At 47.0% G+C, this 57,671-nt stretch carries 60 protein-coding genes (2 of these 60 only partly in view); 50 read left to right on the top strand and 10 right to left on the bottom strand.

What is annotated here, in order from left to right; genetic code table 11:
• From trpC to MHB49_RS22060, 18 genes are all read left to right on the top strand, one after another.
• Positions 1-330: the 3' end of an indole-3-glycerol phosphate synthase TrpC gene (trpC, locus tag MHB49_RS22145; protein WP_405153025.1), read on the top strand. The gene continues 462 nt to the left of window position 1, outside the view; the window shows 330 of its 792 coding nt (coding positions 463-792); the start codon falls outside the window, past its left edge; its stop codon occupies positions 328-330.
• The gene (locus MHB49_RS22140; RefSeq protein ID WP_405153024.1) at positions 327-1,064 is read left to right on the top strand and encodes a phosphoribosylanthranilate isomerase; all 738 of its coding nucleotides are present in this window, start codon (positions 327-329) and stop codon (positions 1,062-1,064) included. Before trpC ends, MHB49_RS22140 begins: the two co-directional genes overlap by 4 nt.
• Positions 1,061-2,260: a tryptophan synthase subunit beta gene (gene trpB, locus MHB49_RS22135; RefSeq protein WP_405153023.1), complete on the top strand. Its 1,200-nt coding sequence runs from the start codon at positions 1,061-1,063 to the stop codon at positions 2,258-2,260. Before MHB49_RS22140 ends, trpB begins: the two co-directional genes overlap by 4 nt.
• Positions 2,257-3,063, top strand: coding sequence for a tryptophan synthase subunit alpha (gene trpA, locus MHB49_RS22130; RefSeq protein WP_405153022.1), 807 nt, complete (start codon positions 2,257-2,259; stop codon positions 3,061-3,063). Before trpB ends, trpA begins: the two co-directional genes overlap by 4 nt.
• Before the next feature lie 86 nt (positions 3,064-3,149).
• Entirely contained in the window at positions 3,150-4,250 is a 1,101-nt protein-coding gene (gene hisC / locus MHB49_RS22125; RefSeq protein WP_405153021.1) for a histidinol-phosphate transaminase, read from the top strand.
• A gap of 27 nt (positions 4,251-4,277) precedes the next feature.
• A complete protein-coding gene (locus tag MHB49_RS22120) occupies positions 4,278-5,372 on the top strand; it encodes a prephenate dehydrogenase/arogenate dehydrogenase family protein (protein WP_405153020.1) in 1,095 nt (364 codons plus the stop codon).
• A 617-nt stretch (positions 5,373-5,989) separates the two neighbouring features.
• On the top strand, positions 5,990-6,583 hold the full coding sequence (locus MHB49_RS22115; protein WP_062327429.1) for an RNA polymerase sigma factor: 594 nt from the start codon (positions 5,990-5,992) through the stop codon (positions 6,581-6,583).
• Positions 6,580-7,215 carry an anti-sigma factor gene (locus MHB49_RS22110; protein WP_247898201.1) on the top strand — a complete coding sequence of 212 codons (636 nt, stop codon included), beginning with the start codon at positions 6,580-6,582 and terminating at the stop codon, positions 7,213-7,215. Before MHB49_RS22115 ends, MHB49_RS22110 begins: the two co-directional genes overlap by 4 nt.
• A gap of 40 nt (positions 7,216-7,255) precedes the next feature.
• Complete coding sequence (locus MHB49_RS22105) at positions 7,256-7,855, top strand: histidine phosphatase family protein (protein ID WP_247903222.1); 600 nt, start codon at positions 7,256-7,258, stop codon at positions 7,853-7,855.
• Positions 7,856-8,153: 298 nt separating this feature from the next.
• Complete coding sequence (locus tag MHB49_RS22100) at positions 8,154-9,272, top strand: hypothetical protein (RefSeq protein WP_247898200.1); 1,119 nt, start codon at positions 8,154-8,156, stop codon at positions 9,270-9,272.
• Between the two features lie 44 nt (positions 9,273-9,316).
• On the top strand, positions 9,317-9,823 hold the full coding sequence (locus tag MHB49_RS22095) for a gamma carbonic anhydrase family protein (RefSeq protein ID WP_405153019.1): 507 nt from the start codon (positions 9,317-9,319) through the stop codon (positions 9,821-9,823).
• Between the two features lie 23 nt (positions 9,824-9,846).
• On the top strand, positions 9,847-10,026 hold the full coding sequence (locus MHB49_RS22090; protein WP_024630643.1) for an IDEAL domain-containing protein: 180 nt from the start codon (positions 9,847-9,849) through the stop codon (positions 10,024-10,026).
• A 160-nt stretch (positions 10,027-10,186) separates the two neighbouring features.
• Positions 10,187-10,609, top strand: coding sequence for a DUF2487 family protein (locus tag MHB49_RS22085; protein WP_405153018.1), 423 nt, complete (start codon positions 10,187-10,189; stop codon positions 10,607-10,609).
• A 193-nt stretch (positions 10,610-10,802) separates the two neighbouring features.
• Positions 10,803-11,345, top strand: coding sequence for a ubiquinol-cytochrome c reductase iron-sulfur subunit (locus MHB49_RS22080; protein ID WP_247898197.1), 543 nt, complete (start codon positions 10,803-10,805; stop codon positions 11,343-11,345).
• Positions 11,346-11,360: 15 nt separating this feature from the next.
• Positions 11,361-12,032: a menaquinol-cytochrome c reductase cytochrome b subunit gene (gene qcrB, locus MHB49_RS22075; protein ID WP_017687726.1), complete on the top strand. Its 672-nt coding sequence runs from the start codon at positions 11,361-11,363 to the stop codon at positions 12,030-12,032.
• A 21-nt stretch (positions 12,033-12,053) separates the two neighbouring features.
• Positions 12,054-12,935 (top strand): menaquinol-cytochrome c reductase cytochrome b/c subunit, encoded by an 882-nt coding sequence (locus MHB49_RS22070; RefSeq protein ID WP_247898196.1) that lies wholly within the window; start codon positions 12,054-12,056, stop codon positions 12,933-12,935.
• Between the two features lie 112 nt (positions 12,936-13,047).
• A complete protein-coding gene (locus MHB49_RS22065) occupies positions 13,048-13,674 on the top strand; it encodes a DUF1405 domain-containing protein (protein WP_405157214.1) in 627 nt (208 codons plus the stop codon).
• A gap of 66 nt (positions 13,675-13,740) precedes the next feature.
• The gene (locus MHB49_RS22060) at positions 13,741-14,610 is read left to right on the top strand and encodes a sporulation protein YpjB (RefSeq protein WP_405153017.1); all 870 of its coding nucleotides are present in this window, start codon (positions 13,741-13,743) and stop codon (positions 14,608-14,610) included.
• 102 nt (positions 14,611-14,712) lie between these two features.
• Here MHB49_RS22060 and MHB49_RS22055 read toward each other — a convergent pair whose 3' ends face one another.
• Positions 14,713-15,582 (bottom strand): YitT family protein, encoded by an 870-nt coding sequence (locus tag MHB49_RS22055; RefSeq protein WP_247898194.1) that lies wholly within the window; start codon positions 15,580-15,582, stop codon positions 14,713-14,715.
• Between the two features lie 174 nt (positions 15,583-15,756).
• On the opposite strand from MHB49_RS22055, the gene MHB49_RS22050 reads away from it, so the two are divergent.
• From MHB49_RS22050 to MHB49_RS21930, 25 genes are all read left to right on the top strand, one after another.
• Positions 15,757-16,086 carry a nucleotide pyrophosphohydrolase gene (locus tag MHB49_RS22050; RefSeq protein WP_024630636.1) on the top strand — a complete coding sequence of 110 codons (330 nt, stop codon included), beginning with the start codon at positions 15,757-15,759 and terminating at the stop codon, positions 16,084-16,086.
• Between the two features lie 50 nt (positions 16,087-16,136).
• Entirely contained in the window at positions 16,137-16,661 is a 525-nt protein-coding gene (locus MHB49_RS22045) for a tetratricopeptide repeat protein (protein ID WP_247898193.1), read from the top strand.
• An 82-nt stretch (positions 16,662-16,743) separates the two neighbouring features.
• Complete coding sequence (gene dapB, locus MHB49_RS22040; protein ID WP_247898192.1) at positions 16,744-17,547, top strand: 4-hydroxy-tetrahydrodipicolinate reductase; 804 nt, start codon at positions 16,744-16,746, stop codon at positions 17,545-17,547.
• Between the two features lie 49 nt (positions 17,548-17,596).
• Entirely contained in the window at positions 17,597-18,037 is a 441-nt protein-coding gene (mgsA, locus tag MHB49_RS22035; protein WP_247898191.1) for a methylglyoxal synthase, read from the top strand.
• Positions 18,034-18,735 carry a bacillithiol biosynthesis deacetylase BshB1 gene (gene bshB1, locus MHB49_RS22030; protein WP_405153016.1) on the top strand — a complete coding sequence of 234 codons (702 nt, stop codon included), beginning with the start codon at positions 18,034-18,036 and terminating at the stop codon, positions 18,733-18,735. Before mgsA ends, bshB1 begins: the two co-directional genes overlap by 4 nt.
• 96 nt (positions 18,736-18,831) lie before the next feature.
• Positions 18,832-19,992, top strand: a complete 1,161-nt coding sequence (bshA, locus tag MHB49_RS22025; protein WP_405153015.1) for an N-acetyl-alpha-D-glucosaminyl L-malate synthase BshA — start codon at positions 18,832-18,834, stop codon at positions 19,990-19,992.
• Between the two features lie 81 nt (positions 19,993-20,073).
• On the top strand, positions 20,074-21,372 hold the full coding sequence (locus MHB49_RS22020; protein WP_405153014.1) for a CCA tRNA nucleotidyltransferase: 1,299 nt from the start codon (positions 20,074-20,076) through the stop codon (positions 21,370-21,372).
• A complete protein-coding gene (locus MHB49_RS22015; protein WP_405153013.1) occupies positions 21,359-22,336 on the top strand; it encodes a biotin--[acetyl-CoA-carboxylase] ligase in 978 nt (325 codons plus the stop codon). The genes MHB49_RS22020 and MHB49_RS22015 overlap by 14 nt, the downstream gene beginning before the upstream one ends.
• 330 nt (positions 22,337-22,666) lie before the next feature.
• Positions 22,667-23,542, top strand: coding sequence for a 3-methyl-2-oxobutanoate hydroxymethyltransferase (gene panB, locus MHB49_RS22010; protein ID WP_405153012.1), 876 nt, complete (start codon positions 22,667-22,669; stop codon positions 23,540-23,542).
• On the top strand, positions 23,539-24,435 hold the full coding sequence (gene panC, locus MHB49_RS22005) for a pantoate--beta-alanine ligase (protein WP_090900518.1): 897 nt from the start codon (positions 23,539-23,541) through the stop codon (positions 24,433-24,435). The genes panB and panC overlap by 4 nt, the downstream gene beginning before the upstream one ends.
• Complete coding sequence (panD, locus tag MHB49_RS22000; protein WP_062327492.1) at positions 24,428-24,811, top strand: aspartate 1-decarboxylase; 384 nt, start codon at positions 24,428-24,430, stop codon at positions 24,809-24,811. Before panC ends, panD begins: the two co-directional genes overlap by 8 nt.
• Before the next feature lie 117 nt (positions 24,812-24,928).
• On the top strand, positions 24,929-25,552 hold the full coding sequence (locus tag MHB49_RS21995; protein ID WP_405153011.1) for a tetratricopeptide repeat protein: 624 nt from the start codon (positions 24,929-24,931) through the stop codon (positions 25,550-25,552).
• Between the two features lie 142 nt (positions 25,553-25,694).
• Complete coding sequence (dinG, locus tag MHB49_RS21990) at positions 25,695-28,556, top strand: ATP-dependent DNA helicase DinG (protein WP_405153010.1); 2,862 nt, start codon at positions 25,695-25,697, stop codon at positions 28,554-28,556.
• Positions 28,557-28,788: 232 nt separating this feature from the next.
• A complete protein-coding gene (locus MHB49_RS21985) occupies positions 28,789-29,442 on the top strand; it encodes a redox-sensing transcriptional repressor Rex (RefSeq protein WP_247898182.1) in 654 nt (217 codons plus the stop codon).
• Positions 29,429-30,733, top strand: a complete 1,305-nt coding sequence (locus tag MHB49_RS21980) for an amidohydrolase (protein ID WP_405153009.1) — start codon at positions 29,429-29,431, stop codon at positions 30,731-30,733. The genes MHB49_RS21985 and MHB49_RS21980 overlap by 14 nt, the downstream gene beginning before the upstream one ends.
• Before the next feature lie 41 nt (positions 30,734-30,774).
• Positions 30,775-31,305 (top strand): DUF5590 domain-containing protein, encoded by a 531-nt coding sequence (locus MHB49_RS21975; protein ID WP_405153008.1) that lies wholly within the window; start codon positions 30,775-30,777, stop codon positions 31,303-31,305.
• Positions 31,306-31,608: 303 nt separating this feature from the next.
• Positions 31,609-32,136 carry a hypothetical protein gene (locus tag MHB49_RS21970; protein WP_247898179.1) on the top strand — a complete coding sequence of 176 codons (528 nt, stop codon included), beginning with the start codon at positions 31,609-31,611 and terminating at the stop codon, positions 32,134-32,136.
• The gene (locus tag MHB49_RS21965; protein ID WP_247898178.1) at positions 32,129-33,631 is read left to right on the top strand and encodes an AAA family ATPase; all 1,503 of its coding nucleotides are present in this window, start codon (positions 32,129-32,131) and stop codon (positions 33,629-33,631) included. The genes MHB49_RS21970 and MHB49_RS21965 overlap by 8 nt, the downstream gene beginning before the upstream one ends.
• 133 nt (positions 33,632-33,764) lie before the next feature.
• A complete protein-coding gene (locus tag MHB49_RS21960; RefSeq protein ID WP_247898177.1) occupies positions 33,765-34,637 on the top strand; it encodes a 3-hydroxyacyl-CoA dehydrogenase family protein in 873 nt (290 codons plus the stop codon).
• Positions 34,634-35,839: an acetate/propionate family kinase gene (locus tag MHB49_RS21955; protein ID WP_247898176.1), complete on the top strand. Its 1,206-nt coding sequence runs from the start codon at positions 34,634-34,636 to the stop codon at positions 35,837-35,839. The genes MHB49_RS21960 and MHB49_RS21955 overlap by 4 nt, the downstream gene beginning before the upstream one ends.
• Positions 35,840-35,941: 102 nt before the next feature.
• Positions 35,942-37,237, top strand: a complete 1,296-nt coding sequence (gene asnS / locus MHB49_RS21950) for an asparagine--tRNA ligase (RefSeq protein WP_063566804.1) — start codon at positions 35,942-35,944, stop codon at positions 37,235-37,237.
• A 17-nt stretch (positions 37,238-37,254) separates the two neighbouring features.
• A complete protein-coding gene (locus tag MHB49_RS21945) occupies positions 37,255-37,959 on the top strand; it encodes a DnaD domain protein (protein WP_405153007.1) in 705 nt (234 codons plus the stop codon).
• Positions 37,960-38,120: 161 nt separating this feature from the next.
• Positions 38,121-38,741 (top strand): RNA polymerase sigma factor, encoded by a 621-nt coding sequence (locus MHB49_RS21940; protein ID WP_405153006.1) that lies wholly within the window; start codon positions 38,121-38,123, stop codon positions 38,739-38,741.
• Complete coding sequence (locus MHB49_RS21935; protein WP_405153005.1) at positions 38,734-39,183, top strand: hypothetical protein; 450 nt, start codon at positions 38,734-38,736, stop codon at positions 39,181-39,183. The genes MHB49_RS21940 and MHB49_RS21935 overlap by 8 nt, the downstream gene beginning before the upstream one ends.
• Before the next feature lie 38 nt (positions 39,184-39,221).
• Complete coding sequence (locus MHB49_RS21930; protein ID WP_405153004.1) at positions 39,222-40,517, top strand: multi-tm2 domain protein; 1,296 nt, start codon at positions 39,222-39,224, stop codon at positions 40,515-40,517.
• A 142-nt stretch (positions 40,518-40,659) separates the two neighbouring features.
• Here the strand turns inward: MHB49_RS21930 and MHB49_RS21925 are convergent, their stop codons facing one another.
• The 7 genes from MHB49_RS21925 to MHB49_RS21895 all read right to left on the bottom strand — a co-directional run bounded on the left by MHB49_RS21925 (position 40,660) and on the right by MHB49_RS21895 (position 48,125).
• Positions 40,660-41,313, bottom strand: a complete 654-nt coding sequence (locus MHB49_RS21925) for a methylthioribulose 1-phosphate dehydratase (RefSeq protein WP_405153003.1) — start codon at positions 41,311-41,313, stop codon at positions 40,660-40,662.
• Position 41,314: 1 nt separating this feature from the next.
• On the bottom strand, positions 41,315-41,992 hold the full coding sequence (locus tag MHB49_RS21920; protein ID WP_247898173.1) for a 2-hydroxy-3-keto-5-methylthiopentenyl-1-phosphate phosphatase: 678 nt from the start codon (positions 41,990-41,992) through the stop codon (positions 41,315-41,317).
• Positions 41,989-43,212, bottom strand: coding sequence for a 2,3-diketo-5-methylthiopentyl-1-phosphate enolase (locus MHB49_RS21915; protein WP_405153002.1), 1,224 nt, complete (start codon positions 43,210-43,212; stop codon positions 41,989-41,991). Before MHB49_RS21915 ends, MHB49_RS21920 begins: the two co-directional genes overlap by 4 nt.
• The gene (proC, locus tag MHB49_RS21910; protein WP_247898171.1) at positions 43,209-44,069 is read right to left on the bottom strand and encodes a pyrroline-5-carboxylate reductase; all 861 of its coding nucleotides are present in this window, start codon (positions 44,067-44,069) and stop codon (positions 43,209-43,211) included. The genes MHB49_RS21915 and proC overlap by 4 nt, the downstream gene beginning before the upstream one ends.
• A gap of 36 nt (positions 44,070-44,105) precedes the next feature.
• On the bottom strand, positions 44,106-45,353 hold the full coding sequence (locus MHB49_RS21905; RefSeq protein WP_405153001.1) for a glutamate-5-semialdehyde dehydrogenase: 1,248 nt from the start codon (positions 45,351-45,353) through the stop codon (positions 44,106-44,108).
• A 97-nt stretch (positions 45,354-45,450) separates the two neighbouring features.
• Positions 45,451-46,554 (bottom strand): glutamate 5-kinase, encoded by a 1,104-nt coding sequence (gene proB, locus MHB49_RS21900; protein ID WP_405153000.1) that lies wholly within the window; start codon positions 46,552-46,554, stop codon positions 45,451-45,453.
• Positions 46,555-46,916: 362 nt separating this feature from the next.
• Entirely contained in the window at positions 46,917-48,125 is a 1,209-nt protein-coding gene (locus MHB49_RS21895) for a pyridoxal phosphate-dependent aminotransferase (RefSeq protein WP_405152999.1), read from the bottom strand.
• A 260-nt stretch (positions 48,126-48,385) separates the two neighbouring features.
• Here MHB49_RS21895 and MHB49_RS21890 point away from each other — a divergent pair, with 260 nt between their 5' ends.
• The 4 genes from MHB49_RS21890 to MHB49_RS21875 all read left to right on the top strand — a co-directional run bounded on the left by MHB49_RS21890 (position 48,386) and on the right by MHB49_RS21875 (position 52,408).
• Complete coding sequence (locus tag MHB49_RS21890) at positions 48,386-49,411, top strand: ABC transporter substrate-binding protein (protein WP_405152998.1); 1,026 nt, start codon at positions 48,386-48,388, stop codon at positions 49,409-49,411.
• A gap of 208 nt (positions 49,412-49,619) precedes the next feature.
• Positions 49,620-51,266: an ABC transporter substrate-binding protein gene (locus MHB49_RS21885; protein ID WP_405152997.1), complete on the top strand. Its 1,647-nt coding sequence runs from the start codon at positions 49,620-49,622 to the stop codon at positions 51,264-51,266.
• 48 nt (positions 51,267-51,314) lie between these two features.
• A complete protein-coding gene (locus tag MHB49_RS21880; protein ID WP_405152996.1) occupies positions 51,315-52,136 on the top strand; it encodes a carbon-nitrogen family hydrolase in 822 nt (273 codons plus the stop codon).
• A gap of 86 nt (positions 52,137-52,222) precedes the next feature.
• A complete protein-coding gene (locus MHB49_RS21875) occupies positions 52,223-52,408 on the top strand; it encodes a hypothetical protein (protein ID WP_405152995.1) in 186 nt (61 codons plus the stop codon).
• A gap of 219 nt (positions 52,409-52,627) precedes the next feature.
• Here MHB49_RS21875 and MHB49_RS21870 read toward each other — a convergent pair whose 3' ends face one another.
• Complete coding sequence (locus MHB49_RS21870) at positions 52,628-53,548, bottom strand: LysR family transcriptional regulator (RefSeq protein WP_405152994.1); 921 nt, start codon at positions 53,546-53,548, stop codon at positions 52,628-52,630.
• Between the two features lie 483 nt (positions 53,549-54,031).
• Between MHB49_RS21870 and leuC the strand changes: the two genes are divergently transcribed.
• Positions 54,032-55,453, top strand: coding sequence for a 3-isopropylmalate dehydratase large subunit (leuC, locus tag MHB49_RS21865; protein ID WP_405157213.1), 1,422 nt, complete (start codon positions 54,032-54,034; stop codon positions 55,451-55,453).
• A 32-nt stretch (positions 55,454-55,485) separates the two neighbouring features.
• Complete coding sequence (leuD, locus tag MHB49_RS21860) at positions 55,486-56,088, top strand: 3-isopropylmalate dehydratase small subunit (RefSeq protein ID WP_247898166.1); 603 nt, start codon at positions 55,486-55,488, stop codon at positions 56,086-56,088.
• Between the two features lie 117 nt (positions 56,089-56,205).
• Here the strand turns inward: leuD and MHB49_RS21855 are convergent, their stop codons facing one another.
• Entirely contained in the window at positions 56,206-56,529 is a 324-nt protein-coding gene (locus tag MHB49_RS21855) for a hypothetical protein (RefSeq protein WP_405152993.1), read from the bottom strand.
• Positions 56,530-56,723: 194 nt separating this feature from the next.
• Between MHB49_RS21855 and MHB49_RS21850 the strand changes: the two genes are divergently transcribed.
• Positions 56,724-57,671 carry the 5' portion of an N-acetylmuramoyl-L-alanine amidase gene (locus MHB49_RS21850; RefSeq protein ID WP_405152992.1) on the top strand. 459 nt of this gene lie beyond the right edge of the window, so the window shows 948 of its 1,407 coding nt (coding positions 1-948); its start codon is at positions 56,724-56,726; its stop codon lies beyond the right edge, outside the window.

Below are 57,671 nucleotides of genomic sequence, written 5' to 3'. Positions count from 1 at the left end.
ACATTTGCTAAAAGTCTGGGCCTTGATGCATTAATTGAAGTCCATGACCGTGTTGAACTGGAGCAAGTGCTCGATATTCCGCAGGCAACACTTGTGGGCATCAACAACCGCAATCTGAAAACGTTCGAAACGAGTCTGACCACCACGTTGGATCTGATGAACTTGATTCCGGATAGTGTAACATTAATCAGTGAAAGTGGAATTGCCGGTCCTCAGCCATTGGAATCTCTTATTGAGGCAGGTGTGCATGGTATCCTTGTTGGGGAGCATCTGATGCGCAAGGACGATGTTGAGGCTGCGGTATATGAACTGATGGGACCAAAAGCATGAATGCATTCAATCATGACGGCACAAGCAGCAGAGACGTGGATCTGCAAAACCGGCCGGCAGCGGCTGTAAAAATATGTGGACTTCAGGACGTTGAAGTGCTAAAATCGATGATAAACTTGCCTGTGGATTACGTTGGTGTTGTTTTTGCCCCATCCCGTCGCCGTATTACACCTGAACAGGGTGCGGAGCTAAGAGAGGTTCTCTTGGACTGGACGATGTTCGATCGGCCGAAGCTGACGGGTGTTTTTGTGAATCCCGCACTCGTAGAGCTGGAAAGCATCATGCAGATTTCACGCCTGGATGTCATTCAGCTGCATGGACAGGAATCGCCGGAATTTTGTGAACAGGTGAAGCAGCGCTTCGGTACCGAAGTGTTCAAGGCTTTCTCTTTTCCCAAGGATGAAACGGGTTCATTAGCTGACCATACTGCCTTATTGGCACTTGATCCATATAAAAATGTGGTGGACGCCATATTGCTCGATACGTTTGACCCGCTCTATGTAGGGGGCTCCGGTAAAACCTTTGCTTGGGAACGAATTCCTTTCTACGCCAAGTGGGCAAGAAAACATGGAATCGCGTTGTTCGTGGCAGGAGGATTACAGCCGGATAATGTGCAACAACTGATACAGACATATGCACCGGACGGCGTCGATGTATCCAGCGGCGTAGAGTCCGAAGGTGTGAAGGATATTGCAAAAATAACAGCATTTGTAGAAAGGGTGAAGCAGGCATGACACATCAATTGCCGGATCAACACGGGCGTTTCGGTCCCTTCGGAGGCCGCTTTGTACCTGAGACATTAATGAACGCTCTGATCGAACTGGAGGAAGCGTACAGCCACTTCTCTGAAGACGAGGAGTTCAACAAGGAACTGAATTATCTGCTAAGCGAATATTCTGGACGGGAAACACCTTTATACCATGCGGAGCAACTTTCCCACCGCTTGGGTGGACCCAAAATTTATCTGAAACGTGAAGACCTGAACCATACGGGAGCGCACAAGATTAATAACGCTATTGGACAGGGTTTGCTGGCCAAACGGATGGGGAAAAAGAAAGTCATTGCCGAGACGGGTGCAGGACAGCATGGTGTTGCCACGGCAACAGTTGCTGCTCTGCTGGGTCTTGAATGTAAAGTGTTTATGGGTGAAGAAGATACGCAGCGACAACAATTGAACGTATTTCGGATGAAACTGCTTGGTGCAGAAGTCATTCCGGTGACATCTGGAACGCGGACATTGAAAGATGCCGGTAATGAGGCACTTCGCTACTGGGTTAGTAATGTAGAGGATACTTTTTACGTACTTGGATCGGTGGTCGGTCCTCATCCTTACCCAATGATGGTACGAAATTTCCAGCGAGTGATCGGTGATGAGACACGACGCCAGATTCAGGAGATCGAAGGACGGCTGCCGGATGTGATTGTTGCAGCTGTAGGCGGCGGAAGTAATGCTATCGGCATGTTCTACCCGTTTATTGGCGATCAGGATGTAAAGCTTGTTGGTGTTGAAGCAGCAGGTAAAGGAGTGGACACCGAGTTCCATGCGGCTACGATGAGCAAAGGCACACATGGTGTATTCCAGGGTTCTATGAGTTATCTACTGCAAGATGAATATGGACAGGTTCAGCCAGCCCATTCCATTTCGGCGGGACTTGACTATCCGGGTGTTGGTCCGGAGCATTCATATCTCAAAGATATTAAACGTGCCAAATATGTCCCGATTACGGACCAGGAGGCATTGGATGCTTTGCAGTTGCTGAGCCGAACAGAAGGCATTATCCCTGCTTTGGAGTCAGCCCATGCTGTTGCACAGGTTGTCAAGCTCGCGCCTGAACTCAGCGCTGATGATATTGTTGTAATCTGTCTTTCCGGTCGTGGTGACAAAGATGTTGAATCAATTATGAAGTATACAGGAGGGGACTTGGCATGAACCTGATGGACCAGACCTTCCAGCAATTGAAAGAACAGAACCGTACAGCACTTATTCCATTCCTTACGGTTGGAGATCCAGATGTGGACACCACGGTGGAAATCATTAAAGAATTGGAACTGGCAGGGGCGGATATTTTGGAACTCGGTGTTCCTTATTCTGATCCGCTCGCGGATGGACCTGTAATTCAGCGCGCTTCCGAGCGTGCATTGAAAAGTCAGATCACCATCCGGACTTGTATGGAGACAGCTGCAAGAGCTCGTGCTGCGGGTGTAAAACTGCCTTTTGTACTGTTCACCTACTATAATCCGGTGTTACAGACAGGATTGGATGTATTTTTTGATGAGTTGGTGAGACATGAGATCAGCGGCATGATCATCCCGGATCTTCCAATTGAGGAAGCGGAGGATATGCGACGCCGTGCGGATGCAGCAGGTGTGCATCTGGTTCCTCTTGTAGCCCCTACGTCCAACGCTAGAATCGAGCGTATTGTCACGGGAGCACGTGGTTTCATCTATTGTGTCTCTTCTCTAGGTGTTACGGGAGAGAGAGCTTCCTTTTTCGATGGGGTAGAGAGCTTCATTGAAACTGTAAAGAGTCTGACAGATCTTCCGGTCGCTGTTGGCTTTGGCATTTCCAGTCACGAGCAGGTCGCTCGTTTCTCCCGCATCTGTGACGGTGTGGTTGTAGGTAGTGCTATCGTTCGTCAGGTGGAAGAAGCCATACCTCTTCTTGAAAACCCGGATACGCGTCAGGCGGGACTGTTGCAAATTCGCAACTTTGTGGCACAATTAAAAGGATAGGGATTCAACGATGTTACATCCCCGGGGCATGCTCAGCACAGGCTGAGGCATGTCCATAACTATTTCAATAACAGGAGGCGGTCGGGTTGAAACCGAAGTCCCAGATTGTCAATCTGCCTGTATACAAACCGGGCAAACCGATTGAAGAAGTGAAACGTGAACTGGGTTTGGAGCAAGTAATCAAGCTGGCCTCCAACGAAAATCCATATGGAAGCTCCCCTGCTGCGCTTGAAGCGATCACCAGGGAGCTGGTCAATGTAAGCATATATCCTGATGGCAGTTCAAAGGAACTGACTGAAGTGCTGGCCAAGCATCTGGGAGTGGAGCGGAATAATTTGATCTTTGGATGTGGTTCGGATGAGATTATTGCATTGATCACTCGCGCATTCTTCCTCCCGGGTGACGAGAATATCATGGCCGACCAGACGTTCTCTGTGTACAAAAGTAACGCGGACATCGAGGGTGCGGTCAGCATTGAAGTGCCGCTTAAAGAGGGAACTCATGATCTGAATTCGATGCTGGCGCAAATCAATGATAAGACCAAAGCGGTCTGGGTGTGTAACCCCAATAATCCAACGGGTACAATTATCTCTGAGCAGGAATTGATAGCATTCATGGATCGTGTGCCTTCTCATGTCATGGTTGTTTTGGATGAAGCCTATTATGAATTTGTTACGGACGAGGAGTATCCACAAAGCATTCCTATGATTGAGCGTTATCCTAATTTGGTCATTTTGCGGACATTCTCCAAAATCTATGGACTGGCTTCATTGCGTATTGGATATGGTATTGCACGTCCGGAAGTGATTGATCTGATAAACCGCGTGCGTGAACCGTTTAACACTTCGCGCTTCGGTCAGGCAGCCGCGAAGGCTGCACTTGAGGATCAGACTTTTGTTCAAGAGTGTGCGGAGCGTAATGCGGTAGAAAGAGCGTATTTGCAAAATGAATTCACACGACTAGGACTGCCGTTTTTCCCTTCTCAGGGTAACTTCATTCTGGTTGATCTAGATATGCCTTCGGCAGAAGCATTCCAATCGCTCTTGAAACAGGGCATTATTGTTCGACCTGGATTCCATGTATATCCAACATACATTCGTGTGTCCGTCGGAACATCAGAACAGAACCGTGCGTTTGTCACGGCACTGGAGAACACGCTGGCTGAGAAGGCGGTAGCACGCCCTTAAATCTGGCGATGAAAAGAGTGAGGACCCATGAAACTAAAAATTGCAATGATCGGTGTCGGGCTCATCGGCGGTTCACTGGCGCTTTGCTTCAAAGGCAAGCCTGGTGTAACGGTGATGGGCTATGCCCATCTGCCCGAACTGAAGGACAAGTACATAGCCAGTGGTGTAGTGGATGACGCTACGCTCTCTCTGGATGAAGCGGTACAGGATGCCGACTTTATTTTTTTGTGCGTACCTGTTGGGCTGCTTGAATCCTATTTTGAACAATTGGCCAAGCTCCCCCTGAAAAAGGGATGTATCATTACGGATGTAGGAAGCACAAAAGCGTCCATCGCAGCTTGTGCTGAGCATGTCCGCATGAGTGATGCATACTTTATCGGCGGTCATCCGATGGCCGGATCGGAGCGTTCAGGTGTGGATGCAGCCTCGGCTGTGTTATTCGAGAATGCATACTATGTCTTGACCCCTTCAGAATATGTGCCTGAGGAAGCGTATGACAGGTTATCTGACCTTCTTGCATACACACGTGCCCAGATTGTTCGTGTAGAACCGCTGCTGCACGATGACATTGTAGGGGCAATTAGTCATTTGCCACATGTTATTGCAGTTGCGCTGGTGAACCAGGTGCGCGAATATAATAATTCAAATCCATTGTACAAAATGCTGGCAGCGGGCGGATTCCGGGATATTACCCGGATTGCCTCCAGTGATGCCATTGTATGGAGAGATATCCTGTTGAGCAACCGTGAGGTGCTGCTGGGACTGTTGAAGGACTGGAACGGGCAGATGAAGGCTTTCACCGAAATGCTGGAGCAACAAAATGGTGAGGGCATTGAGGAGGCATTCCGTCAGGCACGCGAGTTCCGCAGTGTGCTGCCAGAACGACGCAAAGGCATGATCTCGTCGTTGTTTGATCTGTATACAGATGTGCAGGATGCTCCGGGGATGATCGGCAAGATTGCCACTGAACTTGGGGCGAATGATATTAACTTAAGCAACATGGAGATTATAGAGAACCGGGTCGATGTACCGGGCATTATGCGTCTGTCGTTCCGGCAGGAAGAGGAAATGGAACGTGCCAAAACGCTGCTGGATTCCCTGGGGTATCAAGTGTGGGTTTAGTCTTATGGAAGGGGGCGAAAGCCTCCTTTCTTTGTGTTGAAAACCAGCTGTTACAGTAGGTGATTTAAAAAAAAGTAAAAAAAAGACCGCTTACATAAGCGGCCATTGCTCACGTGGAGCAATACAGTTATTGGATAGGAGTGGAGAGAAACCATACTGTACTTTTATTATATGTATACGTTTTCATTTTGTCAACACTTTGAGTAAAATTGTTTGAATTAATTATAACATTCGTAAATTAAGGAAATATAATCCTTGCTTAAAGTGAGATTGAAACTTTTTGAGGCTTTCGCTCGTCCAATATAAGAGCGGCTTCACAAAAGGGATAAAATAGAAGTCATGGACGAGAAAATGGCTGCATAATAATGACTGGTCGGGCTTTGATGCAAGCCAAGGATTTGCCAGGATGATGCAGACCGTTGTACAATAAATACTGTTAATGTAGAAACGTTGGGGAAATTGCCATTACATAGGGGAATTTGGCGGGAAGGCCTGTTTTGGCGCTGAACGCTGTTTTATGCGGTGAAAACCGCAACTTTTTTGTGCCTGTTCGGTAATACATGGATAGAGTCGAACGGGGAGAAGCACATGGATGGGCGAGGAGGGGTCGCACTCAAATGACGGATTCCCAGTTGATTCGAGAGATCAAGGAAGGTAACCTGGAGTTATATTCCGAGCTGATGAGTCGTTATCAGCGTAAAATACTGGCTTTCGTATATCATATGTTGAAAAGTTCCAATATGGAGCTGCTTGCGGAAGATCTCTGTTCTGAGACTTTCTATAAGGCGTTCCGCAGTCTGCACTCATTCCGAGAGGTGGATGCCTCATTCTCAACCTGGTTATATACCATTGCGAGAAATACGGTGCTGAGTGAGCTTCGCAAACAGCGTAGTGGGAGCGTTCCACTTGAAGAGAGCGGTATTGTACCCATTGCTCCTTCTGAGAATGCGCCAGAGCATGCTGTATTGCGCAGTGAGCGGGTGATGCTGGTTAGGGATGCAATTAACAATTTACCGGAGAAGCAGCGTTCTGCCATTATACTCCGTGAGTATGATCAACTAGACTACCAGGAGATAGCAAATATTCTTGGGCAGAGCGTCAGTTCTGTGAAATCGTTATTGTTCAGAGCAAGGTCAAGCGTAAAAACTCAATTGGAACCTTATTTCTTCGAACCGGTCTACGAGCCATATGAAGGGATGAAGAACCGATGAATTGCAATGAAGCCCAGGAATTGTTTGCACTGGTCTGGGACTTGCCGGAAGCTCATCCTCAGCGGATTGCATTTCATGCTCATCTCGCTGATTGTGAAGATTGCTCGCAGCAATTTGAGGTTTGGGAAGAAGCTCAAATTCTGCTGCACAGCATACCGGTTCCAGTGACAGAACAGCAGGCAGAGAGAGTGAACCGTAATGTTATGGACCGGATCTACGCGGAGTCTCCATGGCTATTGCCGGAAGAGGCAAAGGTTAATCGTTTCTCTGCTGTGATTCGCAAGCATATGTCTTTGTGGATTGCTGCGTTCCTGGCAATTTTCTTATGCAGCTTTTTGTACATGGCGATGTTTAAGCCAGATGTAACAGAAGCTGAGCAGACCAGCGTGGTCTCTACAGGTATTTTGGAGACAGGGGTAGCGGGCAGTGAGCCTACTTCTTCCGGATTGTACAAGTACAACATGACGGGAGCAGACAGAGGGAGCATTATTGAGCCCTTCGTTGTGAGCATGGGCCCGGCGTATCCTCAGTACTGGATGGCGTTGTCGTTGCTTGCAATTGGTATGGCTTTGTTCTCTCTTGGGCGTATGCATCGTTCAACGAACAAACGTAAACAAGGTGCGCGTGCTTAGGTAAAGCTTTCGTTCACCGTATAGAGAAATGAGGGATGAGATGCGGATTGGGCTTATTCGTCACGGTCTAACCGACTGGAATGCGGCAGGACGTATTCAGGGACAGACAGACATACCTCTGAATGCAGAAGGTCGTGAGCAAGCTGAGCGTCTGGGTAGACGTTTGCTTACCGAGGAGTACCACTGGGACCACATCATTACGAGCGGGCTGTCCAGGGCTCAGGAGACAGGAGAGATTATCTCCGGGCTTTTAAATGTCCCTTTGCTGGAGCCAGATGCACGCTTGAAGGAGCGTGCTTTTGGTCAGATTGAAGGTCTGACGTCCGAAGAGCGTGTGGCTCGCTGGGGCGCTTCATGGGAGACGCTGGATTTGGGCCAGGAACAGATTGCGGATATTCAGACACGTGCATTGGGCTTTCTGGAGGATTTATGGGAGGCTCATCAGGACCAAAATGTGCTGATTGTCTCCCATGGCGCTTTTTTAGCCAATCTGCTATCAGCTTTGTACAAAGACCGCTATACGGAACGAATTGGAAACCTGTCGCTTACAATTCTGGAGAAGGAACGTGACGATTGGAGCCCATTGCTTTATAACTGTACACGACACCTTTCATTGGATCTGGCCAAACAACCTGAGTGATTACTCAGGTTGTTTTTTTTGTGTTATAGCAATGTGTAGGGTGATAACAGTGATCAGAAGGTTGTCCTGTCATTGGAGTGGCAAGTGTAAATATTCTTTAGTCCAATTTCTATATGATTTTGAACCTCTCATTTTTCTTCTGAGCAAGCAACTTCGGGCATAGTATGGTTAAAACATAAAAGATTTGCAAAAAAGAGGTTTAGATCATGGGAAATCCGTCAACGATGTTTACAAAACCAAACTACTTCAGGCCCCGAATCAATAGCCAAAAAGTAGTCAAGGGCGAGGCGATGGACCCATGAATCTAGCGGATATGCTTACTTTTGCCGATATCGGCCAGCTTAATCGAATAGCAGACTATTACCAGTGCGAGTGTAAGCCCAATTCCAAACATGAACTCATCCAGAGTATTCTCACTACATTGGGTAGCAGACCTTTTTTTGAGCAGCAGGTTCGCGAACTAAATCAAGTAGATCTGCGATTTTTGAACAATTTGCTGTTTGATTCCCGCCAATACTTCGGTATGGAGGAACTTGTCGCCATTGCTCGTCAGTCGATGGATAAAAAAGATAGCGAGGCTGGAGCCAGTCCACGTGATCTTATCGTTCGCTTCACGAAGAGTGGATGGCTGTTCAATGGCACAACTCAACAGACTAGATACCTGTATCAGGTACCCCAGGATTTGCAAATGAGATTTCGGGATGTGTTATCCACCCACCTGAAGGCAGGCATTGAACAGACGAGCGAGCCTCCCGTTTACAGGGATGAATACCATCTGCTCGCAGATGATCTGAAACTGTTTCTCCAATTTGTCCAGCAGCATGAAATAGCCTTGAACGCAGAAGGCATGATGTACCGTCGCTCTCAGCAGCAGATCATGGAGCATTTGCATGTGAGTGAGACACTGGTGGGTAAGGCTGGATGGAGATTCGGTTATGGTCGTTCATTCAAAGACTACCCCGACCGATTTGCGTTCATCTATGACTACGCTTTTCATCATCGTCTGGTCCGGGAGGAGCAGGGCAAGCTAAAATTGTCACCTTCCGGTGAAGACAAGCTGGGGGCGGAGAAAACAGCCGAGATGATACAGCTATTTCGGTTTTGGTTAAGACTTTATAAAGGTGCTATTCCGAATCTGTCCTCCATCGTGTACTGGACAGGGGAATGTGCAGCTGGCTGGTCCACAGCAGAGTCTTTGTTCCGCCAGATTGGTCCCTACATTCAGCCGTTCTATTATGACACTGCAGAGACAATTTATGACAACAGGGTGCTTAAAATGATGCTGCATCTGGGTATGCTTCGCATTGGAGAACATGCATCTGGGCGAACAATACAAATGACAGCATGGGGTTCACGCCTTGCGTCATCCTGTCGCTCGCTGTCCGGGGATATTACCCCCGTTATGTTTGACAAGTGAAGGACAAGTTGCTAAAATCACTCCCAAATTAAGGAGTGATACTTATGATAATTCCATACAAAGGTATTCAACCACAGTTACACCCTTCGGTATATATGGCCGAAGGTGCCAAGCTTATAGGTGATCTGACAATGGGTGAGGAATCTACGATTTGGTTTAATGCCGTATTACGAGCCGATTTGGCACCCATTGTGATTGGACGGCGCTGTAATATACAGGATAACGTGGTTGGACACGTCAACACGGATCAACCTTTGCTATTGGATGACGATGTGTCTGTAGGACATTCTGCGATTATCCATGGATGTCGTATTGGAAAAGGTTCGCTAATTGGTATGGGCGCTATCCTTCTCAATGGAGCCGAAATTGGTGAATATGCGCTGATCGGGGCCGGTTCTGTTGTAACTGAAAATAGTAAAATTCCGCCCTATACCCTTGCTTTGGGTACACCAGCCAAAGTGATACGTGAGTTGACTGATGCAGATCTTGAGCGGATGTCGAGGACTACACTAGGTTATGTTGCCAAAGGAAAGGAGTATAGGAGCTCTTAAATCCGTTTTGGAGGTGCATCCTATTGGATAAAATGAAAGTTACGTATGAAGTCATGTTGGGGCTGGCTGCTGAAATGGTGTGGGACGACGCGCTTCGTAAACAGCGCAGCGAGAAGCTGTATATGGAAATCGATAAGGCATTGGCTACCGGAGACGAAGTAGCTTTCCGGAATCTGACGGATGAACTGAAGGCCATAAACTGATGAGCATATAAAATATATAAGACAGGAAATGCGTGAAATACGCATTTCTTTTTTGTGTTCTTCATCAGATTTACTCGGCCAAAAGTATGAATCTCTGGATTTATAATATATGCTCATATATAATATGGGAATAAAATGGATAGAGAGGGGAATTAGGGAATTGAAATTCAGTGAGATGACTCATGACAGCTGGGCGGAACTGCAACTCTATCTGGATACATGCCTTATTCCATACACAGCCCTGACAGGCAAGCAGTCCCCGGTTGAAGCAACCGAGGCATTGGAGCGGCTTAGAGATTTTTTGGATATGGTAGAGATTCCTTTTAAAGGACGTATCATGACTTACCCTGCATTCCATTATGCATGTCCGGATATGTCAATGGCATTAAATACCTTATCTGCACAGCTCAAATCTTCAGGTTTCAAATATGTGGTTGTAATGTCAGCTGATGGTGCGTTGGAACAGAACCAAATTACTTCTGCAGATTTAGTATTAAGTCGTTCAGTTTTAATTCAAGAGGTGGGAGAAGAGGGGATTTCGCGTTTGGTCGGGGAAAAAATCCGTGAGTTATGGAAAAGATGACCTACCTGTGGCAAATGTGACAATTTACCAACATTTTTTTAATAACGCTTACAAATGAAGCTTAAAAATGTGTGACAAATTCTTGACGGTGTTCTAGGGCTACTATATGATTATGTATGTTCTAGTAAGTCGTGGAATTTCTGATAATGAAAACGATTGAGAGAGTTGGCTGAAAAAGGGGGTTGGAGACAGTATGAGCAGTGAGCATGACCAGCACGAAGCTTCGATGAAATTGCCAAGCCGCATGGAAATGTCACGCAGGCAGTTTTTGACGTACACGCTTGGTGGAGCTACAGCCTACATGGCCGCCGGTGCAATACTCCCTATGGTCCGTTTTGCGGTGGACCCAATTTTGCAGCACAAGGGAGAAGGCACCTCTGTCAAAGTAGCGGAAATCAGCAAAATTACGAATGAACCTCAAGAATTTACGTTTGAATTGAAACAGCAAGACGGATGGTATTTAAGCAATGCTTCGTTAATCGCCTGGATCAGGAAAGATGAGCAAGGCAAAATCTATGCGCTTTCACCCATTTGTAAACATTTGGGCTGCACCGTAGGTTGGAACAGTGATAAGCAGTATCCCGATGAATATCATTGTCCGTGCCATGGCGCGCATTATGACAAAGAAGGTAAGAATCTTGCCGTAGCCCCGAAGCCGCTTGATGAGTATGTGGTTAAGGAAGATCAGGGTTGGGTTTATCTGGGCGACATTGTTCCGAACACCCGAGTCAAATAGGAGGCGTGAACGCAGATGTTTAAAAATGTCTATGACTGGATTGACGAGCGTCTAGATATCACGCCAATTTGGAGGGACGTTGCGGATCATGAAGTTCCAGAGCACGTAAACCCGGCTCATCACTTTTCCGCATTCGTGTACTGCTTTGGTGGATTGACGTTCTTTATTACTGTTATTCAGATTTTGTCAGGGATGTTCCTGACCATGTATTATGTGCCTGATATTATTAATGCTTACGCCAGTGTCGAGTATTTGCAGACCAAAGTAGCCTTCGGCCAAATTGTACGCGGGATGCACCATTGGGGAGCCAGTTTGGTTATCGTTATGATGTTCTTACATACGATGCGTGTATTCTTTACCGGCTCTTACAAAGCACCACGCGAGATGAACTGGGTTGTCGGCATGCTGATCTTTTTTGTCATGCTGGGTCTCGGGCTTACCGGGTACCTGTTGCCTTGGGATAACAAAGCGTACTTTGCAACCAAGGTTACTCTGGAGATTGCGAATACGGTTCCTTGGCTGGGACCGATCATTAAGGAATTCCTGCAAGGCGGAACTATTGTAGGTGCACAGACGTTAACACGGTTCTTTGCCCTGCACGTCTTCTTCCTTCCGGCTGTGCTTCTGGTGCTTCTGGTCGGTCACTTTATTATGATCCGCAGACAGGGCATTTCGGGACCACTATAATCTGAGAAGGGAGGAATCGACATGGCTCACGGACACAAGTCAGATGACCAGGAAAAGATTATCTTCGTTGGGGACTCACGCGTCCGTAAAGGAGCGGGGTTTATAACTCCACCGGATTACACGGCGTATCCCGGCAAATCAGAGGCTTTTATTCCTAACTTCTTGCTGAAGGAATGGATGGTTGGTGTCGTTGTACTGGTTGGTATTCTGGTATTAACGATTTCGGAACCTGCACCACTGGGCTATCCGGCCAATCCAAGTGCATCGGTTATCCCGATGCCGGACTGGTACTTCCTTTTTCTGTATCAGTATTTGAAATACCCATATGCCTCAGGTGATTATGTCCTGCTCGGGGTACTTGGAGTCAGCGGAGTTGCTTTCGGCGCTTTGTTACTTGCCCCTTTCTTGGATACAGGCAAGGAGCGGCGTTTCTACAAACGTCCGATTGCATCATCACTTATGATTCTATCGGTGATGTCCGTTTTCTACCTGACGAATGTTGCGTGGACACACTACGAGCATGAGTTGGAAGCAAGCGGCCAGAAGCCGGAACATATTCAGCGTGAAGAAGAAGCGCGTGAGAAACACGCGCAGGGTCTTCCTACCTCAAATGCGCCAGGTCAAAAAGAAGAAGTGGCGATCGTCGAGAAGGATGACCCTGCAATGGAAACCTTCAAAAAGGCCGGATGTATCGGATGTCATGCGGCTGATATGAAGGGAGCGGGTGGACCTTCGCTTCGGGGTGTGGGCGACAAACACAGCCAGGAAGAGATCCTGACGATTATCAAAGAAGGATATAACAGCATGCCTGCTCAGTATGACAACGCCATAGCTCAAGGGCTGACAGATGATGATATCAATCACTTGGCGGAATGGCTTGCGAAACAAAAGGCAGAACAGTAAAATTGAAATAAGCAATGAAACCTGATCGTTTATGCGGTCAGGTTTTTTTGAGGCGTTTTACGCAACACCTTCTTTGAAACGCAGAACACAAATGATGGAAGGGGTAGAGCATGTGGCTTTATCGTACTTTTGGAGCCGGGAATTTCTAACGAACCGTTATTTCCTGTGGCTTCTTTTTTGGTGTAACGCATTAGGAACAGTATATGGATACATATGGTACGGGGATCAATTGGAGTATACGCTGGCACAGCAACCAATGTGGCAAATTGTGTTTGTGCCGGACAGTCCAACAGCAAGCCTGTTTTTTACACTTTCCTTGTTGTGGATTTTGTACAAGCCCAAATCGATGCTTATGAATCGGATTGGACATGTCATACAGGCGCTTGCTGTGGTTACTTCGGTAAAATACGGCGTTTGGGCAGTTTCCATCATTTTTGCAGGCTGGATGCAGGGAGGCGCACAGAACTGGCAGGATTGGATGTTAATTGCGTCGCATAGCGCCATGGCTATTGAGGCTCTGCTGTATGTGAGGTTCTTTGGGTTCCGTTGGGGCGCCTTGGTGATCGCTGCCTTGTGGACACTGCTAAATGATACAATGGATTATACATATGACATCTTCCCTTGGCTGCCTGCATCGCTGATGGACCATCTGGATGGTGTACGCAATTTCACTGTTGGACTGACGCTAGTGAGTATTCTCTGTGCGTGGCTTGCCTTGAGACAGGCCAAACGGACCTGATTTCATAATCTAAGCTTGTTCTAAGGGGACCTTCCCTGCCATACATTGATGGTGGGAGGGATGTCCATGAAGAGAACGTTCAGGATCAAAACTGGATTTATGGTGGTGTCGTTCATGACTCTGCTGTTCTGGACGAACTTGTCATACAGCGTATCAGCGGAAAGTACAGGTACGAACGGAAATACAGATCAGCAAGTCTCTGTCCAAAATTCAATAGAGCAATTAAATGAAGAAGCGGCTCTGCTGTATCGTCATGCCTTGGACAATGATATCGAAGAGGTTAGAGGTAGTATTTTGCGAATCAGTAAAGGGCTGGAGCATATCTCCTTTGCGGGTCAGACGACAGTAGAAGGCATTCATGCCCTATCTGAGACTATTGTTGAAGTGAAAGAAGCTGCAGTTAGAGTAAAAAATGATGATGCTTCCCTCCAGCAGGCCTCGGCCAAACTTCGACTTGCGGCAGACAGTCTCGCCAACCCGGCCAAACCTTTATGGCTCCAATATTATAAAATCGTTAAAAATGATATCGATGCGCTGTCAACCGCAGCAGATCAGCAGTTAAGTACGGCGATCATAGCAAGCCGCTACGCCTTGCTGGAGGAGCATTATGAGACCATTCGGCCTGCGGCGATGATCCGCCGTGAACCTTACGAGATCGCCCAGCTGGACGCCTGGTTGTCTCATACCAAAGGTCTGAGTGAGGCCAAGCGAACTGACATTGCCCAATTGAAGAGTATGTTAACCCATGGTGAAGAGTTGGTGAATCAGTTGTTTGGTCGGGAAAAGGACGAAAGTGCCTTCGTACCGTTTGTTCAGGGGCCTAATCGTAGGGCAGCTGGAATGCTCATTACTTCCATAATCATAGCAGCGCTAAGTTATGCAGGTTACCGTAAATATCGGGCACAGCAGCAAGGCATTTTTCCTTTTCGGCGTTAAGATGTTTATGCATCACGACATGACAAAGACCTCTGTCTACAAGAAAGGCCGAACTGTGGCTCTTCTCTTGGGGAAAGAGGTTTCTTTTTGTACAAATAAAAGTCAGCTTTCCTTGAACCCTTCTCCGTGTACATCATGGACATCGCTAATAATAACAAAAGCTCTAGGGTCAACCGAACGCACAATGGTCTGCAAACGTCTGAATTCCTGCCTGGAGATGACACAGTAAGCAACATGTTTGGCTTGCTTCGAATACGCACCAATGGCGGGAATGAGCGTTACACCGCGGTCCATATCACGGGTAATTAAATCTGCAATTTCGGGTGCATGATCACTGATGATCATAAATGCGCGGGCCGAATAGGCTCCTTCCTGAATGAAGTCAATCACTTTCGAGGCTATGAATACAGCTACAAGGGTGTACAGTATTTTTTCTTTGGGAATGTAGACGAGGGAAATACCGATAATGATGAAATCGATACCTAAGAGTACACGTCCCATGCTCCAGCCATATTTTCGATTAAGAATGCGGGCAATGATGTCAGAGCCACCTGTCGTTCCACCCCAGCGAAATACGATTCCAAGTCCTGCCCCCAGTGTAACACCGGCGTAAAGTGCAGCAAGTAAAAGGTCATTCTCGGTATGCAGCGGTTCAATCCAGCCGAGATGAATCATTTTTTCAAATAACCAGAGGAACAGAGTAAGTGCTCCAATACCAACGCCTGTATAAATCATCTGTCTGCCGCCCAAAATCTTGAGCCCTACCAGAAAAAGCGGAATGTTAACAACCAAGGTTGTAAGCGAAGGAGAGATGTTGAAGGCATAATTCAACAGGACTGTAATCCCGGTTACGCCACCTTCCATGAGCTGATTGGGGATAATGAAGTACAGAAGTCCAAAGGCATATAATGCCGTACCCAATAGGATGGGGAGAATCAATTTGAATTGAACCCAGGTTTTGGATGTGCTCATAAGTTCCCTCTCCATTTTACAAATTAGAATGAGAAAGCAATCATTCCCATCTTAGTATACCTGTTTATCGATTCTTTAAAAATGATTTGTCTTTTATGATGGTGGAAGTGAATCTAAATAACTGATATATTAGGTAACAAATACGACACAATTTCAAAAGGAGAATCCGTTCTCATGGAGAAAAGCATTGCAGAAATGCAGCGTGAGGTTGATCTGTATATTTCTCAGTTCAAAGAAGGATACTTCAGCCCGCTGGCCATGCTCGCCCGTATGTCTGAAGAAGTGGGGGAGCTTGCAAGGGAAGTGAATCACGAATTCGGTGAAAAACCGAAAAAATCTTCCGAAGCAGACAATTCCATTGAGCTTGAGCTTGGGGATATTTTATTTATCACGATTTGTTTTGCTAACTCTCTCGGGATCGATCTGGCAGAGGCGCACGACAAAGTCATGCATAAATTTAACACACGCGATGCAAATCGGTGGACGCCAAAAAACACCGATTAGGCGTAGATTACATATGCTGTACCATCACCTCAATGGGGAGGGACAGCTTGATGATGACACCGGAAGAGTATATGCAGCATGCTTACCGCTGTATTTTGCAAAATGATTTTGAGCAGGCAATTCGTTGGTTTGAATCTGCCATTATTGCTCACCCGGAACAGGCGGAGCTTTATTATCGTTGTTCCATTACACATGCCCGCAGTCAACACTTGGGTCCAGCGCTTGAGTATGCGCGCAAGGCTGTTGAGCTTTCACAGGGGATCGAGGAGTATGTTTTGCATTTGCAGACCCTGGAAGCCAAACAGTTAAGCATTCAGGCCAAGTCGCTGCTTGAACAAGTCGGGAATGAAACGCATGAACGGTATGTGGAGGCAGCCGGTCTACTGAAACAGGCAGTTAAACTTGACCCGTTATATGTGGAAGCGCATCTTATGCTTGCTCTTGCGTACATCGACCTAAATGAGTTCGATCTTGCAGCCCGGTCCGTTCATGACGCATTGTTGCTGGACCCGCAGAATGAGCAACTGCATCTATTGTTACAGGAAATTAAGCAGCGTATGAAATCCATTCAATAAGAGTCTATTTCATTAAGGGATGGAGCTCGGTTGAGATGGGTTCAACCAAACGAACCAACATTAGTGAGGAGATGCAGCCAAAATGAGTGAAGTAATAAGAGTTGCCGTAATCGGAGCGGCCGGCCGGATGGGCCGTGAAGTAGTAAAACTGGTGCTTCAGGATCCTGAACTGGAGCTCGCCGCAGCGGTCAACCGCTCCGGAGTAGGTACGGATGCCGGAACACTTGTCGGTCTGCCTGAATGTGGGGTGCTTTTGACCGATGATATCGAGATGGCTTTTACAGAGACGAAACCACAGGTTATGGTGGACTTCACAGTCCCTCAATATGCTTTCGCTCATACAGAGATTGCGATTCGTCATGGAGTTAGACCTGTAATGGGTGTTACCGGCTTTACGCCGGAGCAGATTGAACAGCTGGACAAGCAGTGTCAGGACAAAGGCATTGGAGGGTTAATCGCCCCGAATTTCTCGATCGGTGCTATTCTGATGATGAGATTTGCCGCACAGGCTGCCAAACATATGCCGAACGTGGAAATCATCGAATATCACGGTGATCAGAAGCTGGATGCTCCTTCAGGTACAGCAATCAAAACAGCCGAGTTGATAGCGGCAAACCGCGAGGAGATTCGTCAGGGCAATCCGAATGAAGAAGAGACGATTGAAGGATCGCGTGGCGGATATTATAACGGATTCCGAATTCATAGTGTACGGTTGCCTGGTGTATTCGCTCAGCAGGAAGTGGTATTTGGAGACTTTGGCCAATCCCTCAAAATTCGTCATGACTCCTATGAGCGTGCGGGTTATATGCCTGGTGTTAAGATTGGTGTACAGAAAGTTATGGAATATACAGGACTTATCTACGGATTTGATCACTTTATCGACTAAAAGAGGTAGTTCAAAAAGTTTTTTGAACACACACTAAAAGGAGATTGTCATGTTGAAAATTGCATTTATTGCCCATGATCGCAAAAAAGAAGAGATGGTTAACTTCGTGACAGCTTACGAAAATGTATTTACAGGCCATCAGCTATACTCGACAGGTACAACAGGTCTTCGCATTATGGAAGGAACCTCATTACAGATCCATCGGTTTGAATCGGGTCCGCTGGGCGGGGATCAACAAATCGGAGCCTTGGTTGCGCAAAATGAGATGGATTTGATTATTTTTCTTCGCGATCCATTAATGGCACAGCCGCATGAACCAGATATTAACGCTTTGCTGCGTCTGTGTGATGTACAGGGGATACCGCTTGCTACCAATATTGCAACGGCAGAGATACTCGTTAAAGCGCTCGATCGCGGTGATTTTGGCTGGAGAGAGCTTGTACATAAATACAAGCCTGAGGGTGGATTGAATTCAGGTGATGCTCAATGAGTCTGGATATTCTCATATTTGGTGCACACGCCGATGATGCAGAGATTGGGATGGCAGGAACGATTGCCAAGCATACTGCAGCTGGACTGAAAGTAGGCGTGTGTGATCTGACCCGGGCAGAGATGTCTTCCAACGGGACGGTAGAGCGCAGAGCCGAGGAAGCGGAGCAAGCCTCCAGCGTCCTCGGTCTTTCGTGTCGAAGCAATCTCGGTTTGCCTGATCGGGGACTGTATATGACTCCTGAACACATCGAAGCTGTGACTGCCGAGATACGGCGTCATGCCCCTCGAATCGTGTTTGCGCCTTATTGGGAGGATCGTCACCCGGATCATGTAATGTGCAGCAAGCTGGTGCAGGAGGCTGTCTTTAATGCCAAGCTTAGAAACTATAAGCCGGACATGCCCGCAGTTCAGGTGAAAGAATTGTATTTTTACTTCATTAACGATATCGGACCAACGGATTTGATTGTGGATATTACGGAACACTATGAGCAGAAGGAAAATTCATTGCTCAGTTATCGTTCCCAGTTCGAATTGGGAGAAGGCGCAGTTGCCACTCCATTGACTCAAGGATATATTGAACGTGTAAAAGCCCGGGATTCTTTGCTCGGACAGCGTAGCCTTATTCCATTTGCAGAAGGATTCGCTAGTATTACACCATATGTAGTTCATCAATTTGGCCAAGCTGCCAAGTCATAAAACGATTGAACTTGCTCGTATAAATCATTTATCAATTGCAATTCCGTTGCATTACATCAACCTGCACATGCGGGAGATTAAAGGAGCGTCCACCGGATGGATCAAAAGCTAAAAATTGGTATAACCTGTTATCCGTCCCTCGGAGGGTCTGGCGTTGTCGCAACGGAGCTGGGCAAATTGCTTGCCGAACAGGGTCACCAGGTTCATTTTATTGCCAATAGTATCCCGTTTAGACTGGGTAAATTTCAGAAAAATATTTTCTATCATGAAGTTGAGGTCAACGATTACTACGTCTTCCGTTATCCACCGTATGACCTGTCATTGGCCACGAAAATGGCGCAAGTAGCCAAAGCACAGCAACTGGATCTGCTGCATGTACATTATGCAGTGCCACATGCGGTGTGTGCCTTCTTGGCAAAACAAATGGTGGGTGAGGATTTAAAGGTGGTCACAACGTTACACGGAACAGATATTACCGTACTGGCGCAGGATGAGTCGTTGAAGGATTTGATTCGACTTGCCATCAACGAGAGTGATGCGGTTACGGCCGTTTCCCAGGATTTGATTCGTGAAACGGTTGAATTGCTGGATATAAGACGTCCAATTGATCTGACCTATAACTTTATTGATAAACGAATTTATTATCCGCGTGACGCCGCAAGTCTGCGTAGAGACTTCGCAGCACCTCACGAAAAAATACTGATGCATATCTCCAACTTCCGTCCTGTGAAGAGAACACAGGATGTGGTAGAAGTGTTCCGTCAAGTACAGGAGCAAGTACCTGCCAAACTGTTATTTGTTGGAGAAGGACCGGATCTGCCGAAAATTCAATGGAAGATTAATGAGTTTGGACTGAATGACAAGGTTCATTTCCTGGGTAAGCAGGATGATATTGCTCAAGTCATTTCGATGGCTGATGTGCTTATGCTGCCGTCGGAGAAAGAAAGTTTCGGACTGGTGGCACTTGAAGCTATGGCTTGCGGTGTGCCTACCATTGGATCACAGGCCGGTGGTATCCCGGAACTGGTATTGCACGGCAAAACCGGATTTTTGTCTCCAATCGGCGACACGCAATCAATGGCGGAGAATACGATTCGTTTGTTGACAGACGACCGTTTGACAGCGGATTTCAGAGAAGCGTGCTTGAGACGGGCACACCATGATTTCTGCAATGATGCCATTCGGCATGAATATGAACAAATATACTACCGGGTACTGGGACGTGAGGTTCCGAATCTGAAGCCGATTTGTGGCTGATTGTCAGATCAGGGTGTTCCATCTTGGAAATAGTTCTGTGTAAGCCACACCAAGCAACACGTAGTTATGGGGTGAGATGAAGTGGTTCAATGGACACAGGTAGATCATGAAATGGCCAGACAAAGTGAACAGGTACTGCGAACATTAAATGAAAAAGGGCATGAAGCTTATTGGGTCGGTGGTTGTGTACGTGATGAACTGCTGGAACGCAGCGTGGATGATATGGATATCACCACGTCCGCTTCCCCTGAGCAAGTCATGGAACTGTTCGCCGATTGCATTCCTACAGGCCTCCAGCATGGAACGGTTACTGTTCGTTCAGGAGGCTTCTACTTTGAAGTTACAACCTTCCGCACCGAATCTGAATATAAGGATAATCGAAGACCCGCTGCCGTTCAATATGTGCAGGATGTCAAAGAAGATTTGCAGCGGCGTGACTTCACTATGAATGCTCTCGCTATGGATCGAGACGGCAATATCGTTGATCCTTTTGGCGGGCAATCGGATATTCAGGATGGGCGGGTCAGATGTGTGGGATCGGCAGCAGAGCGCTTTGGTGAAGATGCACTGCGGATGCTTCGCTGTGTTCGTTTTGCTTCGGTATTTAATTTCAAAATTGCCTACAACACCTGGAAGGGGCTAGTTCGACAAAAGGATCTGCTCCAACATATCGCCATGGAAAGAGTACGTACCGAAATGGTGAAAATGATGGCAGGACCCCATCCGCTGCGCGGTCTGGAATTGCTGTTTCGCAGCCAGGCGCTGGAGCATGTGAAAGCACCGATCCATATGGAACGATTCAATAAATCCCTCATGTGCAATATGGAACAATTGAAGGAAGAAAACGTTTTATTGCGCTGGTCCATGATGCTGTTTGCAGGCCATTATACCCGAGATGAAGCAGATGCTTTGCTTCGAAAATGGACGTTTTCTAATGACGATCGTTCCCGCATTAGTGGAGTTCTCCAGGTCGAACAGTTAATTCAGACTGTCGTACAGGAGCTGAGGGATGAAGAGACACTACGATCAGAATGGATCGTGACTGTGCTAGCTTGCGGACGTCAGGCAACAGAGGACTGGCTCATCGTTCAACGACTGTTTCCAGCAGGTTGGCGAGATCAAGAGGTTCTGCACGAAGAACAGATCGACATAATACAATCCCGAGGTGCTGCATGGAGTCAATCTATGAAAGTGCATGAACTGAAAGATCTGCAAATTACAGGTGAGAACGTTCTGCAGCTGCTTGGACGTAAGGGTGGACCATGGCTGGGACAATTGATGAAACATCTCTTAAGAGAGACTGCGATCGGAAATATAGCGAATCAGCATGACATGCTGACCAACGAAGTAAAGCGGGTGGCTGCAGATGACAAAGCATGAGGAACTGTTACATATGTTACTGAATGCCGAAGGAGAGTTTGTGTCTGGTGAGGAGATCAGTCGCAACCTTTCCATTAGCCGTACGGCCGTGTGGAAGCACGTAAACAAACTGCGCGATATGGGTTATGAGTTTGAAGCAGTATCTCGCAAAGGGTATCGCTTGGTGACGAAACCGGACAGTATCGATGCTACAGCGCTTCAGCTGGCTCTGGAAACGACGGTGTTTGGTCGGAAGGCGATCATTCTGAATTCCACGTTGTCTACCCAAGGTGATGTTCAGCACATGGCTGAGCAGGGGCAGGGCGAAGGGGCAGTGGTTCTGGCAGAAGAACAGACGGGTGGACGAGGTCGCTTTGGACGTAAATGGTACTCCCCACCTGGACGAGGCATCTGGATGAGTGTTCTAATGCGTCCGGAGCTTGCACTGCAAAATACACCACAGCTTACGTTATTAACGGGTGTGGCGGTGTGTCGTGCCATTCGGTCATATACAGGTGCTGATGCCGGGATTAAATGGCCTAATGATCTTTTAATTGATGGTCGCAAGGTATGCGGGATTCTGCTTGAATCGACTGTTGAAGACCACGAATTACGCTACTGTATCGCAGGCATAGGCGTAGATGTGAACTTTGATCCTAAGGATTATCCTGAGGATCTGAGTTCAATCGCAACTTCACTTAAGATGGAAACGGGACAAACCGTAGACCGAACCAAACTTGCAGCGGCCATTCTCTCAGAATTGGAGCGTTTGTATTTTTTGTATCAAAAGGAAGGGTTCGATGTGATCTCTTCGCTCTGGGAAGCTTTGTCCGTATCCATGAATCGTGAAATTAAGGTGGCTAATCCACAGGGGATCATCGAAGGTACAGCCATAGGCCTTGATTCTTCTGGCGCATTGATTTTGGAGAAGAAAAACGGTGAGCGTGTATCGGTTTACTCTGGTGAAGTTTCATTGGTAAATTAAACAATTTGTCGAATTTACACCGTTAAAATGAACATAAGACGTGAACTTTGGGCAGAACTTTGGTATACTGTGTTCGTGAGGCGATATCGGCTAATGCAGACCGAATTGCACTCCGGCAGTAGTATGCTTTGTTCTGCTTCAAAATGTTGCAGTGACAAGGCAGCAATGGTAATAAAGTGAGTTGTTGGATTCTGCTCTGAGCCGAAGAGGACCGAGACAGAAGGGACGATCGCAAGTGACTCTTTTTTGACTTTTCGGGACTTTTTAGTGGAAACTAAAAGGTTTTTTTGTTGTTTTTAAATTGAAAAGATGAGAGGAGCCATGACGAAAATGGCAAACAAAGCAGCGTTGAATATTGTGAAAATGAAAAAATATAAACAGGACGGCGTGCCGCTTAGCATGATTACAGCTTACGATTATCCGACAGCCCAATTGGCCGAGGAAGCAGGTATCGATCTGATTCTGGTGGGTGATTCACTGGGAAATGTGGTACTGGGTTTTAACTCAACCTTGCCTGTTACGATTGACGATATGGTGTACCATACACGTTCTGTGGTACGTGGAGCGGGAAATACGTTTATCGTTGCTGATATGCCCTTCATGACGTATCATGGCAGCCTGGATGAGACGCTCAAAGGTGTTCGTCGCCTGATGCAGGAGGGGCATGCACAAGCAGTCAAGATGGAGGGCGGTCTCGAAATCGCGGATACGGTAAAAGCGGTTGTGCAAGCCGGTGTACCTGTACTTGGACATATCGGACTTACACCACAATCCGTGAATCAAATTGGCGGTTATCGTATTCAGGGCAAGGATGCTGCAGATGCCAAACGGCTGATGGACGAAGCCAAGGCGCTTGAAGCAGCCGGAGCTTTCGGCATTGTACTCGAGCTGGTTACGGAAGAAGTGGCTAGAGCAATTTCGGAAGAACTGTCTATTCCTACGATTGGTATTGGTGCAGGTAGAGGGTGTGATGGTCAGGTACTGGTATTCCATGATGTGGTTCAGTATGCTTCCCCATACACGCCAAAACGCTTTGTCAAATCGTATGGAGACGTAGGTACATTAATTCGTAATAGCATTGAGTCCTATGTAAAAGAAGTCAAAGAGCGCTCATTCCCGGCAGAAGAGCATGTATTTACCGCCGCTGACGGCGTTCTGGATCAACTGTATGGACATCGCAAAGAAAAGGTGGAGACGAACGCATGAAAGTGATACGGACAATCGCAGAATTAAGACAAGAACTGAGCTTGAAACGTCAGTCGATTCAGTCCAGAGAGTCCGTTGTAGGACTTGTGCCTACGATGGGATTTCTTCATGATGGCCATGCAAGCTTGATGCAAGCCGCCAAACAACAGAGTGATATCGTGGTTTTGAGCATATTCGTAAATCCCATTCAATTTGGTCCGAATGAAGACTTTGACAGTTACCCTAGAGATGAAGCCAGAGATGTGGAAACAGCACGAGCAAAAGGGGTGGATATCGTATTTATTCCCTCTGTTGAAGAGATGTATCCACAGCCTACACAAACGACCGTATCGGTTTCTCGTTTAACAGATCGATTGTGCGGTGCTTCTCGTCCAGGGCATTTTGACGGAGTGACTACGGTCGTGTCGAAGCTGTTTAACATTGTACAACCGCAGCGTGCATTTTTTGGCATGAAGGACGCACAGCAGGTAGCTGTGATCCAGCAGATGGTTAACGATTTGAACATGGCAGTTGAGATTGTACCTTGTCCTATCGTTCGTGAAAGTGATGGATTGGCGCTTAGTTCGCGCAACGTGTACCTCAGTACAGAACAGCGTCAGGAAGCTCTCGTTCTGTCCAAGGCGTTACGTGAGGCACAGGAAGCTGTAGATGCGGGGACGGCGTTGACGGCAGCGGATATCCGCGGCATATTGCGTCAGAACATTGAACGTTCACCAATGGCTGTGATTGATTATGCTGAAATTCAGGCTTTTCCAAGTCTGGAGCCACTTGCGGATCAGGAAAAAGTTCATGGTCGTGACGATTTGTTGATCGCACTTGCAGTAAAATTCGGCAAAACAAGATTGATTGACAATATAAGGCTGCAAAAATCGGAGGTACTGTCCCATGTTTAGAACACTAATGAAATCCAAAATTCACCGGGCAACCGTTACGGAAGCAAACCTCAACTATGTGGGTAGCATTACCATTGATGAAGATCTAATGGAAACTTCAGATCTGATGGAAAATGAGAAAGTGCAAATTGTGAATAACAACAATGGCGCACGTCTGGAAACCTATGTCATTCCAGGTCCACGGGGAAGTGGAGTAATCTGCTTGAATGGAGCAGCGGCCCGTCTGGTACAGCCTGGGGATACCGTCATTATCATTTCCTATGCGATGATGTCTCAAGAAGAGGCAAATAATCACAAGCCTACCGTTGTATTTGTGGATGGACAGAATAAACCTGTGCAAACGATGAAGCAAGAAGTTCATGCGACGATTATGTAATCGACTGGTAAGGGGAATGAAATCGCCCCATTCTACAAAAAATGAGTACAGGTCACTGCACTAATCCATTTTTTCAAGGGTGGGGATGCATCGATGTTCCAGCATGTTTTCGCAGAAATGAACGACATGTTAGATGAAATTATCAAGCGCTACCCTTCTGCTGAAGGCCTAAACAAACAGGAATTGCTGCAAAAGTGGAATTTGCTGAAGCGGATGAGTGACGGGATGATTGATGAGTGGCTGATGTTTGAAGAAAAAATGAGCCAGGTAAGGGAAAGGGAGCTGGATAAGCCCGCTTCCCTCGAACCTGAACAGGAAGCTGTTACCGCTCTGCCGGAACTGCATCTGGAGTGTTTCAGTCGCGGTCAGGGATATTTCAAACTGCAAATGTATCCGCAGGCGATTATGCAATTTTCCAGGGTTGTGACCGACTATCCAGAAAGTGCATTAACTCGTTTTTACCTGGCTCTCGCTCATCTTAACCTGGAACAAACCGAGGAAGCAGGAATACACTTGCAGCGGATCATGCACCTGAACGGTTCGCCGAGATTGAAGGGGCTGGTGTGTAACGTCCTGGGCTGTATCGAGGCCAAGCTTGCGAACCCTGAAGGTGCATGTTCACTATTTGCTCAGGCGCTTCAGTATGACCCCACGTTGACCGAACCGCTGTATAACATGGAAGCCTGTCGTTTAAACAGCGGAAAATTGCAATATGCAAATCAGCTGACTGCCTTAAATTAAGGGCTATTCGGCGGCTAAAAGACGGTGTTCCCTCCTCTGGCATAGCGGCGGGGACACCGCCTTTTTTGTCAGTTAATTTTCAAATGCCCTTTTTTTTGCTATGCTGTAACATAGACTGGAATGGAAGGGACCGTACATTGCAATGAAATTTGCCGTATTGGATTTCGAAACAACCGGCACGCAGTCCGACGGTGAGATAATACAGGCCGGACTTGCCATCATAGATCATGACTACAGCATAACTCAAATATATAGTTCTTATGTGAACCCAGGTGTACCGATTCCTCCGTTTATTACGGGGTTAACCGGTATTACTGATGAAGATGTGGCGGATGCTCCCTCATTGGAAGAGATGATGATGGAGATGGTTCCGCTGCTGGACGATGTTGTACTTGTTGGACACAACGTTGCTTTTGATTTTCATTTTCTTCAAAATGCACTCGATCGCTGTGGTTACTTGCCATTTACCGGAAGGATTCTGGATACGATTGATTTCCTGAAGATTTCGTTCCCGTCACTGGGCTCTTATCAACTCGGTTATGTGTCTTCAGAATTCGGATTTCAGCACGACCGCCCTCATCAGGCAGACAGTGATGCTCTTGCGACAGCTTTTGTATTACTGAAGTGTCTCGATGAGCTGCGTGCATTGCCTCTCATCACGATTCAGCGCCTCAGTGACCTGTTTGCGCCAGAAGACAGTGACTTGGGTTGGTTTTTCGACGGATTGCGTACAGAGAAAGAATCAGAGCCGATTCAGGATCTGGATGGTCATACGTATTACCGTCAGCTCGCCCTGAACGTGAGTGACTGGACCGATATAGGCTCACCACGCGATGAGCGACAGGGTAACCCGCTGGAAGGCGTAAGCTTTGAACAGTTTATGGATCAGGTTAGAGATAACCTGAAGGAGACATTGGACCATTATGAGGAGCGTGAGGCGCAAACTCAGATGTTCAGCAGTGTACGACAAGCTTTGGATGAAGAGAAACATCTATTGATCGAAGCTGGAACGGGTACAGGTAAATCACTTGGTTATTTGTTGCCTGCCATCTATGAAAGTGTGAAACAGGAACAGAAAGTCATGGTCAGCACACATACCATCAACCTGCAGGAGCAATTGAGAGAACGGGATATACCTATGCTGACCCAAGTGGTTCCGTTCCCGTTCAAGGCAGCGGTGTTCAAAGGACGGGGGCATTATCTGTGTCTTCGCAAATTTGAGCATAAAATCAATAAACGTGAATTTGCTACACCGAAAGAGGATTATTTTACAGCAGCTCAGATGATTGTCTGGCTTACCCAGACGGAGTCTGGAGACGATGAGGAGCTTAATCTAAGCGGGCGCGGAGGAGACTTCTGGGAGACGGTACAGAGTGAGTCCGAATCCTGTCTTGGACGTTCCTGTCCTTGGTTCCGCAAATGTTTCTATCACCGGGCCAAACATGAAGCCGGGCTGTCCGATATCGTGATTACGAATCATTCGAAATTGTTTACAGATGTCAAAGCAGCACATCAGCTGCTGCCAGCCTACGAAAGTCTTGTCATCGATGAAGCACATCATCTGGAGGATGTAGCCGGTAAACATCTTGGTCTTCATATGAAATATTTCACGTTGGTTCATACACTGACCCGATTGTTTAAAGATAGCCGTAATGGCCAACTGCCTATGCTTCGTTCTCAATTGTCGGGTCATGAAAATTCGGTACAGTGGGGCTCCATGATTGATCAGATGTTCCCGCTTGCCGTCGAAGTTAAAGAAATGTGGGATCGACTAAGCGATACCTTGTTTGGCCTGCTGCCTGAACGCAGCGATGCTTCTCCTGGCGAGACAGGACAATTCTCTCTTCGACTGAAGCCTTCGCAAAAACCAGCCAAATGGCAGGAATTGCAGGATGCTGAGAACCAAATCTATGTCACTCTAGGGGATTTGATTCGTAAAGGCGACAAGCTGCTGCTTGAAGTAAAAGAAGATCAGGACGATTATCAGTCCGATAGTCTGATTACGGATATCTCAGGGCTTCTAAAGGATTTGGCGACGATCAAAGATAATCTGCGTTTCTTCATGCGCATGGATGATGCCAATACCGTGTACTGGATGGAGGCCAGCGGCCAGTTCCGCAGTAAATCACTGCAACTTTATGCTGTTCCTGTCGATGTCAGTGCACAATTGAAGGATATGTTCTTTGATAAAAAGAAAAGCGTTGTGCTCACATCGGCTACGCTCTCCGTTGACAAGTCATTTCAATTCATGATCGAACAGCTGGGCTTGCAGGAAGCTGCCGAGAATAACCGTCTGTTAACGTCCATGCTGCCGTCACCGTTCAATTATCGCGAACAGGCTCTGCTCGTCATTCCGCGTGATTTCCCAAGCGTGAAGGGCAGCGTAGGCGATGCCCACTTTGTGGATATGCTCGTGCACTCTCTCGCGGAAACGGCTATCGCGACTCGTGGACGCATGATGGTGTTGTTCACCTCCTACCGTATGCTGCGTCAGGTCTATGACCCGCTCAAGGAGGCCTTGTCAGGCAATGATATATCTTTGCTGGGGCAAGGGGTGGACAGCGGCAGCCGTTCCAAGCTTACACGCCGCTTCCAGGATGCAAAAGCGACGGTTCTTCTTGGCACAAGCAGCTTCTGGGAAGGGGTGGACATACCCGGAGAGGCTCTGACCTGTCTTGCGATTGTCAGATTGCCATTCCAGCCCCCGAATCATCCATTGGTCGAAGCGAAGAGCGAGCTTTTGCAACAGCAGAAGAAAAACCCGTTTATGAAGCTGTCCGTGCCACAAGCTGTCATCCGCTTCAAACAGGGATTTGGCAGACTGGTTCGTACAGGCAAAGACAGAGGCATTGTAATTGTATACGATACACGCGTTATTGAAGCGTATTATGGCAAGTACTTTTTATACTCATTACCTGGTCCCAAAATGGAGCACATGCTCACTGAGCAGATGGTTCCACGCATTTCGGAATGGCTCGAGAGACCAACCGATGAACAGCAATAAAATAACAGCTATAATCTGTAGCTAGCATGATTGCATGCCGTCATGGATTGGCGGTAAAATTGAGTAACCTCATTCATTCGTTTCATGGATATACGAGTAAAGTGAGTTAAGCAATTATCCATTCTATAACAAGGAGCACCCTGTTTAATTCAGTAATCATTTTTGCATCGTTTTAGACAGGGTGCTCCTCTTTTCATCTATCTATCGTGGCCTTGGTAAGGGGGAGCATTGAATGAAATCAGATAAAATTTCGGAAGCCGTGGTGCGTAGATTGCCTGTTTACTTGCGTTATTTGAATGAACTGCATCAGCGCGAAGTCAATACGGTTTCTTCACAAGAACTTGGACTGAGGCTGGATTTGAATCCTGCCCAAATTCGTAAAGACTTGGCTTACTTCGGTGACTTTGGTCGTAAAGGGATCGGGTATGACGTTTCATATCTCATCGAGAAAATCCGCCATATTTTAAAAATAGACCAGCAGATCAATGTGGCTCTTGTCGGAGCAGGTAATTTGGGACATGCTTTGTCCAACTATAATGCCTATCTCAAAGACAACATGAAAATAGTTGCTGTATTTGATGCCTACGGTCCGAAGATTGGGAGTCAAATCAACAGTCTGACGGTGCAGCCGATGAATGAATTAACGGATGCGGTCAAAAAGGATAATATTCGGATAGGCATTATCACGGTTCCCGATACGGAGGCCCAAAATGTCGCGGATCAGCTAATTGAGTCAGGAATTGAAGCAATTCTTAATTTTGCGCCAACCATCCTGAAGACTCCGCCGCATATTCGCATTCACCATGCCGATTTTACGACAGATCTGCTTAGTCTTGCTTATTATTTGGAAAATGGAAAGGACGACGAGGAAGATGACGACAAATAGATGGGTCATTCACAACGGCAAATTTGCCGTGAGTGAGGGCACGGATTGGAAAGTAGTCAAAGGTTACATGGTCATAGAGAATGACAAGATTGTGCATATTGGTGAGACGTTGCCGGAAGGAGACGAAAACCTGACAAAGGTGGACGGAAAAGGACTGCTCTTCTTGCCGGGTCTGATCAATACGCATGGTCATGCAGCGATGTCGCTTCTGAGAGGTCATGGTGATGATCTGGCGTTACAAGTATGGTTGCAGGAGAAAATGTGGCCAATGGAAGCCAAAATGACGTCTGAAGACGTATATTGGGGCACGTCGCTATCCGTGCTTGAAATGTTGAAGGGCGGAACAACGGCGTTTCTGGATATGTATGATCATATGGATCAGGTGGCGAAAGTGGTGGAACAATCCGGCGTTCGGGCTGCTCTGGCACGTGGAGTAATCGGTCTTTGCTCAGAAGAAGAACAACAGCGCAAACTGGAAGATTCCGCAGCATTTGCCCGTCAATGGAATGGACAAGCAGATGGAAGAATTACAACTGTAATCTCTCCACACGCACCTTACACTTGCCCTCCGGATTACATAGAGAAGCTGGTACAGGTAGCTCATGACCTGAATCTGCCTTTGCATACGCATATGTCTGAGACGCTTCGTGAAGTGGAGCAGAACGTGGCTGATTACGGACTGCGTCCGGTTGAACATCTGGAGAAATTGGGCTTCTTCTCCCGTCCATCTCTGGTTGCGCATGCAGTGCATCTGAATGATGAAGAGATCGAGATTCTCGCACGGCATGATGTAGCCGTTTCCCACAATCCAGGCAGTAACCTGAAACTAGCTTCGGGTGTTGCGCGTGTACCTGATCTGCTGAAAGCAGGCGTGACAGTGTCCCTGGGAACAGACGGTCCGGCAAGTAACAATAACCTGGATATGTTTGAAGAGATGAGACTGGCTGCATTGATTCATAAAGGGGTATCCGGTGACCCTACGGCAGTTCCAGCAGGGGAAGCGCTGCTGCTCGGAACTTCGTACGGTGCCAAATCCATTTTCCTGAATAATACAGGTGCTCTGCAATCAGGCATGAAGGCCGACTTCATCGCGCTGAACATCGAACAAGCCCATTTCTATCCGCATACGGATCTAATTTCCCATACGATCTACTCGGCATCGGCCAAAGATGTGGAGCATGTGTGGGTAGATGGTAAACAAGTGGTTAAACATGGGGAGTGTCTTACAATGGATGAAGAGCGTATTCTGCGTGAGTCTCAACTGGCATTTGACAGTCTGCTTGCCCGTTAATTACAAGGACAGCAGCGTCATAGGGAAAGGAAGTTCGGCTTTTGAAGAAAAAAAAGAAGTGGATATGGATTTCGCTGCTGCTCCTGGTTCTGATTCTGTTTGGACTTCAGCGTTATTATATCTATGTTACCCAGGATCAGCGCAAGGAAGAGGCATTGGCCATACAGGCAGCCCAGGAACAGCTGGGGATTACGTCACACGAAGACCTGCGTAAGTATGTTTGGGGGCAAAAAGACGGTGGAGACAACATATACTGGACCCTGATTGGCAAAGATAAGGATAACCAGGATGTCTTGGTGTGGATTAAGTTCGATGAGAACAACAAACCTGTGACGGGGACCAATGCGGTGCACGGTGAACTGTTGAAGAACGGCATGTCTGAAGCTCAGATTCGAAATCGGTTCAGCTCAGAAGTTCCAGGTGGAGAGATCAAACGAATTATGCCAGGTGTTGTGAATGGAATCTATGTATGGCAAGTGTATTATAACGATGATACTCATAACTATTATCGGTTTTACCGCTTTAGTAACGGGGAACAGGTAGATCTGGTCTATACGATCCCGAATAGCTAGAATCAGCAAGCTTACTATCATTTGAAAAGAATACATTAAAGAACCGGCAGACGGAAACCCGACTGGACCGGTTCTTTGACGTGCTTTCCTGATCATTTTGGATTTGAATAGTTAAAATTATTAATTTATTCATATTTTCGCCTTAGATATTGTATATACGATGTGATATACTCAAATATGTATTCAAGGATACATCATACACAAATAAATCCTGTCAGGCACATCACAGGATATTACATGCCTGTATTCATATTCTTGCCTACAAGCTACAAGATGGGCCAAAATTTAGGAGGGGTAACTCACTTGAAGATAAAAGTATTGCCTATTGCTCTGACTGCCGTCATTTCAGCCGTTGTGTTGTTTGGAGGTTGGTTTGTGTATCGTCATGTGGCTTTGCAAAGCCCAATTGAAAAGATGGTTACCCAGTACGATGGGGTCAATAATGTTCAATTAACTATTAACCGCAATGATGTACAATTGAAACTCGATTTGCAGCCGGATGTTGATCTGGGCAGGTTGGTACAATATATTCACAAAGAAGGACAGACCTTGATTGGTTCTCGTTCGTTGAAGCTGGATGTGGTGGATCATTCCAACGAAGCGTTGGAAAGCTGGTGGGGAAGCGCGATGTTTACCGTAGCTCAAGCGATGGAGAACAAGCAATACACCGAGATTACACCGACCTTGTCTAAAATGGCTACAAATGGGATCAAGGTAAACACAGCCATGGATGACAATAATGTTTATGTCAGTCTCAGAGATGGAGATGCCAGCAAGTTTATTATTCTGCCGCGTGTGCCCGGTCAGATAGGAGTGTGGCCTAATGCCTAAATGGACAAAAGAAATTGCCATTGGATTTGTACCCGTATTGATTATTTTTCTTGCTTTTATCGGTGTAAATATGATTCCCATTCTGATCGCAGCAGTGTTTGTGGGTGCTCTACTGTTCATGATGCAAATGCGCGGTGGAATTACGGTAGGAGCGGGCCAGGAACGCAAACGCAAGAAAAAAGGGCCTTCCAAGCTGACGTTTGAAGAAATTGGTGGTCAGGAGAGTGCGAAGCAGGAACTGCGGGAAGCGCTTGATTTTCTTATTCGACATGAGGAAATTCAGAAGTTTGGTATTCGTCCTTTGAAAGGTATCCTGCTTACTGGCCCTCCAGGGACAGGTAAAACCTTGATGGCCAAAGCTGCTGCACATTATACGGATTCTGTTTTTGTAGCTGCTTCAGGCAGTGAGTTTGTTGAGATGTATGTTGGTGTAGGTGCAGGCAGAATACGGGATTTGTTCCGTGATGCAAGAACACGTGCCGCTAAAGAAAATAAGGAAAATGCCATTATATTTATCGATGAAATTGATGTGATCGGTGGAAAACGGGAAGGCGGCCAACAGCGTGAATATGATCAGACGCTGAATCAGCTGTTGACAGAAATGGATGGCATATACTCTTCCGACACACCGCGCATACTCGTGATCGCTGCTACGAACCGAAAAGAAATGCTGGACAGCGCGTTGACACGACCAGGGCGCTTTGACCGTCATATTCAGGTAGACTTGCCCGATAAGAAAGGCAGAAAACACATACTGGAGCTGCATGCAGTCAATAAGCCTCTTATGGAAGGGGTCAGCCTTGAGAAGACAGCAGAAGAATCTTACGGATTCTCTGGGGCACAACTGGAAAGCGTGATGAACGAAGCTGCAATTTACGCGATGAGAGACGGCCTGCTCAACATTGAACAGCGTCATCTGTCCCTTGCGATTGACAAAGTAATGATGGGTGAGAAGACAGACCGCGAATCCAGCGTAGAAGAGAAGAAAAGAGTGGCTATTCATGAATTGGGACATGCCATCATGGCTGAGCTGGTTCGTCCTGGCAGCGTGAGTCAAGTTGCTCTCAGCCCTCGTGGACAGGCTCTGGGATATGTACGTCATAATCCGCAGCAAGAGCAATTTTTGTACACGAAGCGCTTCCTGGAAGAGCAGATCATGATTGCTCTCGGAGGTGCAGCAGCGGAGGAAATGTATTACGGTGGACGCAGTACAGGGTCACGTAATGACTTTGAACAAGCAACGAATGTGGTACAGACGATGATGGCTTCCGGGCTCACAACGTTGGGTATTGTTAACATGGATATGGTAACTACGGAAGAATTGATGCGGGAGAACAAACTGATCCTGCAAGATCTGATGGAACAGACCAAACGATTGCTTGAAGAACAGCGGACAATTTTCGACAATTCCCTCGACACACTCCTCAGGGAAGAAGTACTGTCTGGCGAACAATTTCGTTGTCAATTTCGTGACAGCGCCCTTCTACCGGCATAATTTATTTATGTCGGTTATTTTTTTTTACATTTCACTCGTGCTAAGATATTATTATATGTTGGGTCGAAATTTGTAATTTTCGGCGAACAGGGTACAATAGAGAAATAGAGAACCGAAAGGATGGAGCAGAACCATGTTTTTCAAAAAGATAGGAGTTGTCGGCGGCGGCACGATGGGGCAAGGTATTTCCCAGATGCTTGCAGCCAAAGGACTTGATGTGCTTCTGGTGGAACACACAACGGAGAAGCTGGATCATGCATATAACATGATTGAGACCAACCTCGATAAACAACTGGAGAAATGGGCTATTACGAAGGCTGAGAAGAAATTGATTCTCTCCCGGATCACCAAAGTTGCTCATCTGGCTGAACTCGGAACTTGCGATATGGTCATTGAGACTATTTCTGAAGATCTGGAAGCAAAAAAAGCGGTATTCAGTCAGCTTGACCAAGTTTGCCCAAGTAACGTAATTCTTGCAAGTAATACATCCACGCTGAGTTTGACTGAGCTTGCAAGCTCAACCAAATACCCAGAGCGTGTTATTGGTATGCACTTTATTCACCCGGTTTCCCGGGTTGACCTTGTAGAGATTATTCGTGGTCTGAAAACATCCGATACCACTTTTGAAGAAACTAGACGTTTTGTGGAGGAAGTAGCAGACAAAAAAGGCGTTATGATCTATGAATCGCCTGGATTTGTTACGTCCAGACTGATCTGTCTTTTGATTAACGAAGCACTGCATGTATTGCAGGAAGGTGTCGCTTCCGCTGAAGATATTGATGACGCTATGCGTATCGGATATAACTTCCAGCACGGACCGCTTGAGATGGCAGACCGTTTCGGATTGGATTCGGTAGAAGCTGCACTCGAAAGAATGTTCCGTGAATTCGGTGAGTTGAAATATCGTCCTTCGACAGTCCTGAAAAAAATGGTACGTGCAGGACACCTGGGTGTCAAAACAGGCGAAGGATTCTTCAAGTACGACAAGGATGGTGACCGGCTGTGAAAATTCTCGTAATTAATGCGGGGAGTTCCTCGCTCAAATATCAATTGTATAACATGACGGATGAATCCGTACTGGCTAAAGGTCTGGTAGAGCGGATCGGGATGGACTCTTCCATTCTGACTCATAAACCTACAGGGCGTGAGGATGTTACGGAAGTTAGCGAAATTCTCGAACATACTACTGCGATTCGTAAAGTTATTGACATCCTGACAGACAAAGAAAATGGTGTGCTTGGTTCCGTGGATGAAATTCAGGCTGTGGGACATCGTGTGGTTCACGGTGGTGAAGCATTTAAGGAATCCGCGTTGGTTGATGATGCTTCCAAAGCAGAAATCCGTCGTTTGTTCGATCTGGCGCCACTGCATAACCCTGCAGCAATGATGGGTATTCGTGCGGCTGAAGCCAATATGCCAGGCGTCCCGCAGGTGATGGTCTTTGATACGGCTTTCCATCAAACGATGCCTGAAAAAGCATATCTGTATGCTATCCCACGTGTGCTCTACAAAAAATATAAAGTGCGTCGTTATGGAGCACACGGTACTTCCCATGATTACGTAAGTAAAGCAGCAGCTGAATATCTGGATCGTCCATTGGAAGATCTGAAGATCATCACATGCCACGTTGGTAACGGTGGTAGCGTAACGGCTGTAAAGGGCGGGGTATCCGTAGACACGTCCATGGGCATGACTCCACTTGAAGGATTGATGATGGGAACACGTAGTGGTGACCTGGATCCGGCCATTGTACCTTATGTTATGAACAAGGAAGAATTGAGCGTGAGCGAAGTAAACTCCATGTTGAACAAACATAGTGGACTTCTTGCCATCTCCGGCATCAGCAGTGACATGCGTGAAATCACGGAGGGTATGGAGGCTGGCGATGCTAACTCCACGCTTGCTTTCGAAATGTACGAATACCGTCTGCGTAAATACATCGGTTCTTATGCAGCAGCGATGAACGGTGTAGACGTGATTGTATTTACGGCTGGTGTAGGTGAAAACTCCGTTGTTCTTCGCCAAAAAGTATGTGAGCAGCTCACGTACCTGGGTGTTGAACTGGATGAAGCGCTGAATGCAATTCGTTCTGGGGAACCACGCCGCATCACAACCACGAATTCCAAAGTGGACGTTCTCGTCGTTCCTACGAACGAAGAATTGGTAATTGCAAGAGATACACACCGAATCGTATTGAATTCTCTGTAATCTAATTGTAAAGTGAATATAGCATGACAAGGAAGTGCAGGGGACAGGCATATGCCTGCCCGCTGCATTTTCAAATTCAGGATTCCAAGGAGAGATATGGGCATGAGTACGGATTGTGTAATTCGTAATGTGAGCGAGCATGTGGGCGAGACGGTTAAGATCGGCGCCTGGATTAACAACAAACGTTCCAGCGGCAAAATTCAATTTTTGCAACTGCGTGATGGAACCGGATATATTCAAGGGGTAGTGGTTAAGAGCGAAGTCAGCGAAGATATCTGGAATGCTGCGAAGAGCTTGACTCAAGAAAGTTCATTGTATGTAACAGGTATTATCCGGGAAGAACCACGTAGTGCATCAGGTTATGAGATGACAGTTACTGGTGTGGAAATTATTCATCTGACTGAAAACTATCCAATTACTCCGAAAGAGCATGGGGTAGACTTCCTGATGGATCATCGCCATCTGTGGCTGCGTTCGACAAAACAACGTGCAATTATGGTGATTCGTGCAGAGATTATCCGCGCTGTTCAGCAGTTCTTTGATGGTAACGGATTCACGCAGGTTGATCCTCCGATTCTTACACCTTCATCTGCAGAAGGAACAACGAACTTGTTCCACATCAAATACTTTGATGAAGATGCTTATCTGACACAAAGTGGACAGTTGTATATGGAAGCTGCAGCAATGGCGCTGGGCAAAGTATACTCCTTCGGTCCTACGTTCCGTGCCGAGAAATCCAAAACACGTCGTCACCTGATCGAGTTCTGGATGATTGAACCGGAAATGGCGTTTGTGGATCACGAGGAAAGCCTGCGCGTGCAAGAGAAGTTTATTGCTCACGTGGTTCAAACGGTTCTGAAAAACTGCCGTGCAGAACTCGAGTCCATCGGACGTGATGTATCCAAGCTTGAAAAAATTGTAGCTCCATTCCCGCGCATTACGTATGATGAAGCGATTGAATTTCTGAATGGACAAGGCTTCGATATTCCTTGGGGAGAAGACTTTGGAGCCCCACACGAAACGGCGATTGCCGAGAAATACGAAACACCGGTCTTTATTACACATTATCCGGCTGGAATCAAGGCATTTTACATGAAACCTGATCCAAATCGTCCTGAAGTGGTCCTCTGTGCAGATATGATCGCACCGGAAGGATACGGAGAGATCATTGGCGGTTCCCAGCGTATTGATGATCCTGAACTGATGCAGCAGCGCTTTGATGAGCATCAGTTGTCGGAAGAGGCATATCAGTGGTATCTGGACTTGCGTAAATACGGATCGGTTCCTCACTCCGGCTTCGGTCTGGGATTGGAGCGGACGGTAGCATGGATCTGTGGATTGGATCACGTACGTGAAACAATTGCATTCCCACGTATGCTCTATCGTCTGTACCCTTAATGTTTAACCGCGAGTCCATGGAAGAAACTGGATCCAAAGCCTGGTTGAATGGAGCAGCTTACGGTATGGCATCAGGGACAGCGCAGCTCCCATATGCTTTATTGCGCTATTATCATCAGCTGGGGTTAAGTGACGCAGAGGTGCTTCTGCTGATTCAATTGTTCGGATTCCGGCAAGTCGAATTTAATGAGTTCCCTACGCTTGAAGAGCTTGCTATCCGTATGGGGCTTGCCCCGGAAGGTATCGCCAGAATGCTGCAGCGTCTCATGAGAGACGGGTACATTCACATTGACGAGCATCGGGATGAAGAGCGTGACATTCAGTATGAGCGTTATGATCTGCACGGATTATACGCGAAGCTTGCAGGATGTACAGCAGAGGGTATGGCTGTGGCCCGTAAGCAGCAGCTGGACAGTAATGCACTGCGCCCGGATTCGAACAGTGTTCAAAAAGAAGAGGAAGAACGAAATATGTTCTCTATTTTTGAAAAAGAATTTGGCCGCCCGCTTTCCCCGATGGAATGCGAGACGATATCCGGCTGGCTGGATCAGGATCGCTATCAGGAGGAACTTATTCTGATGGCATTGAAGGAAGCCGTGTTTGCTGGCAAAGTGCATTTCCGCTATATAGACCGAATTCTGCTTGAATGGAGCCGTAACCGTGTGAAGAATGTGCAGGACGCTAAGGCATATACGCAGCGGTTTCGTAACGGTGGACGTTAATACCAATGTTAGATTAAACAACAATTTCATTCAGAATGAACCAAAAACAGGCCAGAAGATATTCTGCGCCTGTTTTTTAACTTATATAGATGTTAAGTTGGACACGTTCAGTTCCCAGTGGAACTGACTTTTCAGGCAATGTGTATCCTTTTTATAAAAAAATGAATGAATACGCAGGGGTCAGCAAACAAGTTGTCGTCTATTGTAGTGGAGAGGAGGGGAGAGTCATTGATGAAGCGCGCTTAATCGAACAAGTCCGTCAAGGCGACACATCCCAGATGCGCTTGTTGATCGAAAAGTACAGCCAGCATGTATACCATGTGGCCTACTCCGTATTGCGGAACGATCAGGATGCACAGGATGCAGCGCAGGAGGCGTTCATTCAGATGGTTAAATCTCTCCCTGATTACCGATCCGAAGGTTTCAAAACGTGGTTAACCCGAATTGCCTTTCACAAAGCAATTGATGCTAAACGCAAGCTGGGCAGACGAAGTGCTGAGGATTTGGGTGGAGAAGAAAAAATAATAAACATGCCCGGTCGTGAAGAAGATGTTCTTGCCCGTCTTGTGCGGGAAGAGCGTCAGGAGAAGTTGCGCGAGCGAATCAACCAGCTGCCTGCCCAGCACAGGGACATTATTACTGCCTATTACTTGAGCGAAAAAAATTATGAGCAGATTGCCCGTGATGCACAGGTGGCAGTGAAAACCGTCGAATCCCGTCTGTATCGTGCCCGGCAGTGGATTCGAAATCATTGGAAGGAGGATGAATGGCGTGATGAATAAAAGGATGTATACCGTCCAGGAATGGACTGATTATATTGAAGGCCGAATGACTGCAGACCAGGCTAGTATGATGGAACAGATGCTTATGGACGTGCCGGAAGCAATGGACAACTATCTCGAAGCACTCGGCATTCATCGGGAGTTGCCACAACTGAAAGACCCGGCAGGCTTTGCCGATTCGGTCATGAATCAAATTACGGATATGCAATCCTCCAAGCCAAAGCGTAAATCGCGTTCAGGCCGAAGCCGGCTCTGGTTGGATCACAAAGTATTTCATTATGCTGTAGCGGCTTGTCTCACGTTAATCTTCCTCTCCTCGGGACTGTTTGACAAGGTAGCGCCTTATCATAAGTTCCAGGACGGTGATCACAGGGGGTCATTTACGGAAAAATGGACGGAAGCAGCCACTTCCTGGCTGGATCATTTCAAGCCTAGACCATAAATTGTTTCGCATTGCCCTGAAAAGAAAGGATGACGATTGTGCAATCTGATCGTAACAAATTACTTGCATTTCTATTAAACCTGATACCGGGTTTGGGTTTTCTCTATTGGAGACGGCCTACCAGAGCTGTGGTCTATCCATTACTCTTTTTTGGCACAGGCATTGGCTTTGTCATGTTGGCATTGTTGACTGATGAAAAGAATTTGTTGATTGTCGGGTTCCTAGGAGCCGTATTCTTCTGGTGTATCAGCATGCTGGATATGATTATCGTTCTGCTTCGTGCCCCTTCAATGCATGATGCCCGATACCATGGATATGGCACACATTACGGTGGTCCCCATCAGGGGGCGGCATATCAGGGAGCATACCCTGATCAGGAAGGCCACTTGGGACAGATGGAGATGGACCAAGAGGGAATACATCAGCATCAGGGCGTTCAGTATGGTGGCCTCGAAGGGGGCTACGATCAACCGATCTATCGGAAAGGTAGTGAAAGCGAACGATTTTTTACGATTTTGCTTTCCTTTGTTCCAGGTCTGGGACATCTTCATCTCGGACTGTTACATCGCGGTTTATCGTTCCTGATCGCGTTCTTCGGTTCATTTGCCATGATGGTTTTTGTAGCTTCGATTACAAATGAATCGGTATTTCTGATGTTCTTGCTCATTCTGCCTGTCATCTGGGTGTACTGTATGTTTGATGCAGTTCAACATGTGCATCGCAAGCAGGCCGGTGAGGTATTGCAAGATCGTACGTTGTTCGAGGAACTGGAGATGGGCAGGGCTTCTGGACGGCGAAGTAAAGTGCTGGCAACCCTGTTATCAGCTTTCCCGGGTGCGGGACATCTGTATCTGGGACTGCAAAAAAGAGGCATGCAACTCATGTTCCTGTTTCTTGGCAGCATCTACATTCTGGACCTGCTTCATTTATCGGTGTTCCTGTTTATGATTCCGTTGATCTGGTTCTACAGCTTCTTTGACGGACTTCAGTGTTCGAGCCGGTATGGCCGTGAACCGTTAACAGATCAACCCATTTTCAAGGACTGGGCTCGTCACCAGCGCCTGATTGGATTCGGAATTGCTGCATTGGGATTGTACTATCTGTTTATCCGCTTGGTCATTCCACAGCTGAATGAGCTGTTCCCGGATGCATTTCTGACGTACGAGATTCGTTCGTATGTGAACACCGTCATTGTGTCCTTGCTGCTCATTTTTGGCGGTCTGAAGTTATTGTTCGGCAAGCAGCGCGGGGCGAGTGCGAATAGTGCGGTTCATCGAAATGATGAGGGAGCAGACAGTCTCTTTTTATTCAAGGATCGGGATGATCGATTGTAGAACTTTACAGATTTTTTCCGAATGGGAACAAAGAAATCATAGAAGACAAGGAATTCTTCAAACATAAAAAACACGCCGGGGCCTATGTATTTCAGCCTTGGCGTGTTTTTGGTTATACAGTTTTATTACCAATGAATGATTGCTATTTGGTAGCACCCTTCAGCAGAAGTTGACGGTACATCACTTCAAACAGGAACTCGAACGCTTCCAGATGACGTTTCGCTTCAAAAGCATCTTTGCCCCAGGCATAAATCCCGTGGTTACGCAGCAAAATTCCCGGTATATTGGCGTCAAGTACATCTGGCACCAATTCAGCGATAGATGGAATATCCGCAAAATTAGGAAGAACTGGTACACGAATCTCCGCATTTTCTTCCCAGATGTTGAAAGCTTTGATCAATTCGATGCCTTGAATCGGTACGTGTCCATCTACTCCAAAGAATTCACTGATCAGGTTGTTAAATACGGTATGCACATGGAACACCGCGCCGCAGCCGGTTAAACGATAGATTTCACAGTGAATCAACGTTTCAGCGCTCGGTTTCAGGGTTGTGGTTTCAATGGCTTTACCATGCTTGTCCACAAACAGAAAGTCCTCCGGTGTACGGAGAGATTTATCTTTGCCCGATGCAGTAACGGCAAAGTAGAATTGCTCCGGATCGAAGTCGCCCACACGCATGGACAGGTTGCCACTTGTCCCAGGGAACCAGTTACGGCTGGCAAACAGCGCTTTGATATCAGCCAGCTCTTCGAGCACCTGGCGTTTATGTTCCAATGTAATCTTTTCAAAACCCATTTTATAGCACTCCTTGTGTTTGCTTCTGTTTCATATCTTCCATAATATCGTAGAAGGTTGCGAATGGGACATGATCCACACCCAGTTCAATACACTTATCCGTCAGGATAGAGCGGGAATAGACAAGATCAGCGATTTTGGCACCTTCAAAATCCGTTAAACTGTCTCCAATGAGAATACGATTATATTGTTCTTCGGGGAATGTACGAATAACCGTTGTTTTACACATGCCGCAGCCATTTTCACAAGGAGGCTGGCATGGATTAGGCCATTCAATACGTATGAATTCATCTGTGAAATCCGCCCCATTGCAATAAACGTGGTCCTGTGGAATATCGAATGGAGCGAGTAAAGGCTCGATAAAAAAGTCCATTCCTCCGCTGGTGACATTGAATTCAATGCCCTCGTCCCGAACGTATGCAAGAAATTCGCTGAACCCTTCTCGGATGCCAGCCTGTCCAAGTACAAATTCCACAATCTCATCTTTCTGCGAAGAAGGCAGCAGAGCGAACATCGCTCCCACACCTTCACGGAGCGAAATTCGCTGTTCAATCGTGTCTTTCATAATTGCTTCAATACCTGCGGGTTTAAAATGCTTCATAATCGCTACGATATTGTCCGAAAGGGTGATCGTGCCATCAAAATCACAGAAAATGACCGTTTTTTTATCACTTCTCATCGTTCGCCACCCCACAGATCCAGTGCACTTTTCAGTTCGGGATGTTCGACTGCATATTCTGCCAGTGGAATGGAACGTTGGGCTGCCTCGATAGCCTGCAAGAATGCCCGGCCGCCTGCCTCAGTGCCCATGGGATGGCCATGAATGCCTCCGCCGGCATTAACAATCACATCAGTGCCAAAATCACGTAGAATAAGCGGTACAAGCCCTGGATGTATACCTGCAGATGGTACAGGCATACTGACTCTGACCGGAAGTTCAGGAGACAGCAGTTGTTCTGTAATGGCCATATTCTCTTCTTTTGGCATCGTTACAGATCCGTAAGGGGAAGGGAAGAGAACCAAATCCGCTCCAGCAAGTCGCATCAGCTGTCCCAGCAGGACGGATGCCGAGATACCATAGTGTGGCGAAGGATACAGTGCACCTGCAAGCGCAGGGTGAGCCATGATGGGCACGTTGATGTCCGGATCACTGCTTAGTTCGTGCAGCACGTCATATCCGTAAGACAAGACATTGAACAACAGCGCATTTGCTCCTGCACCTATCGCGCGTTCAGCCTGTTGTTTCAGACGTGAGGTTGGTCCGGTTAAATTTGCGGCATAAAGAAGTTTCTTACCCGTCTCCTTGCGTGCCTGCTCCGCAGCTTTCATGCAGACCTCGACTCTTTTCTCAATCGGAGTCAGTTTGTTTTCAAACAGAATTTCATCGTCTTTAATCAAGTCTACTCCACCGAGAGCTTGGCGAATAAATTGTTCCCTCAGTTCGTCAGCATCCAGTCCAATAACTGATTTAAAAATACTCATTAACAACGGACGATCATGTACACCTAGCAGATCACGAACACCATTCAATCCAAACTTGGGACCGGGGAATGCGCTGAGGAAGCCGTCCGAGAATCCAAGCCGTGTCAGTTTGATGCGTCCATCCATTGAAATTTTGCCAAAGACCGTCACGAGCAGGGCAGGAATATCACGACTGAAATTTACATCCGGATAACCGATGGTAATATCAGCGTAACGCTCACCTGGGGCCATGCCCTCAGCTTCATGCACCTCAACGCTGATGACTTCCCCCAGATGTTTCTGCATCGCCTCACGCTTGGCCTGAGGCAATTCGGTCCAACTGCCAACGGTCATGCCGACAGCAATGGACTCTGCCTTCTTGCGGAAGTCTGCACGATCATCATGCAGACGATATGTGGCTGTGCACATAGTATTCATCTTAAATCTCCCTCCAAAGCAGCTCCCATCTCCCGTGAGCGCTCTGCACAGCGGTTGACGGCTGCGATTACATTTTCAAAGAAATCTCCCTCGTCCAGCGTTTTTAGTGCTGCCTGGGTTGCGCCTCCCGGGGAGGTTACATCACTACGAAGTTTCATTGGCTCTAAACCAGTTTGCTGCACCATGCGTGAAGCACCCAGCACGGTCTGAACAGTCAGATCGCGGGACTGTTGGCTGGACAAGCCACCACGAATGCCTGCGGCAATCATGGCCTCCATCAAATAGTATACATAAGCCGGACCACTTCCGGAAATGCCTGTGAGCACTTCGAGTTTATCTTCAGGCACGATGGTCACGATTCCAACCGCTTCGAACATCGTCATGACTGTACTGCGCTGTTCATCCGTAATCTCTTCAGAGAAGGCAAGTCCAGTCGCGCCGAGCCCGATTGTACTGGACGTATTCGGCATGGTGCGGGCGATCGGTTGCTTGCGTCCCAGTAGGGATTGCATCGTACGGATCGATAATCCGGCAATAACGGAGACAATTAATTGATCCGGAGACAGGAGCGGCCCAAGTTCACGCAGCGCTGCGGCAGCATCCTTCGGTTTCATGCAGAGTACAATAACCGGAGAAGCGGCGAGATGATCCAGCGATTGTGAAGCAGTTCCGGTATGTACGGCATAACGGGTGCTGAGCTCCTCCTGACGTTTCTGGTTGCTGCGGTTCAGCATCGTAATATCCTGAGGACGAACGACAAGGCGGGAGATCAATCCCCGGACGATGGCTTCAGCCATCGCACCTGCTCCATGAAAAGTAATCTTTTGTTGTAATAACGTCTGTTGTTCTTGACTCATATTTATCGTTCCTCCTATATAACTGTAGCTGCGATATTATTGCCGGATTTGTCCATTGCCAGTGATACGGTATTTGGTTGACGTTAAGGCAGGCAGACCCATAGGTCCACGAGCATGCAGCTTCTGGGTGCTGATCCCAATTTCGGCTCCATAACCGAATTCAAATCCGTCAGTGAAACGTGTGGAAGCATTATGGTACACAGCAGCTGCATCAACATCATGTAAAAAACGTTCTGCGTTGCTCGTATCCTTGGTGACGATACACTCTGAATGCTTCGTGCCATAACGTGCGATATGCTCCATCGCTTCATCCAGGTTCTGAACTACACGGATATTTAAAATATAATCATTGTACTCTGTCGCATAATCTTCTTCCGTCACAGGAAGGGCAGATGGAACGAGACGGCGAACCGTGTCACACCCCTTCAACAGGACATTGGCCTCACGCAGTTGTTCAGCCAGTGTCGGCAGATGCTTCTCGGCGTAAACAGCGTGCAGCAACAAGGTTTCCATGGAGTTGCAAACGGATGGACGCTGTGCCTTGGCATTAACAGCAATCTCCGCAGCCATGACCGGATCGGCAGATTCATCCACATAAGTATGGCAGATCCCTGCACCGGTTTCGATCACAGGCACGGATGCATTGGCAACCACATTACGAATCAGTGAGGCTCCGCCGCGCGGGATAATGACGTCCAGCAGTCCGTTCAACTTGAGCATTTCGTCCACCGAAGAGCGGTCTGCATCCTCAACAAGCTGCAAGGCGTCCGCTGGCATGTCTGTTGCTGCCAGTGCCTGATGCAGCACCTCCACAATTTTGCGATTGGAGGAGAGGGCAGAGGAGCCGCCTCGCAGCAGTACAGCGTTGCCTGTTTTGAGGCAAAGTCCGGCTGCATCTACGGTAACATTTGGACGTGCCTCGTAGATGATGCCGATCAGACCGATGGGCACTCTCAACTTTTCAACATGCAATCCGTTCGGACGAGTGAATGTCTCCAGCACTTCACCCACAGGGTCCTGCAGCTCCACGATCTGACGCAGTCCTTCAGCGATACCAGCGATACGCTCCTTATTCAAAGAGAGGCGATCCAGCATCGATTCTGGCGTGCCTTGCTGTCTGCCACGTTCCAGATCGTCAGCGTTTGCTGCAATAATGGAATCCGCTTGGGCAATCAATGCGTCCGCCATGACCAGCAGGGCTTTATTTTTTTGTTCTGTGCTCAGTCGATTCAGCTGCGGAACGACGGCTTGGGCCTTACTCGCTTTTTCCCTGACTTCACTCATGATAAAATTCCTCCCATATATAAAGTGGAAACAAAAGATTATTTAATGGCTATTTCATATAAACCTGAGCAGTACATTCGGTAGGATTATAGGTTTTCTATTTTAACGTAATCCACTCGTCCCGGTGAACAACCTCAAGTCGATGGATGCTGTTCAACTGCTTCATTACTTCGCCACTTGGCAGTCCTGCGATGAGCCGTAGCTGGTCATCATCATAATTGACGATACCACGACCCAGCAAGGTTTCATCCATGCCCAGTACCTCTACAACATCTCCGGCGTGAAAAGTACCCAGTACACGTTTGACACCCACAGGCAGGAGACTATGACCTCCATGGACCAGTGCTTCTTCGGCACCATTATCTACAACGACGGTGCCCAGTGGAGTAGACATGAAGCCAAGCCATTGCTTTTTGCGAGAGAGTGCCGCAAGGCGAGTCTCAAAATAGGTTCCTTTGCCGATGCCATCAACCGCTCTCTGCATATCTCCAGCTTCCTTCACACTTCCCACAAAAACAGGCACGCCGCCACGCGTTGCCACTTTGGCTGCATCCACCTTGGATCGCATACCGCCTGTACCTACAGATGATCCAGCACCTCCAGCATAGGCGTAAATTTCTTCCGTAATTTCGGGAATGCGATCATAACGCACGGCAGATGGATCTTTGCGTGGATCGGCCGTGTACAGACCATTGGTATCCGTAAGAATGACCAGATGCTGTGCCTTGACCAGATTCGCTACCAGAGCAGACAGGAGGTCATTATCTCCAAACTTCAATTCATCGACAGATACGGTATCATTCTCGTTAAAGATCGGAATGACGCGCTGCTTGAGCAGCTCTTCCACGGTCATGCCTGCGTTGCCCATACGTTTCCGGCTGTGAAAGTCGGTACGGGTGAGCAGAATTTGTGCTGTAGTAACGCGGTGCGCTGCAAAAGCCTGTTGATATGCCTGCATCAGTAAAGCTTGCCCAACAGCCGCTGCGGCTTGTTTTTCATGTAACTGCTTGGGACGCTGCGGGTAACCGATCTCCCGGAAACCGGCAGCCACCGCTCCCGAAGTGACCAGAAGAACTTCATGTCCTTGCTCAGCCAAGGCAGCCATTTCTCCGGCAAAAAAAGTAATGGCACTTCGATCGAGCCCGCCTTCTTCCGTAGTAAGCGAACTGCTTCCAATCTTAACTACAATACGTGAGGTCATGTTTTCACTTCCTTAAACAATATTAATGTTTGACCCTGAAGCAGACCGTTGGGTACAAAAAAAACTCCCGCCCTTTTTAGTTAAAAAGGACGAAAGTTCGTTACTTCCGCGGTACCACCTTTATTGATGATTGGATCATCCGGCTTCATGCCCTGTAACAGAAGGCACTGTCCTGTGCATCACAGGCCGCTCAGGGGTAGGTTTCGGAGAGAAGCCGCGGTAAATTCTTGCAGCCGGGTGGAATTTACTCTCTGGGCGCGGCTGATCCTCTCGTACTGGTCCCGTCATCACGTTTCGTTCAATATTTCCTTATAACATACCATGGAAACTTGGTAGATGCAAAGGGGTTATGCACCTGTAAATTACTTGAATAAATTCAACTTGCCAATCCGCTCAGCAGCTTCCCTTAATCGATCTTCATCACTTAACAGTCCTGCACGGACATAGCCTTCACCATGTGAGCCGAAACCAATACCCGGCGCTACCGCGACTTTTGCTTCACGCAGTAACACGTCGGCAAAGGAAGCAGAAGTAAAGCCTGCTGGAACAGGCAGCCAGCTAAAGAAGGAACCTCCCGGTTTAGGGGCCTGCCAGCCGATGGATGAGAGAGCGTCATAGAAAGCATCGCGCCGTGATTCATAACGTGCAACCAGTGAAGTGACACATTCCTGGGAAGACGTAAGTGCTGCCGCAGCAGCGGCCTGGATGCCTCCGAAGAGACTTACGTAGATGTGATCCTGCAGCAGATTGATTTTGGAGATGATGTCCGCATTGCCCAGAGCAAATCCGACGCGCCAACCCGCCATATTGTAGGTTTTGGATAACGTGTAAAACTCAATGCCCACTTCTTTGGCTCCTGGTGCCTGTAAAAAGCTTACTGGACGATGTCCATCGAATCCAATTGCACCATAGGCGAAGTCACTGGCTACGACAATTTTATTTTGAATGGCGAACTCTACCGTATCTTCATAGAAGGAAAGTGGGGCGGTTGCCGATGTTGGATTGTTGGGATAGTTCAGGAACATCAGCTTGGCTTTTTCCCGATCCTCTGTAGAGATCGCTTCATAATCAGGCAGGAATGCATTAGACTCCAGCAGTGGCATAAAAGACATGTGTGCTTTTGCTAGTGCTACGCCGGACCAATAATCCGGATAACCTGGATCAGGTACAAGACATACGTCGCCGGGATTGAGCAATACCTGAGGCAATTGGACCAAACCCGTTTTTCCGCCAAACAAAATCGCAACTTCCGTTTCGGGATCGAGGTCCACGTTGTAATCTTCCTTGTACCGTTTCGCAACGGCTTCTTTCAGGAAAGCATGCCCGCTAAAAGGCGAATATTTGTGATAAAGCGGATTCTCAGCCGACTCTTGCAATGTTTTAACAATATGGGACGGGGTAGGTGTATCCGGGTTACCCTGACCCAGGTTAATCACGTCGTGACCACTTGCGATTTCGCGGTTTACATTTTGAACTAGGGTCGCAAAAAATTGTGTGGGAAGCTGTGTCATTACATCGGATGTAGGTATGGTAAAGGCTGAACGACCCGATGTTTTAGGCTGATTAGTCATGCTATACATCACTCCGGTTATTAAAAATGGCAATATAGTACTCATTAATTTATCACGTCAATCCCGAGCTGTATAGGGGGAAAACGCTTCATGAAGACTTGAATGGAGCCAATATCCGAGTTTTGTACAAAAATGAAATGAGGTATTTTGTTTTGTCCATTGAGATTAGGATAAAGCCTGTTTTATGATAATATTCGATAATGATAATCAATATCATTTATGAAATAGGAACGAAGCACTTATTAGGGGGAGAAATAGAAATGAAAAAGGGTATACGAAATACGGCAGTATTATTGACGCTTACATGGTTGTCCATTCTTCTGCTGGCTTGCGGAAATCAGGCTTCAACTCCATCTGCCGGGACGGATGATTCCAAAACGGTCAGTGAAACACAGACAGAGGGGGAAGATGGGGATCGGTCCAATCAGGAACAGACGTCATCGGCGGATAACAGTGAGGGTGAAACCCGGATGTTCAAGGACTGGACGGGCCATGAAGTTGAGGTTCCGGTTACGCCAAAACGTGTAATTTATCATGGTGAAGTTACAGGAGATTTGCTGGCGCTGGGCGTTATACCTGTAGGCATTCTTCGTCAGGATGGAACGATATTTGATGATCAGGTAGCCCAAGCGGAAGATGTGGGTTTCCCATTGAGTGTTGAAAAAGCGCTTACCTTAAATCCTGATCTGATTATTTTTTCGAATAGCGATGAGGCACAATATGATCAAATCTCGAAGGTTGCGCCAACGGTTACCTTTGATTCATTTGCTTCATTGGACGACCGCATGCGTACTCTTGGCGATCTGTTGAACAAAAAACCGGAAGCGGAAGCGTGGATTACAGCCCATCAAAAAGCAACGGAAGATATGTGGCAGCAGCTTCATGAGAATGGATTGAAAGAAGGCGAAACGGCTTCAGTATTCACCATGTATCCAGGTAACCGTCTGTTTGTTATGGCGGGAGCAGGTTTGCCACAATTGTTGTATGGAAAAGACGGGATGAAGCCAACAGCAGAAATTCAGAAAATTTTAGAAGAAGGCATGGGCTTTGCAGAAATTTCTACGGAAAAGCTGCCTGAAATTGCAGGTGATCGGGTGTTTATTCTTGATCCTGTGACGGATGATGCCAAGCAGTCTACAAAAGAATTGCTTGATAGTACGATATGGAAGAGCCTGCCTGCTGTAAAAGAAGGAAAAGTATATCGCTTTGATCTGGTCAAGGCTTCAAGTGATGCCACTTCAAGGGAATGGCTTTTGAAAGAGTTGCCGAAACAGATAATTCAATAGTCGAATAGTCGTTTATGGATTGAAAATCATAATAATGCATTGCATGGGGAACGAAATTGCCGACTATAAAGGAGCCTTCAACATTTCGTTGAAAGCTCTTTTTTTGCTGATTACAGCCAGATCTGGATTATTGATAAAAGCTCGCTTATAATCAGTTCATACAGATTTATTGATAATCATTCTCAACATAAAAACGAGGTGGACCAACATGCAAGCTCTGGGTGACGATGCAGGAGGGTTGTATTTTTCAGCATTCATGTTTCGGCTGGATCATCTGGAACAACGAATTGAACAACCAGAACAGGTGATGTTGGAAGTAACATGTGACAAACATACATTTTTAATCTGCGAAGAGGGGGAAGGTCGCTTATATATAGGATATGAACAGTTTCCCTTTACCACGGGATGTATTTACCCGCTTTCTCCTGGTGAAGGGTACCAGATTGAACATGGGAACCGGTTGGAATTGAAATATATCGTGATGTCCTTTGAAATTATTCATGTATTGACGGGTGATCCGGAACTGTATACGACGCCTGTTTTTGAAAATAGAAATCAATTGAACGGTTATCCCTATGCCCCGTTAAGCGGACTGTTGGAGCAGTTGTATGCTGTTCGGGATTTTAGAACAGATGCCGAATACAGTCATTTGAATGCACAGTTTCAGAGATGGATGGAGATGATCATCACTCGGTACACTTCACCAAAAACAGAGCATAGTATGGAATCCAGACTACACAGCACGATTCAGTATGTAGAAGACCATTATGCTGAAGAAATTACAGTACAGAAACTGGCCCGTCTTGCAGATATCCGACCCGTGCAATATACAACCCTGTTCAGACAATTAACCGGCTACAAGCCACTAGATTATGTGAACCATGTACGGATTAAACATGCCAAGGATTGGCTGCGCAAATCCGATGAACCGCTCCGGGATATAGCTACCCGGGTGGGATTTAAGGATGAGTATTATTTTAGCAGGCGTTTTCGTCAAAAGACCGGATTATCGCCTCGTCAATATGACCGATCCATTCAGCAACAAACACTGGTTCAGGATTGGTTGGGACATGATGTGAATATTCCGTCACAGCCGGAGCGAATTATGTTTTATGGTGATTCCGGTGGAGATTTGCAAGTGCTGGGCATTGGTTTATTAGGAGATCAGACATATGATGCTTGTGCCCCGGTTAATGTTGAAGAGGCAGTCCGGATGAGACCAGATCTGATCATTTTCGATAGCACTAACCAACACCAATATGAACTATTTTCCCGAATTGCACCCACACTGGCATATAACTCTCATGCAACGCTGGAAGATCGAATTTGTAGGGTGGGAAGCTGGTTTGGCAAGCAATCAGAGGCTGGAAAATGGCTCTCCTCCTATCAGCACTGTATGGAAAAGATGTGGATGAAGATTCAAATGTCGGTTGAACCAGGGGAAACGGCATCCGTATTTACCTATCATCGGGGTGCACGATTGTTTGTCATGGGAAATATCGGACTGGCCTCACTGTTGTATCACCCAATGGGGTTTAGACCCGTTAAGAAAGTGAAAGAGGCGCTTGTCGCTGGCAGAGCTTATAAGGAAATTTCGTCTGATGCAATTCGTCAGTATGCCGGTGATCATATATTTGTTTTGCTTCCTGAAGAGATTATTGCAAGGCAGGCGACAGAGAAATTGATGCAGAGTCCAACCTGGCGAGCGCTTCCAGCCGTGCAGAAGGGGCAAGTGTACGGAGTGCAGGAAACAACATGGAATTTGGGCGATGCACTGACGAGCAACCGATTGTTAACATTGCTGCCCGAGTTATTATGTAGGAGTTCAACACGAAAACAGGTTGCAGATGTTTGAATGATCAAGCTATGATTACAGGTATTACGGTTCAGAGGAGTGCTGGTTATGACAGAACAACAACAAGGGGAAATGCGTGTGGCCCTGATTCAGGGTAATATTCAGCTCGGAGACCCTGAGGCCAACCATAAACATATGCAGTCTTTGCTCGAACGAGCGGTAGAACAGTATCCCGATCTAGGATTGGCTGTGTTGCCGGAGATGTGGAATACAGGCTATGCTTTGGAACAAATTCATGAGCTTGCTGACCCGGAGGGCCAGAAATCAAGAGAGTGGCTCGCGGCTTTTGCCCAAAAACATCGAATCTCCATTGTTGGCGGTTCCATTGCGGAGAAACGTGATGGCCAAATCTTCAATACAATGTACGCCTATAATAGTGAAGGAAATCAGGTGACACGTTACGATAAATTGCATTTGTTCCGCCTGATGGATGAAGAGAAATATTTGCAGCCTGGTGCAGAACCGGAAATATTCGAATTGGAGAACGGCCTCACTGCGGGAGCTTCGATCTGTTACGATATCCGTTTCCCTGAGCTTGCTCGAACACTTGCCTTGAACGGAGCCAAAGCATTAATTGTCCCCGCTGAATGGCCGAACCCGCGTTTACATCATTGGCGCACACTGCTTACAGCAAGGGCCATCGAGAATCAGATGTATGTTATTGCCTGCAATCGCGTAGGGAAAAGTGGAGACACCGAATTTTTTGGGCATTCCCTCATTATTGATCCTTGGGGTGAAATTGTGGTTGAAGGCGGAGAAGGAGAAGAGATTCTGACAGGAATTATCCGTCCTTCGCTTGTGGATGAGGTTCGTGGCCGTATTCCGGTATTCGAAGACCGCAGACCTGGCATTTATTTTGGTAGCAAATAAAAATCGGTAATTTTCCAATAAAGTGTTTATTGTTCCGGGAGGCGGGTAATGATAACTATCCCGTCACCAAGGAGGATGATCAATCAATGGACAACCATGTGAAAGATACGCTCAGGAGACTGGAACAGGAAAACACTAGGGTAGATCACTTGAGGCCATTCTTAGAGAATGGGGCAGGAGGACTATCACCACCTGAACAAACTGTTCAGGACGAAGGCCGCCTTGTGAATCAACAGAACAGGCTGACAAGTGAACGTAATTTGCGAAAATGAACCGCCATACTTGAAATTCCCATATGTACGTTTTTACGTTAACAATTCAATGATGATTTAGCAACATTGTGCTGTAACGATGATGTACTGCTGATACCATGTAAGAACTTTATCCTGCAGATGCGGGAGACGAGTATAGAACAAAGGCTTGGCCCTTACGGGTCAAGCCTTTGTTTATTTTATTGCCATGTATGGCGGGCTAATTCGCTGACCGTCCAATTATTCTCCTTGAGAAAGCTCGGCAACGGTTTGTTGAAACGTATGAATAAATGCCTCCGCGGCTTTGGAGAGAACCCGTCCTTGGCGGTATGCAACTACAAGGGTACGACTAGGCGTTGGCTCAGCTAGCGGTACATAAACAGGAACGAATTCACTGCGGGGCGCGCGGGCAATAAAGCGCGGAACGAGCGTAATGCCCATACCTGTAGCCACCAGTGACTGCACTGTCTCAATATTTGTACTCTCAAACACCACATTGGGGTCAAACCCGGCTTCCTCGCACAGATCAAATGTAAGTTTACGGAAACCTTGTCCTTTTTTTAGCACAACAAAGGGTTCATCTCGAAGCTCTTCCATCCGTACTGGAACCGGATGCTCCGGATCTCCTCTGCGTGCCAGAGGGTGATTTGGAGGAACAGCCAAGTCAATTCGCTCTTCACCAATCGTTACATAAGATAGGCTTGGCTCCTGCAATGGGAGGGAGAGCAAGCTTAAGTCTGCCTTGCCACTGGCCGTCAACTTTTCAAGCGTCAGCCCGGAATCTTCCATCAGGGTTACTTCAATCTCGGGATAGGCCTGCTGAAATGCGGGAAGCACATGCGGAAGCAGGTGGGAGCCAGTAATCGGCATGCTGCCTACAACGACTTTACCTTTACGCAACTGAGAAATGTCTGACATTTCCTGTCTGAGCAGCTCGACTGCATCGATAATTTTCTGAGCCTGCTCTACAAAAGTCACCCCTGCATGGGTCAACTCCACGGTGCTGGTATTACGCTGGAATAACAGTACGCCCAGTTCCTTTTCAAGTTTGGATAGCTGCTGACTTAAAGAAGGCTGGGCGATGTGCAGCTTCTCAGCTGCCCGGGAAAAGTTCCGCTCTGCCGCGATTTGCAGCGTATATTGAAGTTGTCTTAATTCCATACCACACGTCATTCCTTTCGTTATGCCATCATTATATCACTATAGATGAAGAAATCATTATTTTCAGTGGAGGGCCTGTAACTGTTTAAAGGAGCAGGTGTACTGTGTCAGAATACTGTTCAAGGTATTCGAATGAAACTGTAGATGCGCTGAAAATTCCAAGTCATTCAGGTGAAATACATTCGTTGGAGGAGTACGAATCACTCTGTTTTTCTTCTTTTCACATAAAAACATTGACAGCAAAGAGAATGAAACGTAGTATAAGATTCATATGATAATGATAATTGTTATCAATTGAAGCCTCTGTGGAGAACAGCGGTTTATTTGCTTTTCCTCATTATAGGTTAAACCTATTACATCTATAGATATTATATCTTGGAACAATGAAGGACAGGGTGATATATTTATGTCATTCAAGAGCTTCACTTTTAAAGGAACATACGAGGCTCTTCCAAGGACCGAACTTATGATGAGGTGAAAATGATGAGTAAAAAAACAATGTTTGAGAAAATCTGGGAAAACCACGTGATTCATCAGGAAGAAGGCAAACCAAGCATTTTGTATATCGATCTGCATCTGGTGCATGAAGTAACATCCCCACAGGCATTTGAAGGTCTGCGTCTGAGTGGTCGTAAAGTTCGTCGCCCTGAGTTGACGTTCGCAACAATGGATCACAACGTTCCAACGAAGGATCGTTTCAACATTACAGATCCGATCTCCAAACAACAAATTGACACACTTTCACAAAACTGCCGTGACTTCGGCGTAAAACTGTATGACCTGGATACCATTGATCAAGGTGTTGTACACGTTATGGGACCTGAACTGGGCCTGACTCATCCAGGTAAAACGATTGTATGTGGCGACAGCCACACATCTACTCACGGTGCATTTGGTGCACTCGCATTCGGAATCGGAACAAGTGAAGTAGAGCACGTTATGGCAACCCAATGTTTGCAGCAAGCCAAAGCCAAAACAATGGAAGTTCGTTTTGTCGGCAAACGTAACCCCGGCGTAACGGCGAAGGATATGATTCTCGCAGTCATCGCCAAATACGGTACAGACTTTGCTACTGGATATGTTATTGAATATACAGGCGAATCGATCCGTGAACTGAGCATGGAAGAGCGCATGACCGTCTGCAACATGTCCATCGAAGGTGGAGCAAGAGCGGGGATGATCGCTCCGGATGAAACCACATTTGAATATCTGCGTGGACGTGAATACGTACCTGCTGATGGCAAATTCGATGAAGCTGTTGCTGCCTGGAAAGAGCTTGTAACTGATGAAGGTGCTGAATTCGACCGTGTGGTTGAAATCGATGTGGAATCATTGATTCCACAAGTGACTTGGGGCACAAGTCCAGGCATGGGAACCGACATTTCTTCGAAAGTTCCTGTACCGGCTGAACTGCCAACAGAAAACGAACGTAAAGCTGCTGAAAAAGCGCTTGAATATATGGGCTTGGAGCCAGGAACGCCAATCTCCGAAATCCCGGTTGATTATGTATTTATCGGTTCATGCACCAATGGACGGATTGAAGATCTGCGTGCTGCTGCACAGGTAGCCAAAGGTCACACGGTATCCAGCAATGTTACAGCAATCGTTGTTCCAGGTTCGGGACGTGTTAAAATTCAAGCCGAAAAAGAAGGTCTGGATAAAATTTTCACTGAGGCTGGATTTGAATGGCGTGATGCAGGATGCAGTATGTGTCTGGCAATGAACCCGGATGTATTGAAACCAGGACAACGCTGTGCTTCGACATCCAACCGTAACTTCGAAGGACGTCAGGGACGTGGAGGACGTACTCACCTCGTATCTCCTGCAATGGCGGCAGCAGCAGCGGTTAAGGGACACTTCGTTGACGTACGTGACTGGAATTTCAAAACAGAAGCAGCTATCTAATCAACGAACGGATTGAAGGGAGAACGAATGATATGGAAGAATTCAAAACACTGCAAGGCATCGTTGCACCGGTAGACCGGGTCAATGTAGATACAGATGCAATCATTCCGAAACAATTTTTGAAACGGATTGAACGGACCGGATTTGGACAATTTTTGTTCTACGAATGGCGTTTTGACGAAGAGGGTAACAATAATCCTTCTTTCGAAATGAATAAACCTCGTTACGAAGGGGCATCCATTCTCATCTCACGCGCCAACTTTGGCTGTGGATCTTCTCGTGAGCATGCACCATGGGCGATTATGGACTACGGATTCCGTTGTGTGATCGCACCATCGTATGCAGACATCTTCTATAATAACTGTTTCAAGAATGGTATCTTGCCGATCATACTGTCGGAAGAGCAGGTTGAAGATCTGTTCCAACGTACAGCGACACATGAAGGCTATGAGATGAATGTGAATCTGGAGAACAAAACAATTACAGATGCATACGGACTGCATATTGATTTTGATCTGGATGAACACCGTCGTCAGTTCCTGCTGCAGGGATTGGACGATATTGGTCTGACACTTCAACATGATGATGAAATTACAGCTTATGAAGAACGCCACGCGGCTAAACTATTCGGTTAATTGCTAAAGTGTTGTATAGTAGGAAGCTTCTGTCTCCCGAAAGGAACTTTGTTCCGATCTGTGAGACAGAAGCTTTTTTTGTACTTCCAAAAACGAAATGACAACTATACGAGTCATCTATACATAGAATTCGAGACCCTTCTTGGCTGAATATTTTAACACATATTCCCCGTCACTGTTCAGTTCCCTGGATGCAATTTTGATCCTGGTATAGTCAAGCCGTGTCTCTTTAAGCACACGCTTAATCGCTTGGATCCCAAGTTCCTCATCCATGACAAAGCAGTATATATTCAAGGCGTACTGGGGGCCCGGATTTGCCGTCTTGCCCATATCGTGCCCATCTACAAACCCCAGTCCTTTCCAACCGAGTTCATTTGTTAATGCTTCAGTCGCCTTGTCCTTAAGCCACAGATCACGTTTGCTTCCTGCCATGCTCTTCATGGGGTATTGGACGAGCAGAATGTAACCGTCCAGTTCTGAAGCCTGTCGACTAAATATGACAACGTTGTAACCGGATGAAGTGACAATATCTGATAAACTGATTAGTAGATTATGGAAGGGTAGATAGAGTCGAGTGTTGCATCCCAGCGAATCAGGTCGAAGGTTCAAAAGACAAACAGAATGGTGGTTGATGTATGAAGAAATGGTCGGCAGCAGTCTTTGTTTTTCTGTTCCTGTGTTTATTTCCTGTTATGGCAAATGCCGATTCGTCTCCCTCGATTGTGCTGGACGGTGTGACCATTAACCAGCAGTCGGGAGCTCCAGCCGAGAATACTGGCAAAACCGTGATGGTGCCCATTCGGATCGTCTCGGAAAACCTCGGTTATCAGGTGAAATGGGAGAAAGCTACCCAGACGGTTCGCATTCTCAAAGGCAACAGCAGTATCCAGATGACGGCAGGCGAAGATGCGGCCACCGTGAATGGAAATCGGGTAAGTCTCGATTCTCCGCCTCTAATTAAACAGGGGACTACACTGGTTCCGTTACGTTTTGTTGGTGAAGGCATGGGTCTTCAGGTGGGATGGGACAATGGAACCAAGACAGTAAGCCTATTAAGTATTCCTCCTGTAGCAGGTACGGAAAGTGAAATTGACCCCGCGGAAGCTCCTGAGCCGGAAGGTCTTTCTGAACTTCAAAGCATCAGCTTCGGCGGAGATCGTTTGATCTTGGCCGCGAACGGGAAAATCACACCAAAGGTTTCGAGTCTAAGCGGACCTGATCGGATCATCGTAGATTTGCCTGAAACCACATTTGCCGAGGAGTTCATCCAGGGGCAGGCTACCAATCCGGATGGCAGCGGAACCCTTCTGGTTACAGATTCATTGCTGGTTTCCAAGGTGCGATATGCAATGTTCAGCCAAACGCCTTCAACGGTACGTGTGGTTCTTGATCTGAGCCAGGTAGCGACTGCCAAATGGTCATTAGGCGAGAACAACGTATTGCTTGTTGATCTTGCGGCAAGTAATGGAGAACCAACAAGTCAGCCTGCTGTACCAACCAATGATGGTAAAAAGGTTGTCATTATCGATCCAGGACATGGTGGGCGACAGTCGGGGGCTGTCAGTGTCACAGGCGCCTATGAG

Source organism: Paenibacillus sp. FSL K6-0108, from assembly GCF_045040695.1.
GTDB lineage: Bacteria > Bacillota > Bacilli > Paenibacillales > Paenibacillaceae > Paenibacillus > Paenibacillus pabuli_B.
This window is presented reverse-complemented; position numbering and strand designations above follow the sequence as displayed.

Excerpts from the sequence above, each read along its gene's own strand:
- MHB49_RS22050 (WP_024630636.1), top strand. The coding sequence starts at position 15,757 with ATGGAGAAAAGCATTGCAGAAATGCAGCGTGAGGTTGATCTGTATATT.
- leuD (WP_247898166.1), top strand. The coding sequence starts at position 55,486 with ATGGAAGAATTCAAAACACTGCAAGGCATCGTTGCACCGGTAGACCGG.
- MHB49_RS21995 (WP_405153011.1), top strand. The coding sequence starts at position 24,929 with ATGAACGACATGTTAGATGAAATTATCAAGCGCTACCCTTCTGCTGAA.
- MHB49_RS21920 (WP_247898173.1), bottom strand. The coding sequence starts at position 41,992 with ATGAGAAGTGATAAAAAAACGGTCATTTTCTGTGATTTTGATGGCACG.
- qcrB (WP_017687726.1), top strand. The coding sequence starts at position 11,361 with ATGTTTAAAAATGTCTATGACTGGATTGACGAGCGTCTAGATATCACG.
- MHB49_RS21870 (WP_405152994.1), bottom strand. The coding sequence starts at position 53,548 with ATGGAATTAAGACAACTTCAATATACGCTGCAAATCGCGGCAGAGCGG.
- MHB49_RS22060 (WP_405153017.1), top strand. The coding sequence starts at position 13,741 with ATGAAGAGAACGTTCAGGATCAAAACTGGATTTATGGTGGTGTCGTTC.
- panB (WP_405153012.1), top strand. The coding sequence starts at position 22,667 with ATGGCAAACAAAGCAGCGTTGAATATTGTGAAAATGAAAAAATATAAA.
- MHB49_RS21935 (WP_405153005.1), top strand. The coding sequence starts at position 38,734 with ATGAATAAAAGGATGTATACCGTCCAGGAATGGACTGATTATATTGAA.
- MHB49_RS21960 (WP_247898177.1), top strand. The coding sequence starts at position 33,765 with ATGTTTTTCAAAAAGATAGGAGTTGTCGGCGGCGGCACGATGGGGCAA.
- MHB49_RS22105 (WP_247903222.1), top strand. The coding sequence starts at position 7,256 with ATGCGGATTGGGCTTATTCGTCACGGTCTAACCGACTGGAATGCGGCA.
- MHB49_RS22070 (WP_247898196.1), top strand. The coding sequence starts at position 12,054 with ATGGCTCACGGACACAAGTCAGATGACCAGGAAAAGATTATCTTCGTT.
- MHB49_RS22140 (WP_405153024.1), top strand. The coding sequence starts at position 327 with ATGAATGCATTCAATCATGACGGCACAAGCAGCAGAGACGTGGATCTG.
- leuC (WP_405157213.1), top strand. The coding sequence starts at position 54,032 with ATGAGTAAAAAAACAATGTTTGAGAAAATCTGGGAAAACCACGTGATT.
- dapB (WP_247898192.1), top strand. The coding sequence starts at position 16,744 with ATGAGTGAAGTAATAAGAGTTGCCGTAATCGGAGCGGCCGGCCGGATG.
- MHB49_RS21890 (WP_405152998.1), top strand. The coding sequence starts at position 48,386 with ATGAAAAAGGGTATACGAAATACGGCAGTATTATTGACGCTTACATGG.
- MHB49_RS21940 (WP_405153006.1), top strand. The coding sequence starts at position 38,121 with ATGAATGAATACGCAGGGGTCAGCAAACAAGTTGTCGTCTATTGTAGT.
- trpB (WP_405153023.1), top strand. The coding sequence starts at position 1,061 with ATGACACATCAATTGCCGGATCAACACGGGCGTTTCGGTCCCTTCGGA.
- MHB49_RS22080 (WP_247898197.1), top strand. The coding sequence starts at position 10,803 with ATGAGCAGTGAGCATGACCAGCACGAAGCTTCGATGAAATTGCCAAGC.
- bshA (WP_405153015.1), top strand. The coding sequence starts at position 18,832 with ATGGATCAAAAGCTAAAAATTGGTATAACCTGTTATCCGTCCCTCGGA.
- panC (WP_090900518.1), top strand. The coding sequence starts at position 23,539 with ATGAAAGTGATACGGACAATCGCAGAATTAAGACAAGAACTGAGCTTG.
- MHB49_RS21855 (WP_405152993.1), bottom strand. The coding sequence starts at position 56,529 with ATGAAGAGCATGGCAGGAAGCAAACGTGATCTGTGGCTTAAGGACAAG.
- MHB49_RS21875 (WP_405152995.1), top strand. The coding sequence starts at position 52,223 with ATGGACAACCATGTGAAAGATACGCTCAGGAGACTGGAACAGGAAAAC.
- MHB49_RS21965 (WP_247898178.1), top strand. The coding sequence starts at position 32,129 with ATGCCTAAATGGACAAAAGAAATTGCCATTGGATTTGTACCCGTATTG.
- dinG (WP_405153010.1), top strand. The coding sequence starts at position 25,695 with ATGAAATTTGCCGTATTGGATTTCGAAACAACCGGCACGCAGTCCGAC.
- proB (WP_405153000.1), bottom strand. The coding sequence starts at position 46,554 with ATGACCTCACGTATTGTAGTTAAGATTGGAAGCAGTTCGCTTACTACG.
- MHB49_RS22015 (WP_405153013.1), top strand. The coding sequence starts at position 21,359 with ATGACAAAGCATGAGGAACTGTTACATATGTTACTGAATGCCGAAGGA.
- MHB49_RS21985 (WP_247898182.1), top strand. The coding sequence starts at position 28,789 with ATGAAATCAGATAAAATTTCGGAAGCCGTGGTGCGTAGATTGCCTGTT.
- proC (WP_247898171.1), bottom strand. The coding sequence starts at position 44,069 with ATGAGTCAAGAACAACAGACGTTATTACAACAAAAGATTACTTTTCAT.
- mgsA (WP_247898191.1), top strand. The coding sequence starts at position 17,597 with ATGTTGAAAATTGCATTTATTGCCCATGATCGCAAAAAAGAAGAGATG.
- MHB49_RS22095 (WP_405153019.1), top strand. The coding sequence starts at position 9,317 with ATGATAATTCCATACAAAGGTATTCAACCACAGTTACACCCTTCGGTA.
- MHB49_RS21925 (WP_405153003.1), bottom strand. The coding sequence starts at position 41,313 with ATGGGTTTTGAAAAGATTACATTGGAACATAAACGCCAGGTGCTCGAA.
- MHB49_RS21980 (WP_405153009.1), top strand. The coding sequence starts at position 29,429 with ATGACGACAAATAGATGGGTCATTCACAACGGCAAATTTGCCGTGAGT.
- MHB49_RS21915 (WP_405153002.1), bottom strand. The coding sequence starts at position 43,212 with ATGAATACTATGTGCACAGCCACATATCGTCTGCATGATGATCGTGCA.
- MHB49_RS21895 (WP_405152999.1), bottom strand. The coding sequence starts at position 48,125 with ATGACTAATCAGCCTAAAACATCGGGTCGTTCAGCCTTTACCATACCT.
- MHB49_RS22055 (WP_247898194.1), bottom strand. The coding sequence starts at position 15,582 with ATGAGCACATCCAAAACCTGGGTTCAATTCAAATTGATTCTCCCCATC.
- MHB49_RS22045 (WP_247898193.1), top strand. The coding sequence starts at position 16,137 with ATGATGACACCGGAAGAGTATATGCAGCATGCTTACCGCTGTATTTTG.
- trpA (WP_405153022.1), top strand. The coding sequence starts at position 2,257 with ATGAACCTGATGGACCAGACCTTCCAGCAATTGAAAGAACAGAACCGT.
- MHB49_RS21885 (WP_405152997.1), top strand. The coding sequence starts at position 49,620 with ATGCAAGCTCTGGGTGACGATGCAGGAGGGTTGTATTTTTCAGCATTC.
- asnS (WP_063566804.1), top strand. The coding sequence starts at position 35,942 with ATGAGTACGGATTGTGTAATTCGTAATGTGAGCGAGCATGTGGGCGAG.
- MHB49_RS21945 (WP_405153007.1), top strand. The coding sequence starts at position 37,255 with ATGGAAGAAACTGGATCCAAAGCCTGGTTGAATGGAGCAGCTTACGGT.
- MHB49_RS21880 (WP_405152996.1), top strand. The coding sequence starts at position 51,315 with ATGACAGAACAACAACAAGGGGAAATGCGTGTGGCCCTGATTCAGGGT.
- bshB1 (WP_405153016.1), top strand. The coding sequence starts at position 18,034 with ATGAGTCTGGATATTCTCATATTTGGTGCACACGCCGATGATGCAGAG.
- MHB49_RS22115 (WP_062327429.1), top strand. The coding sequence starts at position 5,990 with ATGACGGATTCCCAGTTGATTCGAGAGATCAAGGAAGGTAACCTGGAG.
- panD (WP_062327492.1), top strand. The coding sequence starts at position 24,428 with ATGTTTAGAACACTAATGAAATCCAAAATTCACCGGGCAACCGTTACG.
- MHB49_RS22110 (WP_247898201.1), top strand. The coding sequence starts at position 6,580 with ATGAATTGCAATGAAGCCCAGGAATTGTTTGCACTGGTCTGGGACTTG.
- MHB49_RS21905 (WP_405153001.1), bottom strand. The coding sequence starts at position 45,353 with ATGAGTGAAGTCAGGGAAAAAGCGAGTAAGGCCCAAGCCGTCGTTCCG.
- MHB49_RS22120 (WP_405153020.1), top strand. The coding sequence starts at position 4,278 with ATGAAACTAAAAATTGCAATGATCGGTGTCGGGCTCATCGGCGGTTCA.
- MHB49_RS22100 (WP_247898200.1), top strand. The coding sequence starts at position 8,154 with ATGAATCTAGCGGATATGCTTACTTTTGCCGATATCGGCCAGCTTAAT.